The organism is Mesorhizobium caraganae (assembly GCF_016836705.1).
Lineage (GTDB): Bacteria > Pseudomonadota > Alphaproteobacteria > Rhizobiales > Rhizobiaceae > Mesorhizobium > Mesorhizobium caraganae.
In genome coordinates this window covers 444,331-500,299 of sequence record NZ_JAFCGY010000001.1, presented here as the reverse complement: position 1 = coordinate 500,299, position 55,969 = coordinate 444,331, and the positions used below count along the sequence as shown (strand labels likewise).

Genomic DNA, 55,969 nt, shown 5'->3' with positions numbered 1-55,969 from the left:
GATACTTCGTACGCGCCCTGACAGAAGGCGCGGTCAAGCATTAGGGAGTTGCCGATGGCCCACGTGGTCCTCAAAGATCTCGTCAAGACCTATGGCGGCTTCAAAGCTGTCAACGACGTTTCGCTGACGGTCAATGACGGCGAATTCGTTGCGCTCGTCGGCCCCTCAGGCTGCGGCAAGACGACGACGCTCAATCTCATCGCCGGGCTGATCCCGATAACGTCGGGTGATATCTTCATCGGCGACCGGGTGGTCAACGACCTCGACCCCAAGGACCGGGACATCGCAATGGTGTTCCAGAACTACGCGCTCTATCCGCAAAAGTCGGTCTATATGAACCTCGCCTTCCCGCTGCAAATGCGCAAGCTGCCCAGGGATGAGATCGACAAGAAGGTCAGGGAAGCGGCGAAGGTGCTCGACATGACGCAGTTGCTTGAGCGCAAGCCACGCGAACTCTCGGGCGGGCAACAGCAGCGTGTGGCCCTCGGTCGGGCCCTCGTTCGAGATCCGGCCGTATTCCTGATGGACGAACCGCTCTCCAATCTCGACGCAAAGCTGCGCGTGCAGATGCGGTCCGAAATCAAGCGGTTCCACCAGGACCTCAAGGCAACGATTGTCTATGTGACGCACGACCAGCTCGAGGCCGTGACGATGGCCGACAGGATGGCTGTGATGAACGGCGGCTTCCTGCAGCAATACGATTCGCCGGCGCAAGTTTTCGCCCATCCTGCCAACATGTTCGTCGCGAGCTTCGTCGGCAGCCCGGCGATGAGCCTTATCCCGCTGGAGGCATCGACCGCAAACGGCGGCACCGTTCTGACCAGCGCGGAAGGCTGGAGCCTGCCGCTGTCGCAACTCAACGCGCGCAAGGTTCTGGGAGCAACCACCAGGAAGATCGTGCTCGGCGCGCGACATTCGACGATCAAGCTGCACAAGAGCGCCGCCCCCGGCGCCATTCCGGCCAAGGCCTATACGGTGGAGCCAACCGGAGACGTCACCTTCGTGCAAGCGTTCCTCTCCGGCGCGATCGTCAACATCAGTGTGGTTCCCAACATCGCCGTCACACCCGACGAGCACATCTGGCTCGAGTTCGATCAGGAACGCATCCATCTGTTCGACGGCGAGACGGAAATGGCCCTCCATGCCGATTGAGACAGGGAATGCGTGGGGGAATGTGTGTGAATGACCACAAAACTTAAGATCACGGCGATCAAGCCTTATCCAGTGTGGGTGGGAACCCGCAACCAGATGCTCGTCAAGGTCGAGACCGACCAGGGCATATATGGCTGGGGCGAGAGCGGTTTGAGCGGTCGCGAAAAGGCCGTGGCCGGAGCGATCGAGCACTATCGCGAATTCCTCATCGGCCGCGACCCGATGCAGATTGGTCGGATCTGGCAGGAGGTCTATCGCAGCCAGTACTTCGAAGGCGGACGCGTTCTGCAGGCGGCGATTTCCGCCATCGACCTTGCCCTTCACGACATCAAGGGCAAGGCGCTGGGGGCGCCGGTCTACCAGTTGCTCGGCGGCAAACAGCGCGACCGCATCCCCACCTTCGCCTCGACCGGAGACGAGGCCGAGGGCGATATTGCCATCGAACGAGCCCGGGAACTGTGCGCGCAGGGGTGGCAGGCGATCCGCTTCTTCCCCATCGGGCAAAGCAGCAAGGACATCTTCGAGCCGCGCGAGTCGATTGGCGCTACTGCGAGGATGCTAAACAAGGCACGCGAGGCGCTGGGCGACGAGGTGGTCCTTGGTATCGACTATCATCATCGGCTGTCGGTGGCCGAGGCGGCGAGCTTCTGCAACAAGCTCGGCCGTGGCGTGCTCGATTTTCTTGAGGAGCCGATACGCGACGAGACACCGGAGGCCTACGAATCCCTGCGCACGATGACCGACATCCCGTTCGCCATCGGCGAGGAATTTGCCAGCAAATGGCAGTTCCTGCCCTACATCGAGCGCGGCATCCACCAATTCAACCGGCTCGATGTTTGCAATGTCGGCGGGCTCACCGAGGCGATGAAGGTCGCTGGCTGGAGCGAGGCGCACTATGTCGACCTGATGCCGCACAATCCCCTTGGCCCGGTCTGCACCGCCGCGACCATCCATCTCGCCGCGGCGGTGCCGAATTTCGCGTGGCTCGAGACCAGGGCGCCGGAAAGGAAGCTGGGCTTCGACAATTCCGAGTTCTTTCCCGTCCAACCACGGCTGGACGGCCCTGATTATCCGGTCAGCGATTTGCCGGGACTGGGCGTCGAGATCAATGAAGAGGCGATCCAGGCGCAGAGCTTCCGCTTCTGGGAAGCGCCTCACCTCAAGCGCCGCGATGGTTCAGTTACGAACTGGTAGTTCAATTCCAACCGGAGTCCATTATGACGCATACTCCCGATATCACGCAGCGGCCGCCAAAAGACCTGATCGACGCGCTAAGGGAGATTGGCGCCGCGACGGTTGCCGGCACGCTTGGCCACATGGGCTTCCGCAATCCGCACATGGTCGGTCCGGTGGCGCAGAACCACGGCAAGTCGATCGTCGGGCCGGCGCTGACGCTGCAATTCCTGCCGCAGCGGCCCGACCTCTTCAGCGAGGGAGAATACGCCGACCCGGAAACGCAATTGCACCGGCACGTGCTCTATCACGCTCAGGAGGGCGATGTGGTGGTGGTCGACGCGCGCGGCGACATGAGCTCCGGCGTCTTCGGCGATATGATGTCGACTTATTTCAAGGGCAGAGGTGGCGCGGGCATCGTCATCGACGGGTGCATGCGCGACCGGCCCAATGTCGAGAAGCTCGACCTCCCCCTTTGGCTGCGCGGCTGGACACCAAATTATCATGTGCAGACCAGCATCTACCCCAATGCCGTCAACGTGCCGATCGCCTGTGGCGGTGTCACGGTGATCCCCGGCGACATCATCGTGGCCGACGACGACGGGGTGGTGGTGCTTCCGCTCGCAATGGCCGCAAAGGTGATCGAAGAATCACAGAAGCATCACGAGTGGGAGGAGTTCTCGCGCATGAAGCTGATGCAGGGTGCGCCGCTGCAGCGCTACTATCCGCTGCATGACGATGCCCGCGGCGAATATGAGGAGTGGCGCAAAGCCAATCGCCCGGCGGATTGACGTGGGACCACGCGACGTAAGTCGACTCCATCCGCTCCGGTGTGACAGCATTCGGCACCCGAGCCGTTCAAGAGCCTATTGCCTCGCAAGCAAGGGACCGGCTTCGCCGGCGGCCCCCGCCAAGCGCAAATGCGCTCTTACTGGTCCGTCTCAGCCGGGACCGCGTCGCCGACGAGCTTCCCGTTCAAGGAAGGCGCTTTCTTCGGGCGTGGCAGCAGCTCCGACACGGAAGGCGAAGGAAGTGACTCGCGTCGCATTGGTGTCGATTCCGCACCGGAAGCTCAGATGGTACCATGTCGTTGCCGTGCGGAAAGCGGTGTCGGGGGCGTCAAGAATATTGCCGACTTTCAGCGGAATAACTGGGATCAATTGGGGAAAATTGGACGCGTCCATCAGCTCCTGCTCCAGAACGCTGGCGCAAAGTTTGGCCGCCCGCTGGTCGCGAGGCACGTCGGCCATCGAGTTCGTTGCGAACACATCACCGGTAGCGCCTTGTGAAAAGAGCTTGCGGACGCCCGGAAGGCCCGAATACGCCCGTGATGTGGCCGCGGCCACCTCCGTGGAGCTTGGCTCTCCGGTGCTCCCGCGTCCTGACTTCGCAGCCTTGGAAGGGCGGGGTTTCGGCACATTTTCGGGTCTGGTTTGAGGCGCCTGAGCCGACGCTGGAAGCTCGATCTCACCGTCGTCACCGGGGTTGGTCAAAGGCATTGCTGCCACGGATGCCTGCTTGTCCGCGTCTGGAGCCCCCGCCTCCTGTTTGTCTGCTTCCGGCTTCTCGTCAACCTTAGCTGACTCTGCCGGCCCTCCGGCGTCTGGCGCCGAAGCGGGTTTGCTCTCTGCATCCTTTGGAGCGACAGCCGGCTTTGGCTCGTTATCCTTGGCGGGCGATGGGGCATTAGCGCTGCCTCCATCCAGGGACTTCCGGGGGCCGGTATCCTTATCACCGAACTGGAAAACGGGCTTCAGCACCTCGATTGGCGGCAGCTTTTCAGGCGCCGGCTTTTCAACCTTCTGTTCGGGAGGCTTTTCCGCCTCGGGTTTCGGTGCAGGCGGTGTGGGAGCAGGCTTCGGCTTTGGCGGATCGGGCGGAGGTACGAGCGCGACGTTGACCGGTTGCTCCTCCTGCGGCTGTTCCGGAGACGTAGGCAAGCCGTAAATCAGGAACGCGGCGATGAGCGTGTGCAGGATCAGCGATGCGGGCAAGGCCCACAGCAAAGTCCGACGCCCCTCAAATGTCTCGTCCTTCATGCCTCACGATGTGGAGCGAAACTGCGGCCGCATCAAGCGTTGCCGCCGCATTGGAGCATTTTAGCCGCAGCCCCAGCGCGCTCGTGCTGGGCTGCGGCCGTTCCGCATCGTCCGATTCTGACGGCCCCTTGAGCGCCCAGGCGCTTCAGAAATCTTATCATGACGCCGCGTGGCAAGTGCGCGCACCGGCTGGTTGCTGTCAAAAGACACCACGACCACGCGACCAGCATTACTACGATGGCTCGCCAATCCCAAAAGATTGAGCCGGCACACGTTCAGGAGTTGCAGGCGTATATGATACGAGCCCACATCTTGTCTTGCCGCAAAGTTCACCCTCTGATTCCCTGCGCCAAGGCTGTAAAAGCTGATTCTTGCACCTGGCGTGTTCAAACGGCGCGTTCCGGGATGAATCTTTTGTCGATCAATTCCAAGGAGACAAGACGATGAGCACCGCGGCAAGGCCCGTCATCTCTGAAATGCGGCCGAAGATAACCGTTGTCGGCGTCGGCGGTGGTGGCGGCAACGCGGTCAACAACATGATTGCGGAAAATCTGCAGGGGGCGGAATTCATCGTCGCCAACACAGATGCCCAGGCTCTCACCATGTCGAAGGCATCGCGGCTGATCCAGTTGGGAGCCCATGTCACGGAAGGCCTGGGCGCCGGATCGCTGCCCGCGGTCGGCCGTGCGGCCGCCGAGGAATCGATCGACGAGATCAGGGACCACCTTGCGGGAACCCATATGTGCTTCGTGACCGCCGGCATGGGAGGCGGCACTGGAACCGGTGCCGCGCCCGTCATAGCGAACGCTGCGCGGACAGCCGGCATCCTGACCGTGGCGGTCGTCACAAAGCCATTCACCTTCGAAGGAAAACGCCGCATGCAAGCCGCCGAAGAGGGCATCGACCGGCTTCGCGAATGCGCCGATACCGTGATCGTTATTCCGAACCAGAACCTGTTCAGGATCGCCGACGCGAAGACGACTTTCGCGGACGCCTTCGCCATGGCCGATCGCGTCCTTTATTCCGGCGTGGGCTGCATCACCGACCTCATCGTCAAGGAGGGGCTGATCAATCTCGACTTCGCCGATGTGAAGTCGGTGATGCGCGACATGGGCCGCGCGATGATGGGTACCGGGGAAGCCACGGGCGAGGACCGCGCCAGGAAGGCCGCCGAAGCGGCTATCGCAAACCCGCTTCTCGACGAAGCCTCGATGATCGGCGCCAAGGGCGTCCTGGTCTCGATCTCGGGCGGCATGGACATGACGCTCTTCGAAGTCGATGAGGCCGCTACCCGCATCCGCGAGGAGGTCGACGCCGACGCCGACATCATCGTCGGCGCCATATTCGACCGGGCACTTGCCGGAAAATTCAGGGTCTCAGTCGTCGCTACAGGATTGCGGCCCGGACTTGAGATGCCACAGTAGGCAAGGATCCGGTAGCTCACCTAAGCTACCGAGGCGGAGGCTGCGACGAGGCCGATCAGGGCGAAGGCTCCGCTCGGACGCGCAAGATGACGTCCTTCATTCCACGCTTCGCTGGTCGGGAAAACCCGAACGGGCACGAGGCGTGCTATTCGCTCTGGCGGTGAGCCTGACAACGTCGCTGTCGGCCACCGCGGAGCAGGTTTCCTCGGTGGATCTCGAGCTGGTTCTTTGTGTCGATGTATTGTCTTCAATGAGCCAGGCGGAACAACGGCTGCAGCGGGAGGATATGTCAACGCACTGCTCGATGGCGCGGTGTTGCAGTCCATTGTATCCGGCCGGCGTGGTAATGCCCACAATATGAAAATCATACGCCGTCCTTCAAAGGAATCCTGAATCCTTTAAATCGCTGGCACTAGCCAGATGGCGGGGCAACCACAGGGTGGACATTTCAGCCCACATGGAAAATGATCATGTTGCCATGCACAATACTGCAGGGCTCTGATATCGACGAGAAGCCTGAGCGTAGAAGCGGATCAATCGACCCTCCGGGTCCAGCGAGTGGGGACGCAAATGGACACCCCCGAGAATGGGCAATTGCATCGCGACGCGGGCGGGCGACCCCGTCGATCGGCCGGTTGGCTTGCCCGCGCCGCCCTGTCGGCGGCATTCCTGCTCGGCATGGCTTTCGGCAGCACTGCGTTTGCGCAGGACCAGCAGCTACCCGTGGTGACGGCGGCCAAGCCGGTGGTCCGTGACATCGTCGAAGACGACGAGTTCGTCGGGCGCTTCGAAGCCGTTGACCAGGTCGCCATCCGTTCGCGCGTCAGCGGCTATCTGGACAAGGTCAGCTTCCAGGATGGCGCACTGGTCAACAAGGGCGACCTGCTCTTCACCATCGACCAGCGTCCGTACCAGGCGGCTTATGATGCCGCCAAATCGCAAGTGGACGTCGCCAAGTCCCTGCTCGAATTCTCCAAGATGCAGCTGGATCGCGCCGACGAACTCGCCAAGACCGGCAATATCTCAACCGCGACGGTCGACGACCGCCGGCGGGAATACCTTTCGGCACAGGCGCAGATGCAGGGCGCGACGGCTGCGCTGACGTCGGCCAGCCTGAATCTGGAATTCACCGAGATCAAGGCGCCCTTGTCCGGCCGTATCGACCGCCGGCTGGTGTCGGTCGGCAACCTCGTGCAGCCGGATTCCACCTTGCTGACGACCATCGTTACCCGCGATCCGATCGATTTCTATTTCGACGTCGATGAGCGCCTGTATTTCAGCTACGCCCGCGACGCGAAGGAGCGCGGCGGCTCGATGCAGGAAGGCGCCGGCGGGCTCGAGGTGGTGGTTCGCGTCGCCGACCGCGCGGAGGCGGTCTTCAAGGGCAAGCTCGATTTTGCCGAGAACCGGATCGACAACGCGACCGGCACCATGCGGGTGCGTGCAACGTTTCCCAACGCCGACGGCGTTCTCCAGCCAGGCATGTTCGGGCGCATCAACGTGCCGGGGTCGCTGCCGCATAGCGGCGTGCTGGTGCCCGACGAGGCGATCGGCGCCGATCAGGATCGCCGCATCGTGTTCCTGGTGGATGAGGCCGGGATGGTGTCGGCGAAGCCCGTGCGCACCGGCCCGCTTCTCGACGGCTACCGGGTGATCCGCCAGGGCCTGACCGGCAACGAGACGATCATCGTCAACGGGCTGATGCACGCCAGGCCCGGCACCAAGGTGAAGGTCGAGATGGTGACGTTGCCGCCCAAGGTCGAAACCGCCGGGTTGCAGCAATGAGGTTCGCCCATTTCTTCGTCGACCGTCCGATCTTCGCATCGGTCGTTTCGATCGTTCTGCTGATTCTCGGCGGGATTGCTTATACCCAGCTGCCGGTCGCGCAATATCCCGAGATCGCGCCGCCGACCATCGTCGTTCGCGCGCAGTATCCGGGCGCCGACGCCGAGACGGTCGCAGCGACCGTGGCAACGCCGATCGAGCAGGAGATCAACGGCGTCGAGGGCATGCTCTACATGTCGTCCTATTCGTCGGGCGACGGGGCGATGGCGCTGACCATCACCTTCAAGCTGGGCACCGATCTCGACCAGGCGCAGGTGCTGGTGCAGAACCGCGTGTCGGTCGCCGAGCCGCGCCTGCCCGAAGAAGTCCGCCGCCTCGGCATCACCACCACCAAGAGCTCGCCCGACCTGATGATGGTCGTGCACATGCTGTCGCCCGACAATACCTACGACCAGCTCTACGTTTCGAACTACGCCCGCTCGCGGGTGCGTGACATACTGCTCAGGTTGGACGGCGTCGGCGACCTCATCATCTTCGGTGAACGCGAATATTCGCTGCGCATCTGGCTCGATCCGGAAAAACTGTCGGCCCTGGGGATGACCTCCGGCGATGTGGTGCAGGCGCTGCGCGACCAGAACGTCCAGGTGTCGGGCGGCTCGATCGGCGCGCCGCCGACCAACATGGGCACGGCGTTCCAGTACACGGTCACCACGCAAGGCCGCTTCAACGACGCGCGCGACTTCCGATACGTGATCGTCAAATCGACCGAAGACGGCCGCCTGATCCAGCTGCAGGACGTGGCGCGCATCGAGCTCGGCGCCAAGGATTACGTCACCAACTCCTATCTCAACGGCAAACCGGCGGTGGCGCTCGCCATCTTCCAGCGGCCGGGCACCAATGCGCTCGCCGCAGCCGCGGAGATCCAGGACAAGATGAAGGAGCTGTCCCGCGACTTCCCGAAGGGGTTGAGCTACGACATCGTCTACAATCCGACCGAGTTCGTCGCCGAGTCGATCCAGGAGGTCTACAAAACGATTCTCGAGGCAATGGTGCTGGTCATCATCGTCATCATCGTCTTCCTGCAATCGTGGCGCATGGCGATCGTGCCGATCGTGGCGATCCCAGTGTCGCTGATCGGCACGCTGGCAGTGCTTTACGCCGCCGGCTTCTCGCTCAACATGCTGACGCTGTTCGGCCTCGTTCTGGCGATCGGCATCGTCGTAGACGATGCCATCGTCGTGGTCGAAAACGTCGAGCGCAATATCGCCAGAGGGCTGGCGCCCAATCCGGCGTCGCACCTGACCATGGACGAAGTCGGAACGGCGGTCATCGCGATCTCGCTGGTGCTGATAGCCGTGTTCGTACCGACAGCCTTCATCCCCGGCATTTCCGGACAGTTCTACCTGCAGTTTGCGATCACCATCGCGGTGTCGACGGCGATCTCGGCATTCAATTCGCTGACGCTTTCGCCGGCGCTGGCCGCACTGCTGTTCAAGCCACACCACACTGCTGCGGCGCCGCCGCGCTTTTTCCTGGCGCGGTTCGGACAGGCGCTCGCCGACGGCTTCAATCGCGGCTTCGACAGGCTCGCCCATTGGTATTCGAGCATCGTCCGCGTGCTGGTCGGCTCACGAATAGCGATTGCCGCCATGCTGGCCGTTTTCGCGGCCCTCATCTACGCCACGGTCTACATGGTGCAGACGGTGCCGCGCGGTTTCATTCCGTCGCTCGACCAGGGCTATGCGATCGTCGTCGTCCAGCTGCCGGACGGCGCCTCGCTGTCGAGGACCGATGCGGTCATCCAGCAGGCGTCGCAGATCATCCAGAAGACGCCAGGCGTCGACTACGCCGTCGCCTTCGCAGGCTTCTCCGGCGCGACCTTCACCAACGCCAGCAACGCGGGCGTGATCTTCGCCAGGTTCAAACCGTTTGACGAGCGGCTGAAAGCCGGCCAGTCCGCGACCCAGGTCATCGGCAATCTGTTCGGCAGCCTGCAAAGCATCAAGGAAGCCTTCATTATCGCACTGCCGCCGCCGCCGATCCGCGGCGTCGGCAATGCCGGCGGCTTCAAGCTGCAGATCCAGGAGCGCAACAGCGCCGACATGCGGCAGATCCTGGCGCTTGCCTACGAAATCGCCGGCAAGGCCAACAAGACGCCGGGGCTGACGGGCGTGTTCACCACCTTCTCCGCGTCGAGCCCGCAATTCTTCCTGGCGATCGATCGCGACAAGGCGCGCATCCTGAACGTGCCGATCCCCAACATCTTCGAGACGCTGTCGATCAATTTGGGCACCGCCTACGTCAACGACTTCAACGCTTTCGGGCGCGTGTACCAGGTGCGGGCGCAGGCCGACCAGGCGTTCCGCCTCGATCGCGCCGACATTTTGAAACTGAAGGTGCGCTCGGCGACCGGCGCGCTGGTTCCGCTCGGCACGTTGATCGAGATCCGCGACGTCACCGGCCCGGCGCTGGTCCAGCGCTACAACATGTATGTTTCGGTGCCGCTGCAGGGCAATGCCGCGCCCGGCGTTTCCACGGGCGACGCGCTGGCATTGATGGAAGGGATCACGGCAAAGACGCTGCCGGCCGGTACCTCCTATGAATGGACCGAGCTCGCCTATCAGGAGCGCAACACCGGCAATGCCGCTGTCTATATTTTCGCACTGTCGGTGCTGTTCGTGTTCCTGGCGCTGGCGGCGCAATATGAAAGCTGGGTGCTGCCGTTCGCCATTGTGCTGGTGGTGCCGCTGGGTGTGCTCGCGGCGTTGCTCGGCGTGTCGTTCCGAGGGCTGGACAACAACATCCTGGTGCAGATCGGCCTCATCGTGCTGATCGGGCTTGCCGCCAAGAACGCCATCCTGATCGTCGAATTCGCGCGGCAGGCACAGGAACGCGGCCTGTCGGTCGCCGAGGCTGCCGTCGAAGCCTGCCGGCTGAGGCTGCGACCGATCCTGATGACCGCCTTCGCGTTCATCCTCGGCGTCGTGCCGCTGATGATCGCAACGGGCCCAGGCGCAGAAATGCGCCAGTCGCTCGGCACCGCGGTGTTCTCCGGCATGCTCGGCGTCACCTTCGTCGGCCTGTTCCTGACGCCGGTGTTCTACGTCACGCTCAGGTCGCTGTTTTCACGGCGCAAGCCGCGTGCCGTGGCCGAGCCTTCGGCGCCGGCAGAGGCGCCCTCGGAGACGGCCGCCGAATAGGGTTACGAATTCGCCGCGTCGGGCGCGGCTTATCACTCCAGAAAATCGGCGTCGAGGTGCGGCGGAGACCCTGCTCGCCTGCCCTGGTTTGCCTGCTGTGAGCCGCCAATGTCGCTGCTCCGTTGCGAGCTGTCCATAGGCGACGCGAGCGGTGACGTCTCTGCCGTGTCGGCTCGGGTAGGCGTATTCGATACGAGCGCCACATCCAAGAGCCGGCCGCATCTACTCCGCGGCCTGAAACCGATTGACCTGGATGATCGCCCTGATCTCGGCCCGGCAGGAGCCGCAATTGGTGCCGGCCTTCAGGGCGCCGCCGATGGCATCGACGGTCGCGCAGCCGGCCGTCACTGCCGCCACGATCTGGTTGACCCCGACGCCGAAACAGGAACAGACGATCGCACCGGCATCTGGCCGTTCGGCTCCAGCGCGACCGGCGACGATGCGGAAGCGTTCGCGCTGGCTGGCGTGCACCTCCTCGAGCTGTTGCGCTGCCCAGCCGCGTGATACCGCGACCGGGCCGGACGCAACGAACAAGGCCCCGGCGAGGTGCTTGTCATCGAAGGCGGCGATACGGTGCTGGCCCGCGTCGCGGTCGTGGTAGGCGAGCATTTCGGTTTCCGGCGGCGCGCCGAACAGGGACTGGGCAAAGCCTGTCCAGTCGATCTCCGCCTCGGCGAAAGCGAGTTCGATGCGCCAGCCACCCCTGCAGCGGGCTGCTGCCCAGTAGTCGGCGTCGATCGCCTCGGGACGTCGCCGCGTCACGGCGAAGCCAAAAGCTTTTGCGGCGAATTTCTCAAGCCGAACCGCGACGTGTTTCAAGGCGGGCTGACCGGAAACGGGGTCGGTGAGCGACGCGGTCAACGCGTCGAGCCGGCCCTTGGCGGCGAACTGGTCGGTCCAATGCATCGGTGCAAACAGACTGCCGCGGCGCTGGCGGGACGTGATCATTGCGCGCACGAGCACCTCGCCGCGCGGGCTGGAGATACGCACGATGTCGGCGTCGCCGATGCCGTAGCGCTGCGCATCCGCCGGGTGAATCTCGACGAAGGGCTCCGCGATATGCTGGGACAGACGGGGGCTTCTGCCGGTCCGCGTCATGGTGTGCCAGTGGTCGCGGACCCGGCCGGTGTTGAGGATGAGCGGACAGTCCGGATTGGTGCGGCTTTCCGTGGCGGCCCGAATGGCGACGAACCGCGCCTTGCGGTCGGCTGTGTAGAAATTGCCGTCGGCGAAGAAACGGGTGATGGAGGGACCGGGTGCGGTCTTCTGGGAGCTCGACGCTGGCCACTGGAAAGGCGCCAGCGCGTGATAGTCTTCTTCATCGACACCTGAATAGGCACCGATATCGAAATCGCGCGCGCCGTCATTCTCGAAGCCCGACAGCGCGGCGTGTTCGGCGAAGATTTTCGCCGGCAACGAATAGGAAAATGCTTCGCCAAAACCCATCCGCTTGCCAACCTCGGCGACGATCCACCAGTCGGGTCGCGCCTCGCCGGGTGCTGGCAGAAAGGAGCGCTGGCGCGAGATCCGGCGCTCTGAATTGGTGACGGTACCGTCCTTCTCGCCCCATGCGGCGGCGGGCAACCGGACATGGGCATGGCGGACCGTGTCGGTCTTGGCCAACACGTCCGACACCACGACGAAGGGGCAGGCCTTGATTGCTGCTTCAACGGCGTCGGCATCCGGCATGGAATCGACGGGGTTGGTGGCCATGATCCACAGCGCCTTGATGCGCCCGTCGGCGAGCGCCTGAAACATCTCCACTGCTTTCAGGCCGGGCTTTTGCGCAACGGCCGGCGCATTCCAGAAGCGCTGCAGGCGGTCGCGATGCTCAGGGTTTTCGATCTCCATGTGGGCGGCGAGCATATTGGCCATGCCGCCGACCTCGCGGCCGCCCATGGCGTTGGGCTGGCCGGTCACCGAAAACGGCCCTGCCCCGGGTTTGCCGATCCGGCCAGTGGCGAGATGACAGTTGATGATGGCATTGACCTTGTCGGTGCCCGACGAAGACTGATTCACGCCCTGGCTGTAGACGGTGACGGTCTTAGAGGTCGCCGCGAACAGGCTGTAGAACCGGGTGAGCTCGTCCTCGCTGAGGTCGGTTGCGGCTGCGACACCGGCAAGGTCGAGTTTCGAGGCGGCAAAAAGGGCCTGGCCGAAACCCGCGGTGTGCGCAGAGATGTAGCCTCGGTCGAGTGCGTTGTGCTGGCCGAGATAAGCGAGCAGCCCCGTGAACAAAGCAACGTCGCCATCCGGCGCGATCGCCAGATGCATGTCGGCGATGTCGGCAGTCATGGTACGCCGCGGGTCGACCAGCACGACCTTCATGTCGGGCCGCTTTTCCCGCACTGCTGCGATGCGCTGGTAGAGAACGGGATGGCACCAGGCGAGGTTGGAGCCGACCAGCACGATCAGGTCGGCGAGCTCGAGATCCTCGTAGGTGCCCGGCACGGTGTCGGAGCCGAAGGCGCGTCGGTGGCCGGCCACCGATGAGGCCATGCAGAGGCGGGAATTAGTGTCGATGTTGGCCGAGCCGACAAAACCTTTCATCAGCTTGTTGGCGACATAGTAATCTTCGGTCAGCAGCTGTCCGGAAACATAGAAGGCGACCGAGTCCGGACCGTGCTCGGCGATGGTTTTTGAGAAGGTCGTGGCGACGCGGTCGAGCGCTTCGTCCCAGCCGGCGCGGCGCCCGTCGATTTCGGGGTGGAGCAGCCTGCCGTCGAGATCGATGGTTTCGGCCAGGGCCGAGCCCTTGGAGCAAAGCCGGCCGAAATTGGCAGGATGGTCGGGATCGCCGCGGACCGACACTTGCCCGTCCGCGGCGACCTTCGCCAGCACGCCGCAACCCACCCCACAATAGGGGCAGGTGGTCCTCACCTCGCGCGCTGCGTCGATTTCCATGATTCAGGCCGCGCGGCTGGCCAGCGCTTCCAGCGCAATGAACAGATGCTCGCCCTCGATGCGCACCGGAATGGTGCGCACCACACCCTCATCGGCGCCGAGTGCCTTGCCCGTCTCCAGCGAGATCACCCAATTGTGCAAGGGACAGGTGACCGCCGTGCCATGGACAATGCCTTGGCTCAGCGGTCCGCCTCTGTGCGGGCAGTGGTCGTCGATTGCATAGACCTGATCGTCCTGGGTGCGGAAGACCGCGACCTTGCCTTCCGGCGTGGCGACGCAGCGCGCCCCACGGCGTGGGATGTCCGAGAGCGAGCCAATGGCGATCCAATTCATCATGCTCACTCCGCCGCCTGCGCAAACCCGACCGAAGCCATCGGCCTGAACTCGTGCTTGTCCTTGCCGGAGACGCGCTCCGACCACGGGTCGACCTGGGCGAATTTCTGGCTGAAGACGAAGCGGTCGTAATAGGCTTTGCGCTTGTCGCCATCGTCCATGATCTGGCGCTTGATCTCAGCAATGCCTACGCGCTTGGCCCATTTGTAGATGCGTTCGAGATAGCGGCCCTGCTCGCGATACATCTGCGTCAGCGCCACGATATGTTCGAGCGCCTCGTCTTCTGTCTTCACAAGGCCGAGCACCTCGGTGCCCTTGATGTCGAGGCCGGCGGCACCGGCGAAATGGATCTCATAGCCACTATCGACGCAGATCACGCCAACATCCTTGCAGGTTGCCTCGGCGCAGTTCCTCGGGCAGCCCGACACCGCCATCTTGACCTTGGCAGGGGTCCACGAGCCCCACATGAACTTTTCGATGCGGATGCCGAGGCCCGTCGAATCCTGCGTGCCGAAACGGCACCAGTCCGAACCGACGCAGGTCTTCACCGTGCGCAACCCCTTGGCGTAGGCATGGCCGGAGACAAAGCCGGCCTGGCCGAGATCGGCCCACACCGCTGGCAGGTCTTCCTTGCGGATGCCGAGCATATCGATGCGCTGGCCGCCGGTGACCTTGACCATGGGGATCTCGAACTTGTCGACGACATCGGCGATGGCGCGGAGTTCCGCGGCGTTCGTCACGCCGCCCCACATGCGCGGCACCACCGAATAGGTGCCATCCTTCTGGATGTTGGCGTGAACGCGCTCGTTGATGAAACGCGACTGATAGTCGTCGGCATAGTCGTCCGGCCAGTCGCAGACGAGGTAGTAGTTGAGCGCCGGCCGGCATTTGGCGCAGCCGCAAGAAGTTGTCCATTCCAGCTCCTGCATGACGGCCGGAATGGTCTTCAGGCTCTTGGCGATGATCAGCCGGCGCACTTCGTCATGGCCGAGCGTGGTGCAGCCGCACATAGGCTGTACTGCTGCCGGGTTGTATTTGTCGCCGATGGTCAGCACCATCAGCTTCTCGACCAGCCCGGTGCAAGAGCCGCAAGAGGCCGACGCCTTGGTGTGGGCGCGCACGTCGTCGAGCGAGGTCAAGGCCTTGGCCGTGATCGCGCCTGTGATCTTGCCCTTGCAAACGCCGTTGCAGCCGCAGATTTCCGCATCATCCGGCAAGGCTGCAACGGCCGCCATAGGGTCCAGCGGGGCACCCCCCTGGTACGACTGGCCGAAGATCAGTGTGTCGCGCATCTCCGATATGTCGGTCTGCTTCTTCTTAAGATCGTTGAACCAGGCCCCATCCGCCGTCTCGCCATAGAGCACGGTGCCGATGATGCGATCGTCCTTCAGCACCAGGCGCTTGTAGACGCCGGCCGCGGCATCGCGCAGCACGATCTCCTGGCGGTCCTCGCCCTCGGCGAAGTCGCCGAGCGAGAACAGGTCGATGCCGGTGACCTTGAGCTTGGTCGGGGTGTCCATATGGACGAAAGCGGCTGCCTCGTCGCCGGCAAGCTGGCGTGCCGCAACGCGCGCCATCTCGTAGAGCGGCGCTACCAGGCCGTAGACCTGTCCGTTGACCTCGGCGCATTCGCCGAGTGCGTAGATATCGGGATCGTTGCTGCGCATGCCGGCATCAACGACGATGCCGCGGTTGACGGCGATGCCAGCCTCTTTGGCCAACGCCGAGTTCGGCCTGATACCGACGGCCATCACCACCAGCGTCGCCGGAATGACGGTGCCGTCGGCAAGTTCGACCTGCGCGACCTTGCCGTTGCCTGTGATCGCCTTTGTGTTGGCCTTGGTGATAACCTTGATGCCGCGCTGTTCGACGGCGCGCTGCAGGAGATAGCCGGCGGCGGGATCGAGCTGGCGCTCCATCAGCGTCGGCATGACATGCAGCACGGTGACGTCCATGCCTTGGGCGTTCAAACCGGCTGCCGCCTCAAGCCCGAGCAAGCCGCCGCCGATGACCACGGCCTTGGCCCGCGACTGCGCGGCGAGCATCATCGCCTGCACGTCGTCGAGGTCGCGATAGGTCAGCACGCCCGGCAGATCATGACCGGGAACCGGAATGATGAACGGCACCGAGCCGGTGGCGATGACGAGCTTGTCGTAAGGCTCGGTGACGCCATGATCGGACGTGACGGTCTTCGCCGTCCGGTCGATCGCGATGATCTTGTGACCCTTGTAGAGGGTGATGTTGTTGGCGATGTACCAGCCGTCGCCGTGGATGATGATTTCCTCATAGGCCTTTTCGCCCGACAGAACCGGCGACAGCATGATGCGGTCGTAGTTCACGCGCGGCTCGGCGTTGAAGATGGTGACGGTGTAGCGACCGGGAGCTTGCTCAAGCAGATGCTCAAGCATGCGCCCCGGGGCCATGCCATTGCCGATGATGACGAGTTTTTCGCTCATGGCGTTACTCCGCGGCTTCGACAAAGCGGTGGCGTTCGTAGAGGAACTTCAGCACCGCCTCGCGGCAGCGCAGGAAGGTGCGGTCCGAAGAGAGTTCGATGCGCCGGCGCGGACGCGCCAGCGGCACCGCAAGCACCTCGCCGATGGTCGCCGCCGGGCCGTTGGTCATCATGACGATACGATCGGACAACAGCACTGCCTCGTCGACATCGTGGGTGATCATGATCGTCGTCGAGCCGAGCCTGGAATGGATGTCCATCACCGCATCCTGCAGATGGGCGCGCGTCAGCGCGTCGAGCGCGCCAAACGGCTCGTCGAGCAGCAGGATCTTCGGTTCCATGGCCAGAGCCCTGGCGATGCCGACGCGCTGCTTCATGCCGCCCGATATTTCGGCTGGCCGCTTGTCCTTGGCATGCGCCATCTGGACGAGATCGAGATTGCGCATGATCCAGTCATGCCTCTCGGCCCTGCTCTTCGAACGTCCGAGGACTTTCGATACCGCCAGGTTGATGTTTTCGTAGACGGTGAGCCACGGCAGCAGCGAATGGTTCTGGAACACCACGGCGCGTTCGGGTCCGGGGCTGTCGACTTCCTTGTCTTCGAGCAGCACGGCGCCGGCGGAAACCTTGGTCAGCCCGGCGATCAGGTTGAGCAAGGTCGACTTGCCGCAGCCGGAATGACCGATGATCGAGACGAACTCGCCCTTGTCGATGGTCAGCCTGATGTCCTTCAGCACCTCGCTGACCTGATTGCCGCGGGCAAAGGATTTGTCGATATGATCGAGTTTCAGATAGGCTTTCATCACCCTCTCCTCACTTTGCCGTTGTGCCGCGGGTGACGAAGGCGCCGACCGCCGCGACCAGACGGTCGAGGCAGAAGCCGGTGACGCCGATATAGGCGAGCGCGACGATGATGTCGGGCAGCCGCGACGAGTTCCAGGCATCCCAGATGAAGAAGCCGATGCCGACGCCGCCGGTCAGCATTTCGGCGGCGACGATGGCGAGCCAGGACAGGCCGATGCCGATCCTGAGACCGGTGAAGATGTAGGGGGCCGCGGCCGGCACCATGATCTTGACGAAGAATTCGAACTGGTTGAGCCGCAGGATGCGCGAGACGTTCCGGTAGTCCTCAGGAATGTTGCGCACGCCGACGGCGGTGTTGATGATGATCGGCCAGATCGAGGTGATGAAGATGACGAAGATCGCCGACGGGCTGGAATCGCGGAACGCTGCCAGCGACAGCGGCAACCAGGCCAGCGGCGGCACGGTGCGCAGGATCTGGAACACCGGATCGAGACCGCGCATTGCCCAGATCGACTGGCCGACCAGCGCGCCGAGCGCGACGCCGACGACCGCCGCCAGGCCAAAGCCGATGGCGACGCGCTGCAGCGAAATCAGCACCCGCCACGCCAGCCCGATATCTTGCGGACCGTTGTTGAAGAACGGATGGGCGATCAGGTCATAAGCCTCGTTCCAGACCTGGCTCGGCGGCGGCAGGCTGGCGGTGGGCGACGAGCAGGCGATCTGCCAGACGACCAACATAAGGGCGATGACGATCGCTGGCGGCACCAGCGCACTGGCCAGTTTGCCGGCGATCACGATCGGATCAATGCGGCGCCGCGCCTTGGCGGTGAAGGCGATGACCTCCGCCGGCTTCGCGGGGAACACCTTCACCGTTGTGTCCTCGATAGTCTGAATCGACATGTCTGGGAAAAACTCCTTGGGCCACTGGCGCCGACGATTAGGCGGATGCCTTGATCTTCAGGCTGTCGAGATAGGCGGACGGGTTGGCGGGATCGAAGACCTTGCCGTCGAAGAAGGTCTCGACGCCGCGCGATGAAGACGCCGGGATGTCGGCCGCCGCAACGCCGAGATCCTTGGCCGCCTCGCGCCACAGGTCCTCGCGGTTGACCTGATCGACGAGTGCCTTGATGTCGGTGGTCGGCGCGAATTTTCCCCAACGGATGTTTTCTGCGAGGAACCAGCTGTCGTGGCTCTTGAAGGGATAGGAGACGCCGCCGTTCCAGAATTTCATGTAGAGATCGGTGCCGGAGGCGACGCGGCCATTGCCGTAATTGATGTCGCCCTTGAGGCGGCCGATGATGTCGGCGACCGGGACGTTCATCCATTGCCGCTTGCCGATGATGGCGGCCATCTCGTCCTTGTTCTCCATGGCCTCGCACCATTGCTGCGCTTCCATGACGGCCATCAGGATCGCCTTGGTGGCGTTCGGGTATTTGTCGATGAATTCGGCGCGCAGGCCGAGCGCCTTTTCGGGATGGCCCTTCCACAACTCGCCTGTCGTGGCAGCGGTAAAGCCGACACCCTGATGGACGAGTTGCTCGTTCCACGGCTCGCCGACGCAGAAGACGTCCATGTTGCCGACCTTCATGTTGGCGACCATCTGCGGCGGCGGCACCACGATGGTCGAAACATCCTTGTCGGGATCGATGCCGCCGGCGGCGAGCCAATAGCGCAGCCAGAGGTCATGCGTGCCGCCCGGGAAAGTCATGGCGGCCTTGATTTCCTTGCCGGCCGCCTTCTTGGCGGCGAAGGCGTCCTTCAGCTTGGAGGCGTCGAGGCCGACACCGGTGGCGGCATATTCCTGCGCCACCGAAATGCCCTGGCAGTCGTAATTGAGCCGCGCCACGATCGCCATCGGCATCGGCTGGTTGTTCTGCGTCACCTTGCCGGCGTGCATCAGGTAAGGCAGCGGCGTCAGGATGTGGGCTCCGTCGATGCCGTTGGCTTCGCCGCCGAGCATCAGATTGTCACGCGTCGCGCCCCAGGAGGCCTGCTTCAGCACCTCGACATCGGGCATGCCGTATTTGGCGAACAGCCCCTTCTCCTTGGCGATCATCAGCGGTGCCGCATCGGTCAGCGCGATGAAGCCGAGCTTGGCGCCGGTGACTTCCGGAGCAGTCGTGGCGGCATAGGCGCCCGAGGGGAAGAGCTTGCGAGCTGCTATGAACAGACCTGCGGTCATGGCACTGCTGACAAGAAAATCGCGACGCGTCACATCCTTGAGCGACGTGCCTGTCCCGATCCATTGCTTCATCGTCTTCTTCATCGTCGTCTCCGGTTGAACGCGAGGGCGTTGGGTCAAAACAAAAAAGCCGCCGTCCAGGCCTCGCGCGTCCGTACATCCGGGATCGCGTCTTGACCTGAGCGGCAGCTTTGCCTGTGGCGCCCGCCATTGGACGCCTGTTCCGTGCCCCGCGAAGGGCCTGACTATTTCAAAGCAGGAACCGTGCCAGTTTTGGATTGAAGGAAAAACATCAATGAAATCAGCAATCCGAAGCAACTCCCATTGCGCCGGCGCATAGGCTGGGAGGCCAAAGATTGTTCATTAGAGCACTTGCACGCACAATTTTTGTGCAATGCACAAGAATGGCGCAGAATTGATCAGGCGGGATGCAGGCCTGATTTTTGACTGGCGACATAGGCGTCGATCTCGTCGGGATCGAATATCTGGCCATCGAAGAAGCCGTCCGGGCCGAGCACAAGACTGGCACCCGCCGAACCGACAGGGGTTGCCGCCTTCAGCGCGCCCTCGACCTTGGCATTGGCGCCGGGCAGCGCCACGCCGAGCGGCTTCAACGCCGCGCGGTAGAGGTCGGGCCGGTAGCAATCCCTGGCGATGGCGAGATTTTCCGGCGTGTGCGCGACGTCGCCCCAGCGCACCATCTGCGTGTAGAACCACAGCGCATGGCTCTTCCACGGAAAGTTCGCCGCCTTGTCGAAAGGCACGAAGAAATCCTCGACCGTCCGCTTCGCGCCGCCGCCAAGGTGGAGATGTCCGGTGAGGACAGGCATCTGGATCACCGATGGCTGGCCCAGGAAGCGAGGCTCCGCCATCAACGAGGCCAGATCCCCTCGGTTTGCCGCATCCTGACACCAGCGAGCGGAATGATGCAGCGCTCTCAAAAGCGCCGCCAGCGCCTGCGGATTTTCCTCGGCCCAGGCCTTGCGGGCGCCGATCACCTTTTCCGGGCTGTTCTTCCACAGCAGCGCCTTGACGGTGACTATATGGCCGGTGCCAGCGGCAACCGCGGCGCTGTTCCAGGGCTCGCCGACGCAGTAGCCGTCGATGCGCCCGGTGGCCAGCGCGTCGGCCATGAAAGGTGGCGGCACTATGACGATCTCGATCTCACGCTCTGGGTCGATACCGCAGGCAGCAAGCCAGTAGCGCAGTTCGTAATTGTGCCCGGAATGCGGGTGCACGACGGCGAAACGCAGCAGCTCTCGGCCCGCTTTCGCCCGTTCGCGGATAAATGCGCCAAGTGCTGCCCCGGCGCGCGCCGGGTCGAGATCCGGCTCGGCGCCATGTGCTGCCATGCCGCCCCAGACGGCGTTGGAGACGGTGACGCAGTTGCCGCCCAAGCCTAGCGAGAATGGCACGATGGTCTGCGAAGCGAGCGGCGTCAGGCCGAGGCTGCAGGCAAGCGGCATCGGCCCCAGCATATGGGCAACGTCGAAGTGGCCGATGGCGATGCGGTCGCGGATATTGGCCCAGGATGTCTCGCGCTGCAGCTTGAGTTCCACCCCTTCGCGGGCGGCAAAACCCAACTCGCGGGCGGCGACCAGCACGGCGCTGTCGAAGAGTGGCATGAAGCCGGCGGTGATCTGGTGCGCAGCAGTCATGCTCATTCGTCCCCCATCGGCCCTAGCAGCCCGGCGGCAGTCACCAGGCTCTGGGCGATGTCGCTGATCTTGCGGTTCTGGTTCATCGCCGTCTTGCGCAGCAGCGCGTAGGCCGCCTCTTCCGTCAGGCCGCGCGACTTCATCAATATGCCTTTGGCGCGATCGATCACCTTGCGGTTCTCGAGCTCACCGCGAACCTCTTCCAATTCGCGCGCCATGCGCGAGAAGGCGTTGAAGCGGCTGACAGCCATGTCGAGGATCGGCTTGACGCGCTCCTGCCTGAGACCATCGACGACATAGGCCGAAACGCCGGCATCGACTGCTGCCTCGATCGAGGCCTGGTCCGAGCGGTCGACGAACATGGCGATCGGCCGCTTCACCGCGCGCGACAGCTGGAACATGCTTTCCAGCATGTCGCGATTCGGGTTTTCGAGGTCGATGACGATGACGTCCGGCTCGATCTCGGCAATGCGGCGTGCGATGCCGATCACGTCATGAATGATAGTAACCCGCTCATGCCCGGCCTCGCGCAAGCCTGCCTCGATGATCGAGGCACGTATGCGATTTTCATCGATCACCAGGACGGCGAGTGGGGAGCGGACCATGCGTGCATTGTGACCAAGCGAAAGAATTGTGCAATGCGGGATCGTCGACCGATCACAGGCCGATTCCCTGGTGCGTCGAGCTTGCCGCTATACGATCGATCGCATTTATCTGAGGAAGGGCACTGACAAGTTTGAAACTTTTCAAAATGGCCGGGAAAATTGCGGGCCAGATACTTTCCGGCTTCGCAACGAAGATAATCAGAAGTTCAACCTACCTCGGTCGGGGGCCCAGCCCTCTTACCTTCGCAAAGTGCGTTGATGAAGTTCAAACGGGAACGCGATCTGACAAAAAGCGGCGCCAGCCGCCGAATGACGAGATGTCAGAAGCGCCTAGCAAGCCCACGGATTCCACCAGAAAGCCTTTGGCGGTGCTGCCGTCATCAAGCTCTATACTGCCAATGCCCAGCGGCGGCGGGATGGCGGCCACAAAGTGGCCGAAAGCGTCGGCAGGTAGCCGCCAGACCTCCACCTCGATCGCAGTGCCGTCGTTGCCGACACGGACCAGGCCCGGCTTGGGCGTGGCTTGGCCCGCGAGCTCATAAAGCTTGTATGAAGAGGCCGTCCTCATCGCCCGGCAGAACCGGGCACCAGCCTCCCTGAGCTGGCCATTGAGCGGCATTCCCGAGAGGTGAGCGCCGACCACCACCAATTCGATTGTGCCGTCTTCGGCCGATGCGCCGACGGGCTGCGCGCCCGGCTGCCGCCAGCCAGTCGCGCCGAGGGTGAGGCCGCTCGCGGCATGGAGATCGCGCGCGACGGACGCCACAAGGCCGTCCAGTCCGGCGGCCGCAAGCAGCGTCACGCTCATCGGCAGGCCGTCATCGCGCGTGCCGGTCGGTACGGCAATGCCGCACATATCGAGCAGGTTGACGAAATTGGTGTAGGTGCCGAGCCGGCTGTTGGTCTCGACCGGATCGGCGAGCACGCCGGCAGTGGTGTAATGCGTCGGCGCGGTCGGCACGCAGAACAGGTCGACCGAGGCGATGACCGGGGCGAGCTTCGCCTTGTAGGCCTGCAAGGCATAGAGGCCGCGAAAGGCGTCCGCCGCCGACAGACTTCTGGCGCCGCCGATGATCTTGCGCGTCACCGGATGCATGGCGGCTTCGTTGGCTTCCATGAAATCGCGGATCGCCGCATAACGTTCGGCCACCCAGGCGCCCTCGTAGAGGAGGTTGGCGGTGGCGTAGAAATCGCCGAACGGGATTTCGACCAGCCGGCAGCCGAGCCGCGACAGCATGGCAAGCGAGGCCTCGAAGCCGTCCTGCATCGCCGCATCGCCGAAGAATTTCAGGTCGGCTTTTGCAGGGATGCCGACGTTCAGCACCGGCGGGCAGGCGGCGAGCGGCTGGACGGCGATGTCGCGCGAATAGGGATCGGCCGCATCGCGCGCGGCTGCGACCGAGAACACCAGATAGGCGTCGTCGACGGTCAGCGCGAACACCGAGACGCAGTCGAGCGTGCGGCAGGCCGGCACGACGCCGGCCGTCGACAGCGCACCGACGGTCGGCTTCAGCCCGACGATGTTGTTGAGGCCGGCCGGGATACGGCCGGAGCCGGCCGTGTCGGTGCCGAGCGCGAAGGAGACGATGCCGCGCGCCGTCGCCACCGCCGACCCCGAGGAGGAGCCGCCCGGCACGAGCTCCGCGTCGATGGCGTTGCGCGGGATCGGCCAGGGCGTGCGCACGCCGACGAGGCCGGTGGCGAACTGGTCGAGATTGGTCTTGCCGACGACGAGCGCGCCGGCGGCCCTGAGCCGCGCCACTACGGTGGCGTCACTGTCGGGCCAGTAGGTGTATTCGGCGCAGGCCGCCGTCGTCGGCATGCCGGCGACGTCGATGTTGTCCTTGACGGCGAAGGGAATGCCCCAGAGCGGTTTTCCCAGCGGGTCGAACGGGCCGAGCGCTTCGGCCGCCGCAAGCAGATCCGCCCGGGCGGCGAGATGGATGAAGATGCCTGGATCGTCAGCCGTCTCGATGCGGGCATAAATCGTCGCGATCACATCGCCAACGCTGACGCCGTCCCGATAGGCAGCGTGCAGGCTCGCTATGTCGAAGTGGATGTCGCTCATCTCGTCTCCCCCAGAATGATCACCGGCAGGTCCCACTGGATCAGCACGACGCAGCCGTCCTTCGTCCACACCGAATGCTCGGTCCCGACCGGATTGAGGATCACGCTGCCGGCAGGATAGTCACCGTTCTCGTCGCTCTGGATGCCTTCCAGCACGACGATGGTCTCCAGCCCGACATGGCGGTGGCGCGGCACGCCGGCGCCAGGCTGGTAGCTGAGAATGGCGACCGAGGGTTCGACCGGTCCGCCCTTGAGCAGCCAGTGCACCCTGATGCCGTCGCGGAAATGCTCGAGCGCCAGATCGCGCCAGCCGCCGTCGAGCAGGCCGGCAAAGGCAAGATTAGGCATTGGCAATTCCCTCGAGCACCTGGTCGGTCGTTGCCGTCCAGCCGACGATGGCGCCCTGCGCCCTGATCATGGCGATTGCCGCCGCCTTGAACTCGGGGAAATAACTTTCCGTCGCGTCCTCGGCGAGCAGGCACTCATAGCCGCGATCGTTGGCCTCGCGCATCGTCGTCTGCACGCAAACTTCGGTCGTCACGCCGGCAAAGACGAGTTGGCGGGCGCCGATCCACTTGAGGTCGTTGCCGAGGCTGGTCGCATAGAAGGCGCCCTTGCCGGGCTTCTCGATGACGATCTCGCCGGGCAAGGGCGCAAGCTCGTCGAGGATCGCGGTGCCGGGTTCGCCCGCGATCAGTAGACGTCCCATCGGGCCCATATCGCCGATGCGGATCGACGGATTGCCGCGGTCGCGCTTGGCCGGCGGCAGGTCCGAAAGGTCGGGCCTATGGCACTCCATGGTGTGGATCACCGGCAGGCCGGCGGCGCGAAAGCCTTCGATCAGCCGCTTCACTGTCGGCACGATCGCGGTCACGCGGCCGACGTCGTTGCCGAGACTGGCGCCGAAGCCGCCGGGCTCGGCGAAGTCTCGCTGCATGTCGATGACCACCAGCGCCATGGTCTGCCGCTTGAAGGTGAAGGAAAACGGCAGCGCATCGATTTCCGCCATCAGTGGTGTCCCGCCATGTGTTCGCCGATGGTCTGCACGCTGGCCTGCGCAATCGGCGTCTCATAGACCAGCGCGCCGTCCGACATGACGAAGATGCGGTCGGACAGTTCGAGCAGTTCGTCGAGGTCTTCCGACATCAGAAGCACTGCGGCACCCGCATTGCGCGCCTTCATGATGCGGGCGCGGATTTCGGCCACCGCCGAGAAGTCGAGGCCGAAGCACGGGTTGGAGACGATCAGCAGATCGACCTCGCCGGTGAGTTCGCGGGCAAGCACGGCGCGCTGCACATTGCCGCCCGACAGCGAAGCGATTGGCGAGGCAAGCGAGGCGGTCTTGACCTTGAACTGCTCGACCAGCCTGGCGCTGAATGCCTTGATGGCGCTGGCGCTGATCCAGCTCACCGGCTTGCCGTTGCTGTCGATGTCGAAGGTGCGGAAGGAGATGTTCTCGGCCACCGTCATCTTCGGCGCGCAGGCATTCTTCAGCGGCTCTTCCGGGATGAGCCGGACGTTGAGCGCACGCGCCTCGGCGCGCGTCGCCGCATAGGCGGTACCGCGCACCATGACTTCGCCGGCATCGCGGGGGCGCTGCCCGGCCAGCACTTCGAGGAATTCCTTCTGGCCGTTGCCGGAAATGCCGGCGATGCCGACGATCTCGCCGGAGCGCACGCCGAGATCCTCGATCCGGATCGACTTCAGCCCGGTGCGGTCAGGCGCCTTCAGCGCCTTGACCTTGAGCACGATCTCGGCGTCCGGCTTCGGCTCGGCGCGGCTGTCGAGCGCGGCGATCGGCTGGTCCCCGATCATCATCGCCGCCATGGCTTTGCGGTCTAGGTCGACGACGCGGCCGGTGCCGGTCAGCCTGCCCTTGCGCAGCACGCTGACGTCGTCGGCGAACGCCGTCACCTCGTGGAATTTGTGCGAGATCATCAGCACGGTGAGGTCGCCGGCTTTTGTCATGTCGCGCACAAGGCCCAGCACTTCCTGCGCCTCGCCGGGGGTGAGCACGGAGGTCGGCTCGTCCAGCACCAGGAAGGAGCGGCCAAGATAGAGCTGCTTGATGATCTCCAGCTTCTGCTTCTCGCCGGCCGCGAGTTCGGCCACCTTGACGTCGAGCGGCAGCTTGAACGGCATGCGATCCATGAACACGGCAAGGTCGCCGCGCTCCTTGCGCCAGTCGATCACGCCGGCAACCTTCTCACGCGAAATGACCAGGTTTTCGGCGCCGGTCAGCGACGGGACAAGCGTAAAATGCTGGTAGACCATGCCGAGGCCGAGCGCCGATGCGTCCCTGGGGCTGGCGATCGCCACCTCGCGGCCGTCGACCAGAATGCCGCCGGCGGTCGGGTGATAGAAACCCATCATGCATTTGACCAGCGTCGACTTGCCGGCGCCGTTTTCGCCGAGCAGGGCGTGGAAAGAGCCGGCCGGCACCTTGATCGAGACATCGCCCAGCGCCGTGAAGGCGCCGAAGCGCATGGTCATGCCGATGGTCTCGACGCCGACGGCCTTGTTGCCCGTGATCGCGCTCATCCTGGCTTCCTCACGGCAGTTGGGCGACGAAGGACGCCGCGTTCGACACCGCGCCGAAGACGCCGCCCTGCATCTTGATCATCTTGATGGCGGCGAGATGATTGCCGTAGTCGGTCGCCCCGCAACAATCCTCCAGCATGACGCATTCGAAGCCGCGGTCGTTGGCCTCGCGCATGGTTGTGTGGACGCAGACATCGGTGGTGATGCCGGTGAGCACGATGTTTTCGATGCCGCGCTGGTTGAGGATCAGTTCCAGGTCGGTGGCGCAGAACGAGCCCTTGCCCGGCTTGTCGATGATCGGCTCGCCCTCGATCGGGTAAAGGTCGGGAATGATGTCCCAACCCGGCTCGCCGCGCACCAGGATGCGCCCGCAGGGTCCTGGATCGCCGATGCCGGCATTGATGCGGCGCGAGCGCCAGCGCTTGTTGGCGGGAAGGTCGGCGAGGTCGGGCCGGTGGCCCTCGCGGGTGTGGATGATGGTGTAGCCTTTCGCGCGCATAGCCGACAGCACCGATTTGATCGGCTCGATCGGCGCCCGCACCAGCGACAGGTCGTAGCCCATATGGTCGACATAGCCGCCCGGTCCGCAGAAATCGGTCTGCATGTCGATGATGATCAACGCCGTGTTGTCGGGGCGAAGTTCGCCATTGTAGGGCCACGGATAAGGGTCGGCGTCGATGTAGCGCTGGGTGATTTCGGCTCTGGCGTTCATGGCAAAAACTCCAGTTATTTGGTGATCGACAATTCACCCGGCGCGCCGGCAAGCGAACGGGTCGGCGACGAGGTGGCGATCATGATGATCAAGGTGAGGATGTAGGGGGCGGCGTAGAACAGGTAGTAGCCTTGCGTGACGCCGACCGACTGCAGCGCCGGTCCGAGCGCTCCGGCGCCGCCGAACAGAAGGGCGGCGGCAAAGCAGCCGAGCGGATTCCAGCGCGCGAAAATGACCAGTGCCACCGCCATCAGCCCCTGGCCAGACGAGATGCGCTCCGTCCAGCTGCCGGGATAGTAGAGCGACAGATAGGCGCCGCCGATACCGGCCAGCGCGCCGCCGACACCGGTGGCGACGAGGCGCACCGTGTTCGGGTTGAGGCCCATGGCGCGCGCGGCGTCGGAACTATCACCGACGACGCGCACGATGAGGCCGGCGCGAGTGTTGCGGAAGGCCCACCACAGGACGAGCGAAAGTGCCGCCCCGATCAGGAACAGGACGTTGACGTCGAGCGCCGCCTGCACCTGCGGAATGTCGGACCATGCGCCGAACGGAATGGCCGGAAGGTTGGGCGCCTTCGGCTTGATGAACGGCTTACCGAAAAAGAAGGCGAGCCCCGAGCCGAACAGCATCAGCGCTATGCCGATTGCGATGTCATTGACTTTCGGGAATTTGCAGATCCAGCCATGGAACAGGCCGAAGCAAAGGCCGGCGGCCGCGGCGGCCAGCAGGCCGAGCCATGGCGAGTCGGTCATCACCGCGACCGCATAGGCGGTCATGGCGCCGAAGACGAGCGTTCCTTCGAGGCCAAGGTTGATGCGACCGGAGCGCTCGGTGATGGCCTCGCCCAGCGAGACGAAGATGAAGGGCGTCGACACGCGGATGGCACCGCCGAGGATGGCGAGCGGCACGCCCCAGAGACCGATCTCGGTTGCGTCCATCAGGCGGCCCTCTGCCACAGGTCGAGATTGAAGGCCTTGAAGCGGCCGTACAAGGTCTCGCTGAACAGGATGACGATGAACAGCATGCCTTGCAGCACCAGCACGGTGGCGTCGGGCAGGTCCATGCGGCGCTGGATCAGCCCGCCGGACGCGTCGATGCCGCCAAGCAGGATGGCGACCGGGATGATGGCCAGCGGGTTGTGGCGAGCGAGAAAGGCGACGAGGATGCCGGTGTAACCATAGCCGGCGGCGAGCGAGCCGTTGGCGCTGCCTTGCACGGCCGCGACTTCCAGCATGCCGGCAAGGCCGGCAAAGCCGCCGGCAAGCGCGGTAAAGCCGACGATGAGCGGTCCGACGGCCAGCCCCTGCAGCTGCGCTGCCCTGACATTGCCGCCGGCGATACGGGCGGCGAAGCCCCAGCGGGTCTTTTCGATCAGCACCCAGCAGAGCACGCAGGCGACGACGCCGACGGCAAGCCCCCAATGCACCTCCATGCCCGGAATGTTGCCGATACGGTAGATGTCGGCGAGCGGCTGGGTCGAGGGCTTGTTGAGCGAAGCCGGGTCGCGCAGCGGCCCTTCCACCAGTTGGTTCATCAGGGCGATGGCGATGTAGGCCATCAGCAGGCTGGAGATGGTTTCGTTTACGGCCCGGTAATGGCGGAGCGCGCCGACGGCACCTATCCAGATGCCGCCGGCGGCCATGCCCGCCACGCCCATGGCAAGAATGACGATTGAGGATGGCGCGCCGCCCAGCGCCACGCCGATGGCAGCGGCGGCGACGCCGCCGAGAACGATGGCGCCCTCGCCGCCGATGACGACGAGGCCGAGCCGCGCCGGCAGCGCCACGCAGAGCGCCGCGAGCAGCAGGGGCGCCCCGCGCGACAGCGAGTTCTGGATGGAGAACCACGAGCCGAAGCCGCCGCGCCACATGGTTTCATAGAGCTGGACCGGCGACTTGCCGACCAGCGCAATAAACAGGCTGAACAGGACCATGCCGACGACCAGCGCCGCGAGCGGAATAACGAAGGCTTCCGCCCGCCTGGCGATCCATTCGAGCGCCGCCGGATATCCCCTGGCGCCGAACACTGCCGGCGCCTCCGCACTGCTGGTCGTATCCGTCATGGTCCCCGTCTCCGCGCTCAGCTTCAGGCGGTCGAGCCGACGACGCCCTCGACGAGATAGTCCATGCTTTCGAGCTCGATGGCGGTCTCGGCGAAGGCCTGGCCTTCCGTCGCCACGACGGCGCCCTTGTTGCTCTTCAGCGGACCCTTGATGACGGAGAAGCCGCCTTTCATCATTTCGGCCAGGGTGGCGTCGAACTGCTTGCGGGCCGCCTCGCCGACGGCGGGACCGAGCGGGCTCATCTTGACGAAGCCGTCGGCCAGTCCGCCGCGGGTGAAATTGGGCAGCGGCGTGCCGGCGATGAGGTCGTCGACGAACATCTTGTAGACCTTGGCCCAGTTCCACTCGGCACCGGTGAGGTATTTTTCCGGCGCCAGCGGGCTCTGGTTGGCGTGATAGCCGCAGACGAAGGCGCCGCGGCCGGCGGCCGTCTCGACCACCACTTTCGGGCTGTCGACATGGCAGGTGATGACGTCGGCGCCCTGATCGACCAGGGCGTTGGTGGCTTCCGCCTCCTTGACCGCCAGCGACCACTCGCCGGTGAAGATGACCTGGCAGGTGATGGTCGGGTCGACCGAGCGCGCGCCGAGCAGGAAGGAGTTGATGTTGAGCAGCACCTGCGGGATCGGCTTGGCGGCGACGAAGCCGAGCTTTTTGCTCTTCGAGGTGTGGCCGGCGACGACGCCGTTGAGATACTGGCCCATGCCGATATAGCCGAAATAGGAACCGGCATTCATCGGATGCTTGTCCTTGTTCCACATGCCGCCGCAATGGCGGAACTGCACGTCGGGGAATTTCGCGCACATGGCCAGCATGTGCGGATCGAAATAGCCGAAGGAGGTCGGGAAGATCAGCGAGGCGCCATCGAGATTGATCATCGATTCAATCGTCTTCTGGACGTCGACCGTCTCGGGAACGTTTTCCTCCTCGACGACGGAGATGCCTTCGACGCCCTTCAGCGACGCTGCCCCCTCGGCATGCGCCTGGTTGTAGCCGTAGTCGTCCTTCGGGCCGACATAGATGAAGCCGACGGTGGCGGCGGCGGCGAAGGCACGGCTGATCGGAAAGGATGCCGAGGCCAGGCCGAGTGCGGCTCCCGCGGCGGAGGTCTTGAGCAGTTGGCGGCGGTTAAGCATGAATCTGTCGGTCATAGTGAATGCTCCCCTTTGGGACCCTTTTCCGGGTCGGTTAACATGCCGTCAAGAAAGTGCATGCAATCACCGTGCCAGTTTTCAAATTGAAATTTATCCAATAAAATCAGTTATCATATCGAAGGCTCGTGCTCACAGCACAGGCAATTGCATGCACTTTTTGCTTTGAAAATACCCAGTTTGACAGGCAGATTAAAATAGAGGCATAGAGGGCATATCGAGTCGAAGGACCGACGAGTCGGCCGACTCCACGAGAAGACGCGACGGAGGAAACTTGTCGGGGAAGCGCAGCTTGATCAGGTCGGGCACGACCGTGGATCAGATGGTGCGGGCGATCGGCGACCGGATCGTCACCGGCTACCTGCGCCCCGGCGAAAAGCTGGACGAGGCCTCGCTCGCCGCCCGCTTCGACGTATCACGCACCCCGGTCAGGGAGGCGCTTGGCCAGCTCAGCGCCATGGGCCTGGTCGAGAGGCGACCCAACAGGGGCGCTATCGTCGCCGTCGTGACGCAGGAGCATCTCGCCTCGATGTTCGAGAGCATGGCCGAACTGGAGGCGATCTGCGCGCGCTTCTCGGCCGAGCGCATGACCAGCAGCGAGCGCCGCGGGCTCGAGATCGAGCACCAGGCTTCAGCGCGGATGGTTCAGCTGGGCGCCGAGGAGGACTACGAGTATTTCAACACCGAGTTCCATAGCCGGCTTTATCGTGGCGCCCACAATACGCATATCCACGATCTCACCGTGATGACCCGCAGCCGGTTGGCACCCTTCCGCCGCGCGCAGTTCATGCTGCCCGGACGGCTGGCCAAATCCTGGCAGGAACACGACCTAATTGTCACCGCAATCATGCGTGGAGACAGCGTGGCTGCGGGCAAGGCCGCCAGGGACCATGTCTCTATCGTCAGCGAGGCGAGCGCGGTGTTCGCGACTGACGATCGCAAGCCAATTCGGCGGGACGTGGCCTGAAAATTTCCGGACAGCCCGAGTGCCCGCAGACGATGTCGCTTCCAGGCAGGGCAAAGTTTCACTCCAACGACCGTGATGCGACCCAAAGCTGCCATCCGGTATAAGGTGACCCTATTGGCGAATGGCTGAACCAGTTTCTTGTCGACCTTGGCGAACCGCTTCGTAACCTATTGGCGGATAACGATTATTTTAGCCGCGGAGGGTCCTCGTTTTCTACAAAAGATCAATATGCTAGCGGCTGGTTCGTCAACCCTAGGCAGATGATGGACGTTCTCGGCCACAACGACATCGACCATGCGGAACTCTATCTTGGGAGGCGTCGCAGGTGCGTTTGGCCGTGCAGTTGGCGCATCGACCGTTACGGGACAAGACCTGTCGCTCGGTAGGCTCGGATCGTCCGGTCATAAATGCCGATGTCCCGGCAGCCGCGCGCGACCAACTGGGCCCCCTCGATGGCTGCGAAGATCGCCATCGCGTGCTCCTGCAGGTCTTGGTCGGTTGCGGAAGGCTTGGCCCGCGAGAGCACCTTGGCTAGCCAACCGACGTTCATAGCGGCGAATTTGTCGACCTCGGTCCGAACCTCCGTGGGAAGGTCGTCAAGTTCCGCGCTCATGATCCCGCACAGGCACATGCGATTGTCGTTGGCCAGAGCCGAGCGAAATATCTCGGTATATTTGTCCATGCAGCAGGTCACGTCCTCGGACGTCGCCAGGAGCTCAGCGAGATATGCTGCCCCCTCCTCGGTGTAGCGACGCGCCAACGCCGCGCCGAGGTCGCCCTTGGTCGGGAAGTGGTAGTGCACGCTGGCGCTTTTGATCCCCACCTCTTTCGCGAGTTCGCGAAAGCTGAGCGCATTGTAGCCATGCGACTGTACCGTCGCTCTTGCGGCGGTCATGACCGCTTCGCGCATATCCGTTTTGGTTTTAGCCATCGTCGATCCATACCTATCACTCGATAGATAGTTGTTGACGCGACAAAAGGGAAGGGATAAACGACGACTACAATCTATCTATCGATAGACAGACAGAAGGAACCTCCCATGAAAATCTTCGATCGTCCGGGCTTTCCCAATCCGGCCCGTATCCGCATCGTGCTCGCCGAGAAGGGTCTCGAACCGCAGGTCGAGTTCGTCTCCGTCGATCTCATTGGCGCCGAGCACAAACAACCGGCCTTCCTCGAAAAGAACCCCTCGGGCGTGCTGCCGGTTCTCCAGCTCGAGGACGGCACCTGCATCGCGGAGGCCACCGCCATCACCGAATACCTCGACAACCTCGACGGCGATCCGCGGCTCACCGGCAAGACGCCGAAGGAAAAGGCCGTCATCCACATGATGCAGAAGCGGGCCGAGACCGAGTTGCTCGATGCGGTCGGCAACTACTTTCATCATGCGACGCCGGGCCTGGGCGACAAGCTGCAGGCCTTCAAGAGCCCGGAATGGGCCGGCCGTCAGGAGTGGGGCAATCGCCAGCGCGACAAGGCGCTCGCGGGGATGAAGTATTTCGACAGAGTATTGCAGGACCAGTCGTTCGTCGCCGGCGATGTGTTCTCGATGGCCGACATTACAGTCTTTGCCGGGCTGATGTTCGCCGACGCCGCCGGCATTGCCATCCCTGACGATCATTCCGCGCTCAACTCCTGGCGCGCAAAGGTCTCCGAGCTGCCGAGCGTCAAGAACCGTAGCGGCCATATGTTCGTCGCCGAGGATCTGCGCAGGCTCGGCTTCTAATCTCGCACGCGACCTGAACATCGCGCGGACACGTCCAACCACATTCGCCACTCGCGCCGCCAGGCGGCATAACCTCACGGAGTTCCCTCATGTCCACGATCTCAACACCCGACAGCGCTTCCCGGCGCAACCTGCTGAAAGGGGTCGCCATCGCCAGCGTCGGGCTTGCAGCAGTTGGCGCCGGCGCATCCCCCGCCGATGCAAAGACCCCCGCGCCTGCCCGCGCCGGCAAGGCCACAGGCGACCGCCTCGTCACGAAAGACGGCACCAGCCTCTATTTCAAGGACTGGGGCACCGGGCCGGCCGTGGTGTTCAGCCATGGCTATCCGCTCTCGTCCGACGCCTGGGAGGACCAGATGTTCTTCCTGTTGCGGAATGGCTACCGCGTCATCGCCCATGACCGTCGGGGTTTTGGCCGGTCGAGCCAGCCGTCCGGCGGTTACGACTACGACACCTTCGCCGATGATCTGGCGCAACTGGTCGAGGCACTCGATCTGCGCGATGCGACCTTCGTCGGTCATTCGATGGGCGGTGGCGAGGTCGCACGTTATGTCGCGCGCCATGGCCAGAGCCGCGTTGCCAAGGTCGCCTTCGTTTCCTCGGTGACACCCTTCCTGCTCAAAACCGCGACCAATCCGAACGGTGCGCCGAAGGAGCTGTTCGATACGTTCCGCGCCGCCGTGCAGGCAAACCGGTCGCAGTGGAATCTCGACGTCACCATGCCGTATTACAGTTTCAACCGTCCGGGCGCGCACGTCTCGGAAGGCCTGCGGGAGAGCTACTGGCGTCAGGGACAGGCAACCGGGTTTCTTGCTGCCTATCACGCGCTTGGCGCCTTCTCGGAAACCGATTTCCGCGACGACCTCAAGAAGATCACCGTTCCCGCGCTGGTGATCCACGGCAGTGACGACCAGATCGTCCCGCTGGAAATCTCCGCGAAACGGACCGCCGGGCTCGTTTCGCACGCCAAGCTCATTGTCTACGAAGGCGGCTCCCATGGACTGCTGCATCTCGACAAGGACCGCTTGAACGCCGACCTGCTGGCGTTCCTTCGCGGCTGATGGCGTGCGATAGGCCGGGGGCTGGCCGTAGCCGGGCCCCGGCGCCTTTGCGTGTGATCGTATGCTGATCTGGCAATCAGGACCCGGCGACCTCGTTCACCGGCGCGTTGTAAAAGAGATCGTCACCAAACTCGTCCCCGACGATGCCGCCCAGTCCTGACGACAGCGACAGCGCAGCGTCCAGAGGCGCAAACGTCATCGTCACGCGCCGGACGAGCCCGGTCTCGTCACGCTCGATGACGCCTACCGCTTCCAGATCGAGGCCGGCGCGAAGTGTTGCCTTGTATTGCAGGAAATGGCGCAGATCGATCGCCCCATAGAAGGTGGGCGTCTGCGAGGCGTAGAGCGTGCCGACGGCCTCGACCAGGTGCTTGATCTTGTCTCGACCCGAAACCGGACGGCGCAGGACCGTCCCTCTCAGTTCGGCGTCATCGGCAAGATCATCGAGGAATGGGTGCTTTTCTCCGTTGCTGCTCGACATGTCGTTTCTCCGGATGGCGTGATTTCTGGGATGGCCGCGTGAGCGCGTTCCAGACTCAACTGCGACGTTCCCGAACTTAGTGTGTAATTGCACTTCAAGCAATGAGCCGAGGAGCCGGGTTGTGCCGACTCTGGTAAGCAGGTAGAGCGCCGAGGTTCGGACTTGACACTGTGCAATTGCACATTTAGATATGCCCCATGCCGACACCTACTGGTCCTCATCTCTGTTACGCCCTTGCCGCCCGCCAGAACGCGCGGCATCTGAGCCGTCTTTACGACAGTCATCTGGCGCCTGCCGGACTGTCGGTCTCGCAATTCTCGATTTTGTCTCTGCTGGAAGCCTACCAAAGCCTCAAGATCACCCGTCTCGCCGAAATGCTGAGCATGGAACGCACGACTCTCGTCCGCGCGCTGAAGCCGCTGCAGGCGGCCGGATGGGTCGTCGCCGGCAGAGCCGATAGCGGCCGTGCTTTCGATATCACGCTCTCCCCTTCGGGCGTTGCAAAGGTGACGGAAGCCGTTCCTCTCTGGAAAAACGCCCAGGCCGCGTTTGAGCGGGAGGTTGGACAGGATCGTGCCGTGCGCATGCGCGATGAAATCCTGGAGTTGAACCTCGCCGGGTAGTTCCCTTTTTTATCCAAAATTGTGTAATTACACACTTATGATGCAGCCCAACAAGGAGATAGAAATGACTGACAAGTTCCTCGTTACCGGCGCGACCGGTGAGACCGGCCGCTACACCGTCCAACGCCTGCTCGAGAAGGGCCACGCTGTCCGCGCGATGGTCCACAAGGAAGACGAGCGCGCCGAGACGCTTCGCAGCGAAGGCGCCGAGGTCGTGGTGGGCGACCTCTTGGAGCATGACAACGTGATCCGCGCCGCCGCAGGCACCACCGCCGCCTATTTCTGCTACCCTGTCCGTCCCGGTATCATCCAGACGACGGCATATTTCGCCGATGCGGCCAGGCGCGCCGGCCTCAAGGCCGTGATCAACATGTCGCAGATCTCCGCGCGCGAGGACTCCGAGAGTCATGCGGCGCGCGATCACTGGATCGCCGAGCGGATCTTCGACTGGTCGGGCGTTCCCACCATCCATCTGCGGCCGACCTTCTTCTCGCAATGGCTGCTCTATCCGTTCGCGCGCAAGACGATCGTCGAACAGAGCATCATCGACTTGCCCTATGGCACTGGCCGTCATGCTCCCATCGCTGCCGAGGACCAGGCCCGCCTGATCGCAGTGCTGCTGGCCGATCCGGCCGCCCATGTCGGCAAGACCTACACGCTTCATGGACCGACCGAGCTTGATCAGCCGGGCATCGCCGCAGCCATCAGCGAGGTGCTCGGCCGCAAGATCAGCTATCAGCCGCTGACCATCCCCGCCTATCGCGAGCGCCTGGAAAAGTTCGGCCTGCCGGAATTTTTGATCCAGCATTTCTGCGCCATCGCCCTCGATTACCAGAACGGCATTTTCTCGGGCGCCGACAAGATCATCGCCGAAGTCACAGGCATGCCGCCGATGACCGTTCAGGACTTCGTCACGTCGCACCGGGCCGCCTTCAATACGCTGGATGCGGCGGCGTAAGCCACTCCGGCGTCGCCCGACGGAACATCGGAATCACTCGGTCGGAAGCACCTCTAACAGGCTGTTGAAGAAGTACTGGCAATGACGAAATGGACGAAGCCCAGGGCAATGGATGGGCTGAAATCCAACCAGACGGCTCTATCAACGGACAAATCTGCTTTCATGGCGGCGACGAAGCAGACTTCGTCGCTCACAAATGGACTTCTTCAACAGCCTGCTAAAGCGTTGAAAACTATAATGGTGGGGCCTGTAGGACACATTAAGATCATTGATTTTATTGGCTTTTTCGTGGGCCAAAATCAGAAGTCCTCCCGTCTCGTTCCGTCTGGCTTCCGCGACCGAGCCCGTCAAGTCGAATTAAACGGCCTATACGCTCCCAGGAGAAACCCTGAACTGAAGTCAGGGACCGCGCTCAGAAACGCGCAGCTTTTGATCAGCCCCGGCCATTGGCGCAAAATCGTATTTGGCCAGCACCCCAGCTATCCTGGCAAAGCCGACAAATGCCTGCCGCGCCTGATCGGTTGTCATCTGACCAGCAATCGCGGCGTTGCAGCTTCTCACCGCGCAGCTGTATACCGGTCCCCGACGGGCCCTTGGCCATTGATTCAAGAATACCAGCGCCTCCCGCACCGAGTTGATGTCGTGTATCACGTCACTGGTCTTAACCTGCACGGGGGCACGGAAAGCCAGACTGGTCATTTGTTACCTCCCTGGGATTGCAAGGGTTGCTTCAGCATCACATGATGCGGCTCTTTCGTTTGAGGCTGTCGGACGCCATTTGATCATCCTCGCTGTCTGCAGAGGCCAGGGCTCGACGAGCCCCGGCCTTCCTTCGCGAACCTCATTTGCTGCCGTTGATTGCAATGCGTTTGGCGTTTGCCTGCGCCTTTTTGGTCTTCGGCAGGGTCACCGTGAGCACACCGTTCTTGAACGTAGCCACCACCTTGTCGTCTTCAACCTCACGGCCGAGACTGAAGCGCCGCTCAAAGCGCCCATAATAACGTTCGCTGAACTGGCGGTCCTTGTCCTCGGTTTCTGCTTTCTTCTCGCCGCGAAGCGTCAGAACACCATCATCCAGCATGACCTCGACGTCGTTTTCATCGAGGCCCGGGATTTCGGCCGTCACCCGGATTTCCTTGTCGGTTTCCGAGAACTCCACGCTTGGCCAAGTGCCATTGAGAGGAGGCACGCGGCCCAGAACCGAAGGCGTGTCAAAACCGCGGAACACCTCGTCGAATAGCCGGTTGACATTGCGGTGCAACGACAGGAACGGATCCATGTCGTCACTGCGATAAATGCTCGGCGCCTGGCTGCCGCCACGGCTCCAGGGAATCAAGTCACGTACGCTCATTTGTCCTTCTCCTTTCCGTTTTATGGGTCGCACCCGGACCCATCCACGACAGGACGGGTGTCTGCTACAGGCCGACCGCCAAAGATCAGGCCGCCGCGCTTTCAATGCCCTTGGAGGCCGCATTCTTGCCGGTATCGACATTAATCGCGATCCGGCGCGGCTTCATCTCCTCGGGAATTTCCTTCTTGAGGTCGATGATCAGCAGACCGTTTTCGAGCTTTGCCCCGACAATGGTCACATGATCGGCGAGCTCGAAGCGGCGCACGAACGACCTTAACGCCAGGCCATGATGGAGGTACTGAACCCCGTCGTTCTCTGTCTTGGCGCCCTCGATCACGAGCATATTTGGCTCATGCGTGATCGCAAGCTCGTCTTCACCGAAACCGGCGACCGCGAGGACAATGCGATAGGTGTCTTCACCGAGCTTGGCGATATCGTATGGCGGCCAGCTATCCGCGTTCTGCGGGGGGCTGGCGTTTTCGAGCAGGTTGAAGATGCGGTCAAAGCCGATGCTCGACCGATAGAAGGGGGAAAAGTCCAGGTTCGTTCTCATAGCTACATCCTCCTTGGAGCAACATAGATACGAGGGAACGCCAAGAAGCCTGGCGCTCCCTGACACATCGGCCCCTTGCGCGGCGACCGACAAAGATGAGTTGGGAATCGATTTCGGCCGTGTCAAGAGCGAACGCTAAAGCAGTCTCGCGACCGCCTTCGAATGGCAGGGTGGCAAGCTCTCCAGCGAATGCCCCATCTACTTCGCAGGTATTTCGAACGGAGGAAAAGGATGGCTATGACACGCCAAGACGTCGTCTCGGTCCTCGGATTCATAGACGACGTGACGATTGCGGAGATCATCGCGTCCGGTGCCTCGCTCGAGGAATTGAGAAAGCTGGGCCTGGGCCTTCGGTGATGAGGCGCTGATGAGCCAGGGACGACCATTGCCGGGACACGGGTGGCAGCGCAAGGGAACCGGGACGAAGCGTGAAGATGCCGGCAGGTCCTGCCATTCAGGCAGACGTGCTTAGTCGTGCGATCCGCTTGGAAAGTTGTCCGTGCTGGAGGCATCTATATGACAGACAACGACAAGGGGCTCGGCTTCCCGCTCCCCTTGCCCGGGTGACGCACCGCTTTGATGCTGTGGCGGTAGATTGCCGCCGCAGCACTAGCCCTGACTATCTAAAGATGGTCTATTTTGCTGATCTTCGGCCCTGTCATCCACTGCGGCGCCGCGGGCAGATCCTCGATGACGGCGACCCTGCGTGCCCAGGTCATAAAGGCCCTGTTCGCCGCCTCCACAGGCTTCCGGCCATCGTACGCGGCGTAGCATGCATCCGACGCCGCAGCGTGGAGGAGGCCGCGCCTTTCAACCGGCCATTCTTCCAGAAACTCTATCGCATCCATGACACAGCCGATCTTTTGGACAACATGGCCCTCGTCTCTTACGAAAACCGGTTGTTTGAACGTCGCGCTTTCCATAGTGACCTCCCTTCAAACCGTGGGGCAACTGGATCTTGCCTCCCCGTGCGCGGCTCCCGGCAAACGATGTCGGCTAGCTTGGCGAACGCCACGGCAAACGGCGGAAACCGGATTTTCAAAGAGCATAATTTCCATGCGATCCTTCGGCTCCTGCTAACCCGATATCCGGCAAGCCGCGCTGGACACATAAAAAGATTGGAAACGCCACTTTCCAGTTCAAGGGGAGCGGACCCGGCTATTGAATTGTGAAGATGCCGTCTACGGCCTGCCATTCGGAAGGCCGGATAAGGCGGTGATGGGCGACCCGCACGGAATGCAGCGCTCCTTCGAGTTCGCGCTCCCAATAATCCAGAAACCCCTTGAGGGTCGGGAATTCCGGTGCCAGGTCGTATTCCTGCCAAACGTAGAGCTGCAAAAGGCTCGGATGATCGGGAAGGCGGTAGTGAATTTCCGCAGTTGTGAGACCGTAGCCCTCCATCTGCAGCCGGAATTGCCTGCTGACCATGCGTCTCTCCTATCGCGCGCGTTCAGGCATCAAGTCTTTGCGGGCGTTCTCGGGCCCGCCGTTCCTCGAGGTCATAGCCTACCTCGGCGCGCCTATCGTCCAGTCGGCGAAGTGCATCCATGACGGCGTCAAACGTCACCGGGTTCGCAGCACCCGGTGGCTTTCGCAGCGCAGGCATGGAGTCGACGGCGCAAGCATCAGAAGCCCATGAGGCAAGAATGGCGCGCTTCTCCTGAGTGTCGAGCGTGCGGTCGCCCACCACCTCATCGGGGTGGCTAAAGTGCCGCGCCGGAAACAGCAGGCGGTCAAGCGAAAGATCGGTGGTTTCAGGGGCGATCGAGGGGATGTTTTTTGGGAAAGTTCGTTCCATCGACAGTCTCCGCTTCCTAACAATCTCCTTGGCATTATTGGTGTTGCGGTGACCCTTTTCGGGGTCTCCAACCGTAAAAAATTTCGTGGAGTTCGGGCCGAATTTCGAGACCTGAAAATCGCGCGCCCCCGCAAAAATAGCTGCATGAATTCATGCGGCTAGCACTCCGGAATGCCGAGTGCCAAAATTTTTTCAACGACCTCTTGAAACGCAGAAAATGCAAAACTAGTTCGATATGCGCGCGATGCCTGAAAAAGGGTCGCGGCGCCCCGCACTGGCCCGATATTGCCGGTCCGGTGTGGAGGAACTCAAAAATCTGTTTGTCCTGAAGGAGAACGATATGACGTTCCGTCCATTGCATGACCGTATCCTGGTCCGCCGCATCGAAGCCGAGGAGAAGACGGCTGGCGGCATCATCATCCCCGACACCGCCAAAGAGAAGCCGCAGGAGGGCGAGGTGATTGCCGTCGGCCCAGGCGCCCGCGACGAGAGCGGCAAGCTCACGCCTCTCGACGTCAAGATCGGCGACCGCATCCTGTTCGGCAAGTGGTCCGGCACGGAGATCAAGCTCAACGGCGAAGATCTGCTCATCATGAAGGAAAGCGACGTGATGGGCGTGATCGAGCAGACCGCGACGGTCAAGAAAGCCGCCTGATCGAACTCTGGTCCAATCGCAATCCAGTCAATGAAGCTACCTGCTGAAGGAGTGATCCAATGGCTGCCAAGGAAGTGAAATTCCATTCCGATGCCCGCGAGCGCATGCTGCGCGGCGTCAACATCCTCGCCGACGCGGTGAAGGTCACGCTCGGCCCCAAGGGCCGCAACGTCGTCATCGACAAGTCGTTTGGAGCGCCGCGCATCACCAAGGACGGCGTCACCGTCGCCAAGGAAATCGAGCTCGAGGACAAGTTCGAGAACATGGGCGCGCAGATGGTGCGCGAGGTCGCCTCGAAGACCAGCGACCTTGCCGGCGACGGCACCACGACCGCGACCGTGCTTGCACAGGCGATCGTCAAGGAAGGCGCGAAGGCCGTCGCGTCGGGGATGAACCCGATGGACCTGAAGCGCGGCATCGACAAGGCCGTCGATGCGATTGTCCAGGAGTTGAAGACCAACGCCCGCAAGGTGACCAGAAATGACGAGATCGCCCAGGTTGGCACCATCTCGGCCAATGGCGACGCCGAGATCGGCCGCTTCCTTGCGGAAGCGATGCAGAAGGTCGGCAATGAGGGCGTCATCACCGTGGAGGAGGCCAAGACCGCCGAGACCGAGCTGGAAGTCGTCGAGGGCATGCAGTTCGACCGTGGCTACCTCAGCCCCTACTTCATCACCAACCAGGACAAGATGCGCGTCGAGCTCGAAGAGCCCTATGTGCTGATCCACGAGAAGAAGCTGTCCAATCTGCAGGCGCTGCTTCCGGTGCTGGAAGCTGTCGTGCAGTCGTCCAAACCGCTGCTGATCATCGCCGAGGATGTCGAGGGCGAAGCGTTGGCGACGCTGGTCGTCAACAAGCTGCGCGGTGGCCTCAAAGTCGCCGCCGTCAAGGCGCCCGGCTTCGGCGACCGCCGCAAGGCAATGCTGGAGGATATTGCCATCCTCACGGGCGGTACCGCAATCTCGGAAGATCTCGGTATCAAGCTCGAAAACGTCACGCTCAACATGCTCGGCCGCGCCAAGAAGGTGGTGATCGAGAAGGAGAACACAACCATCGTCGACGGTGCCGGCTCGAAGAGCGAGATCCAGGGCCGCGTCAGTCAGATCAAGGCGCAGATCGAGGAGACTACCTCCGACTACGACAAGGAAAAGCTGCAGGAGCGGCTGGCCAAGCTCGCCGGCGGTGTCGCCGTCATCCGCGTCGGCGGCTCGACCGAGGTCGAAGTCAAGGAGCGCAAGGACCGTGTCGACGATGCCATGCATGCGACGCGGGCTGCGGTCGAGGAAGGCGTGTTGCCAGGTGGCGGCGTAGCGCTTCTGCGTGCGGCCAAGGCGCTGGACAGCGTGCAGGCCGAGAATGAAGACCAGAAGCACGGTATCGAGATCGTGCGCCGCGCGATCGAAGCGCCTGTGCGCCAGATCGCCGAGAACGCCGGCGCGGAAGGCTCGATCATCGTCGGCAAGCTACGCGAGAAGCCGGAATTCGGCTGGGGCTGGAACGCACAGACCAACGCGTTCGGCGACCTCTACAACGAGGGCGTCATCGATCCGGTAAAGGTGGTGCGGACCGCGCTCCAGGATGCGGCATCGGTTGCCGGCCTGCTGGTAACGACGGAAGCGATGGTTGCCGAGAAGCCGAAGAAGGAACCCGCCGTTCCGGCAATGCCGGCTGGTGGCATGGACTTCTGATGGTAACGGCTGTGTCCGCGCCCGGTGGGCGCGGACACCCTGACAAATGGGTAGAGCCATGAACGTGATGAACTTGAACGTAATCCCCCCGCCGTCGCGTGCGGCCACCGATCTGAACTACGAAGCAGATCTGAAGGTTGCGCTTGACCCGATACTGGTCGAGTTGCTCGACAGAGCGGAGGCCGCGGGTTGGGATCGGCGCAAAGCCGCATACACGGTGATGTTTCTGGCCGCGCGGAATCTTACCGACGGCAAAGGCCCTCCTGGAAACGGGAGTTCGGCAGGCTAAGGCGCGACGCACGCAACTATCGCGCACGCGCCGTGGGAAAGGCTTCCGATCGATTGAGCTAACCACGTGAACGGAGGAAAACATGGAACACAATCAATTTCAGCATCCCGTGAGGGTGCTCGTGGGTCTTGGGTTTCCAACCGACATTCAAAGCGTAAAAGACGCCTTCGTCCTGCTGGATGAATGGCCGCCATCGAAGCGAAACCCTGCTCATGGCGTCGCGCTCAATGCATGTAGGGCAGCCCTCGCCGGCGAGGTGGATGCCGAAACCGCTCGCAGCACTTTTGTTGCCTTCGCCCGCCGCATGGATTTGCTTGTACAGGCCGCAGGCGACATCGTCGCGGCCAAGGCAGTCGGCACCTTCGGATTAGCTGCGGAAGGCCATTTCAGCAAATCGATGTAATCGATCTGTCGGAACGGAGGAAACCATGAGGGATATTCGATTTCCCGAACCAGTGAGACTGCGCGTGAGACCCTCAAGGGAGCGGGTGGTCGCCAGCAGTTGGGAAGCACTTGAGTGCCTTCATGACCATTGGCCAGAATCGGCGAGAGGACCAAGCTATCGAGCAGCCTGCCGCACTTGCCGCGACTCCCTGGACGGATGGCGGGCCCCACAACAAGCAAGAAGGGCATTTTTGAAAGCAGCCCGTCGTGCAGGTTTGGTCCAGGCTTCATAGTGAGCTCAGATGCGCGCGAGCCGTCGCTGGGACAAAGCGGAGAGGCCTCGCGCCAGATCTGCGCGGGCGAGACCTCAACGCCTACTCGGATGAGCATGATCCGCCTGGACGTCGAACTGCGCGTCACCCCGGAGGACTTACCCCCGCGCCTCCTGCCAGTGGGGATAGGTGACATAGGCGGTGACCGCGCCTTGCTCGTGCGAGCGGATCGTGACGTTCTGGCCTTTGGGCATATGGACGATTTCGCCCGGCCCTGCGGTGACGCTGCCTGACTTTCCGGACACCGACAGCCGCCCCTCGAGGACGACCATCACATCATCGACGGCCATCGTCTCCTCCAGTGTCTGGTTCGGCCCATAGCGCCCATACCCTATGGTGATCGGGGAGGCATGGCGCTGGTCGACCAGATTGCCCACAAACACGTCTCTGTCCTGTCCGGGGGAACGCTCCAGCGCAGCGTCGGTGATGGTGAACTTGCGAACCTTCACGGGAATTTCTCCTTCTAGCTGGTGTGGTTGAGCGGTTAGCTTGAACTCCTGAGTCTCAACGCGGAGTCGCCAGGGCGGCCTCCTTCATGTCGTCCTTTTCCTCCGCGTAAATCGGGTGCGCTTATTCATCAGCCCGACCCTGTCAAGGGCGGGGCTTGGCGCGAAAGGCTGGGTGTGGCGCTCGATGCATTGCCGAGCACGCAATTGGCCTGCTTGCGAACATCAAGTCTGCTCAGGCGGTTGCGCCACCGTCGGCGGTCAGGATGGCGCCCGTGATCACGCTCGCGGCGGGACTTGCCAGAAAGACCACAGCGTTCGCGATTTCGCGCGGCTCAGCGTAGCGTCCCAGTGACGTCAGGCTTCGCTGGAAATCGGCAGCCTCCCCATCCGCCGGATTTGCATCCGTATTGGTCGCCCCGGGCTGCACAAGATTCACGGTGATGCCGTTCGGGCCGAGTTCACGCGAAAGACCGCGGGTAAAGGAGGTAAGTGCCGCTTTGGACATCGCGTAAACCGTTATTCCTGGGAACGGGACCCGCTCTCCCAGGGCCGAACCGATCGTGATGATGCGTCCCCCTTCGGGGAGATGCGGAATAACTGCTGTCGCAAACAGCACTGGCGCTCGCACGTTGACGTCCATCACGGCCTGATAGTCGTTCACGTCGATCTCGGCGATCGTTCCGGTGTGGCCGATAGCCGCGCTGTTGACGAGGATATCGAGTCCACCGAGCGCCGAGACGGCTTGGCTCACTGAGCGCGTGATGGCCTCCGGGGCGGCGCTGTCGGCTTGGATGGCGACTGCGCGACGCCCCATGCTTTCGATGGACCTGACCACCGCATCAGACTTCTCGGCGGAGCGCCTATAAGTAAATGCAACGTCGGCGCCGTTCTCCGCCAGTGCTAACGCGATCGCAGCCCCGATGCCCCGCGATCCTCCAGTCACCAATGCACGCTTCCCACTCAGATCGATCATGTGTCCGTCCTTTTCTACCAACTTTGTTCAGGCATCCAATTTGGTTCGCGTAGGAATGCGACACCCGCTCGACGGCCTGATCCGGGATTTGGTGTTCGACATCGGTCCCGATTAGTGTCGAGAAGTGCCAAACTGTGTTGCGGGGGGAGGAACGCCGCCCGATGGCTCACGAGGCAGCCATGGCAATCATCCTCAGGAGCGATGGCCGCTTCGTCCTGGAGCCTAGGAAGCCACGAGCCCGTTGGGGCTCGGGTAAAGCCAGCCATGTCTGGATCCCGAACAGGCTGTTCGCACCGCCTCGGGCGGCCGCTGACGTGCGCTCCGGATGGGTGACACCGCGCCCGCCCAGGGCCTTGAACGGTTCGCGTTTTAGGGGTCGAGACCCCAAAGTTCCGGATTCCGTGCGAAATACTCGATCAGCATTTCGGTGAGGACCCGCACTTTCCGCGCGGGATGCTGACCCGGCGGGCGTACGACATACGCGGCCCCCGGAGGTACCGGATAGCGTGTCATGATCGGAACCAATGCACCGGAGGCCACATATCCATATGTAATGCAATCGGGGAGCCAGGCGATACCGAGGCCTGCAGCAGCAGCAGCGGCAAGCGCCGTGGCGCTGTCGGCCTTGAACCTGCCCTGCGGCTGAACCGTGACGATCCTGCCGCCATCCATGAACTGCCAGGCTTCCGTTCCCTGCATGAGGGCCTGATGGGTGACGAGTTCGTCCAGCGTCTGAGGTGACCCATGCGCTTTGACGTAATCCGGGCTTGCGACAAGCTTTCCATGGATCGGCCCAACGCGCTTCGCGATCAAGTTGGAGTCCTGAAGGTAGGCGCCCCGGATCGCGCAATCGAAACCCTCCGCAATGAGATCGACGAAGCGATCGCTGTAGGAGGTATGGATTTGAAGCTTCGGGTGCAGCCGCGCCATTTCCGCGATCACCGGGGCGAAGTGGGTTGGGCCGAAAGTAAGCGGCATGGCTACCCTCAGGCGGCCGCGAAGGTCGCCGGTCGGGAGGATCGTTTCCCTGGCGGTGTCGATCTCGGCGCTGGCCCGGGCCGCATGGTCCCTGAACGTGATTCCCGCTTCCGTGAGCGCGGCGCCGCGGGTCGTTCGTGCAAGAAGCTGGACGCCAAGCTCCGCTTCAACCCGAAAGAGCCGTCGACTGACAATTGACTTGGAGACGCCAAGCCGGCGCGCGGCGGCCGATACGCCCCCTGCATCGGCTACTGCGACGAATGTCTGCAGATCTTCGATGTCCAACTCGGTGTTCCTAATTTCGCGACGCAGATTGCCTGACTATGGCACTACCGCATCATCCAAGGGAACAGCAAATTACATCCAGGCAACGTCGCCTGCTGGCGCATGTCTCCCGTCGAACCCATTGCCGTCCATGGCAGCAGAGAAAGGAAGTCTTGATGATCCTTCGTAATGGCCTCGATTCGCTTCTTCGTCCTGAAGACTCGGTCCTCGTTCTGATCGACCACCAGCCTTATCAGCTCGCAAGCCTGAACAGCCACGATCCCCACATGGTCGTCAACAACACGGCCGCGCTGGCGAAGCTGGCAAAAGCCTTCAATGTTCCGACCATTCTCACCAGCGTGATCGCGGCGCGCGGTGGACTTCTCTTCAAGCAGATCACCGACGTATTTCCAGACCAGGAAGTCATCGATCGCACCTGGGTGAACACCTGGCAGGACGAGAATGTGGTGAACGTCGTCAAGGCGACCGGCCGCAAGCAGTTGATCATCGCCGGCCTGTGGACCGAGGTCTGCGTCGCAATGCCAGTGATTCAGGCCGCCGGCGAAGGCTGGGACGTGACCGTGATCACCGACGCGTCGGGCGGGATTTCGAAGGAGTCTCACGAAGTTGCCATCCAGCGAATGATCGCGGCCGGCGCGAACGTAATGACCGTGATGGCGCTCGCTGGCGAATGGCAACGCGATTGGGCGCGCACCGAGCATGTCGAGGAGTTGACCGAGATTCTCATCCAGCACTTCGGCGGCAGCGGCATCGCGTATCTTTGGGAGCAGCAGCTTCTCAACACGCCAGTAGCTGGCTGATCCCGGCCGGGGTGGCGAGCATTTCGGTGAGGGTCGGACTCGATCCGTTTGCCGGCCCTCGCCATCCTCACCTCACAGGGAAGCCTTGTGATGTCAGCGATAAATCCATGGGCTTTGTCACGACCGACGACGACGTACGGATCTTCTACAAGGACTGGGGTCCCGGGGACGCCCAGCCAATCGTTTTTCACCATGGCTGGCCGCTCAGCTCCGACGAATGGGACGCGCAGATGCTTTTCTTCCTGTCGAAAGGCTATCGCGTGGTCGCGCATGACCGGCGCGGCCACGGACGCTCGGAGCAGGTCGCGACGGTCACGACAAGACAATCGAGGCGGACGATAGCGAGCGTCGCCTGGCATAGGCGAGAAGGTCGGTGAGGCCCGCCTGGTCCACGTTCTTTCCCGATTTGATGTCGGTGAACACCCTGATTGCGCCGGCCGTAGCTCACCCCTTATGTAGCTCACCCTTACATATGGTCGCGCGGTATTCGAGCGCTGCGCTCGCGCTCGAACACCTTGTTCCCGTCCTCCAGTGCTTCAACCCGCTCCGTAATCACCCATTCGGTCGCCGTGCAGGAGAGATGCGTGGTGCAATGGCTCTGCGTTCGCCAGCCTTCCCGCTCGGCACAGCACGTCCAGCGGACCTCTGCCGTCAGCGACAGCGGGTTATCGGGCGCTATCGACCATACCTCCTGGCGGATGTCGCGCGTGCACAAGCCGTTGCCCGGATGGCGGCTAAGACCTGTGTCCTCGTGCACCCGATAGCGCGTCACGCCATTTTGCAGATCGCGTTCAACAGAGCGGTCCGACGATCCGTCCGTCAGGACCTCGTAACAGGGCAGAGGATCGGGATTGGATGGCTGCGGGATTTCGACCCTGCGATGCTCGCCAAGCAGCGGCAGTTCCAATCGCAGCGTGGCAAGATCGATCGTCAGCGTTGCGTCGCAGGGCTGGGGCAGGATCGTCGGCCAATAGGCGCTCGACAAGGACAGACGCAGACGGTGGCCGGGCGCAAAACGGTAGCCGCACGCATCGAGCATCAACTCGATTTCGACCGTCTCGCCCGGCTTCAGAGGCTGTGGTTCGGCATTGCCGTTGCGATGCGAGAGGTTGAGCACACCGTAGCTGACGCGCGTCGCCGCACCATCGGGATGGACGTCGACGAGCCTGACGGCAAGGTTGGCAAAGTTGGCATCACTGGAAAGCGACAGCTTTGCGAGCGGCTGGCCAAACACGACGCATTCCTCAGCAAGGACCGCGCTGTCGAAGGTGATCGATCCAGCATCGTCGATACGCTGGTCGCCGGCCATTTCCGAATCCGGTTTCAGCGTGAAGAACTCTCCCGCAGCGGTGCCTGTATCTTGAGGAGAGTGCAGGAGGATTTTTTCTTCAGCATGCGATGAAGTGCCCCGGGCGAGCCTGCCCGAAGCGTCCAGGCTAAGGACGAGTGTGTCGGGAACGTTCCATCTGTCCATGGCAACCCAATAGCCCGGGTCGGTCTCGCGCCGGCGGCCGGGTCGCGGCCCGTCCAGGATATAAGCACGCAGCCTCGGCGTATGCTCCACCTTGTTGTCTTCTGCGCACAGCCAATGCCGCCACCATGAAATTGCCTCGGCATGAAAATCGACGCGGGGCTTCGGATAGGCGAAATGCGGATACTTGTGAACCCATGGACCGATCAGGCCCCAGGCCATTTCCGGCATCCCGGCGACCGCCTTCAAGGGCGTGTTGCGGTAGCCGTCGGCCCATCCGGCAATCACCAGTGCGGGAACGGAAAAACCGTCAAAGTCCTCGCAGACCGAACCGTGACGCCAGAAGTCGTCGCGGCGTTGGTGGGACAGCCACTCCTCCATGAAGAACGGCTCGCCTTCCAGGCGCTCGAGCCACATGTCGCGCCAGCGTTCTCCGACGAGATCGGGATCGGGGGACCGCGACTGGAAGGCAGTCATCGTCGCCGCCCATGACAGTTGCGCCGATAGATGCGCGCCATTCTTGTAGTGGATGTCGTCATTGTAGCGGTCGATGGTGGACGACAGGGAAATCACGGCCTTGAGAGCTGGCGGTTTGAGAGCCGCGACCTGAAGCGCGTTGAACCCGCCCCAGGAAATTCCCATCATGCCGACATTGCCGTTCGACCAGTCCTGCGCAGCGATCCATTCGATAACCTCGACGGCGTCGGCAAGCTCGCGCGCGGTATATTCGCCATCGATCACGCCGTCGGATTCTCCGCAACCGCGAATGTCGACACGCACGCCCGCGATGCCGGCCGCCGCGAAGACCGGATAGGTGGACTCGTCACGCGCGGCGGTGCCGTTGCGTTTGCGATAGGGCAGGAATTCGAGCACCGCCGGGACCCCGCCAGGAACCGTTTCGGGCATCCAGATGCGCGCGGCGAGCCGGGTGTCGTCTTTGAGGATGATCCACTCATTTTCAATGACACGGAAATTTTCAATGACACGGAAATTCCTGTTCGTCATGCGATCAACCACCAAAGCTCCACGCGGTGGCAAGCACACTATCCCGCCGCCGGAAAGGTACGATCATTTCCCGGTTCAAGCCTCCAGCCAGACCCGGCTGGCGATGCGGCCATTGGAAAAGTCATTGCCAATATCGGGAACAAGACCCTTGAGATGGCTCGTGCAGGCGTTGATGAAGTCGTTGAACACCGGCAGTATCAGGCCGCCCTCATCTCGCACCATCAGCGCCATGTCACGGTAAAGTACGCGCCGCTTGGTCTCATCCAGTTCACCGCGCGCCTGCACCACCATCTTGTCGAAGTCGGGCCGCTTGAAGCGGGTGTCGTTCCACTCCGCGTTGGAAACGTAGGAAGTGGAATAGCGCGCGTCCTGCGTCGGACGACCACCCCAAAAGGAGGTGCAGAACGGCTTGACGTTCCAGACTTCCGACCAGTAGCCGTCACTCGGCTCGCGCTGCACATTGATCTTGATACCAGCCTTTTCCGCGCTCAATTGGAAAAGCTGGGCCGCATCGACCGCGCCGGGGAACGCCGCTTCCGAGGTGCGCAGCAGGATTGGATCTTGAAGGCCGGACTTCTTGAAGTGGAATGCAGCCTTGTCGGGATCGTAATTGCGCTGCTCTATATCGGCAGGCGCGAGCGCATAGTTGGCGTTGATCGGGTAATCATTGCCAATGGTGCCGAACCCGCCCAGAACCCCCTTGAGGATAGCCTCGCGGTCTATCGCATATTTGAGCGCCAGACGCAGATCATTGTTGTCGAAGGGCGCGGTGTCGCAATGCATCAGGAAGGAATAGAACCCCTTGCCGGAGGTGCGCAGGATCTCGACGCCCGGAACCCGCTTCAGCAACGGCACGATCTTGGGTTCGACGGTGCTGATGAAATCGACTTGACCGGATCGCAAGGCGCTGGTCCGGGCAGTCAGGTCGTTCATCACGGTAATAAGGACGCTGTCGACGTAGCCCCGGTCCTGGCGCCAGTCGTCGGTGTTTTTTTCGAAAGCAGCACGAATGCCCGGCTCGAACGCAGCCAGCTTGTAGGGACCGGTGCCGATCGCTGCCGCAGGTTTTTCCACGCCGCCGCCTGGCTGGATCTGAAGATGATAATCCGTAAATATCAGCGGCAAGTCAGCATTGGCTTCCTTCAGCGTCACCACCATGTCGCCCGACCGTTCCTCGATGCGGTCTATCCCGGACAGCAGGCCGAGTGCGCCCGATTGCGATTTCTTTCCGGCGTGGCGGCGCAAGGTCTCGACTGCATCGCTAACAGTAAATGCCTTGCCATCGTGGAAACGAACGTCTTTGCGTATCTTGAAGGTCCACTCCTTGGCGTCGGCCGACGGGGACCAGGATTCGGCCAGCGAGGGAACCGCCGCGCCCGTGTTGGGATCGGATTCGACCAGCGTATCGCCCCAGCAATGCGCGATCACAAAATTGACGCTGGCGGACGCCAGGGCCGGGTCGAGCGTGTCGGCAGAGGCGCCGCCATCGAGCCCCAACCGCAACTGTCCGCCGCGCACTGGCGTTTGCGCCGCGGCCGGTGACGCCAGCGAGCCTGCGGCTGCGACAAGGCCCAGAGCCGCCCCCGCTTGAAGAAGATCACGGCGTGAGAGACTCGACAACCTGCTGGAAGCGCTCATTGGGTTCCCCTTTGGACTGAAGCCTTGTGGCCGATACTAGGCAGAGCCCGCGGCAACGCAATTTCGTCGCTTGAAGCGTTTTTAAGCAAGTTTATACTGTCTCCATGAGCAAGCCATGGGCCAATTTCAGCAGCAACCTGAAACTCGCCTGCAGCACGCACAGATCGGTATCCGATCTATGCCGCACCATCGGTATCAACCGGCAGCAGTTCAACCGCTACCTCAATGCAGGAACCCTTCCTTCCGCCCATAATCTCCTGACGATTGCGGCAGCCTTTGGCCTCGAACCAGCCGATTTCGACCTTCCTCCGGGCGTGTTCCGCAGCAAATTGGGAGAGCGGCGCCGACATGCCGACCTTACAGGCCCGCTGGCGGATGCCTTTCCGGGCGACCTGCATGCACTCGAACCCTATCTCGGATTCTACCAGGCGTGGCACACATCGCTGTCCTGGCCTGGCCGGATCGTCTGCGCCTGCGCTCACCTGCGCGAAAATGGCGGACAAGTTCTGGTTTCCACGCTTGAGCGCATCGAAGATACCGAAAACGGCATCGTGCAGCGTTCACGGTACGTCGGGCTCGCGGCGTATCGCCACGAGCGCATCTTCCTGACGGAACTGACGCGCGGCGAGGCTCCAACCTTTGGACAGACGATCCTCATGCCGTTCGAAACGTACCAGCGGCGTTACCTGCGGGGCATTACTATGGGCATATCGTGGCGAGCCAACAATCTGCCCTACGCCACCCGCACCGTCTGGCACTATCTGGGGAAACGCGTCAACAAGAGGAGTCTTATCTCGCGTTGCGGCATCTATGCGCCCAATTCCGCAGCGCTACCCCCTGCCGTGCTGTCTTACCTGACCGAGGTCCAGCCGGTTGCCGCCGCGCCCGTGCAGGCATCAAGGGGCTCTGTGGGCATTACTGCACTAATACCCGCTAAGGGAAATTGACTTGTTTGGATTGAATTGGTTGGCGCGGATTGGCCTGAATCGTTCGAGGGGGCGGTCAATTTCGTTCCAGAGGTAGTCGCCGATGAGCGCGATATAAACCAATGGCAGCGGTGCGGCCTGGGAAAAAAGCCCGCCGCCCTATCTCCTCTGCGTTCCGGCCGCAAGCAGTGCGGGTCGATCGCGTCACGGCCGACGCCGAGCCATCGAGACGGGGCGTCTCCCCCCTGTTAATCCCCGTCAGCCTGCCGGATTGCGCGCGGTGACGATCCACGCCGCGCCGTCGATCATCACCGACCGCTCACCGGGGGCAGTCCGCGAAGGCGGCACGAACCGCGGCCGAGGCGCGGGCCCGGATGTTGTCGGGCTGATCAGCGAGCGCGCGCGACAGCGGGCCGACCTCGAGTGTCATCTCCACCGCGTCGTCGATCGCCGCGTCCCGCGTCCCCCCCTCGCCGAACGGGATGGAGGCATCGAACGGCGCGATAGCGACATCGGTGAAGCCAGCCGCCGTTAGAATACGCGCCACCCGCCCTTGGTCGCCAAACGAGAACGGGCCGGGCGCTTCGGGATCGGGCGGCGCCGTCGGCGGGAGGATGCCCTTGAGCGCGCCCATCTGCAAGCGCACCCAATCGTTCTCGGCCATGCCGCGCCAGCAGACGAAAGCGACCCCGCGCGCCCGGCTTGAGCGCACGCATATGAGTGAAGGCCGCTGTAGGATCGTCAAAGAACATCACTCCGAAGCGCGAGAACAGGATGTCGAATGCGCCCTCGGGCAACTCGGTGCTGCTGGCGTCGGCCACCTGGAACAGGACCGGCGTATCCTGCGGCGCTAGCGCGCGCGCTCTGCCGATCAGCGGTTCGGATATGTCCACGCCTAGCACATGGCCCCCGGCGCCGACGCGGGCGGCCAGAAGGTGGCGCCCACGTTCGCGGCGATAGTGCCGGTCAGCGTCAAGGTGCCGCTGCCGTCATTGATGATCGCCGGCCTTCCGAAGCCGGATGTATTCAGTTGCCAATTGCGGTTGGAGCTGTCGCCATCGCCGGTATAGTGGGCGAGGCCGGCGGAGTTTCCGGCGGAATTTACCGTGATCAAGCCGTTGGCGGCTGTCACTGGCGCGCCCAGCGAACTCGCCACGCCGAGATTTGCGATGGAGGAGAAGTAATAGTTGCTGGTGGCGTAGTTGGTGGGCGAAAACACCGTCGGGCCGGTGTAATCGTTGGCGTCGTTGGTCATTCTTACGTTGTTGCCGATATTGAGCCCGCCGGTGCCGGTGAAGCGCGCCGAGCCGACGCCATTCGCCGCCACCAAAGTATCAAGCACGTCGACCTGGCCGCTCACTGTGACCACTCGGGTGGCGCTGAGCGCCCCTGTGCTCAGCAAGCCGGTGCCGGCCCCCATCGTCAGGCCATTTGCGGCGTTTCCAAGCGCCCCATCGCCATTGACGCTCAGCCTGCCGGCATTGACGGTGATGGTCCCGCTGAAGGTGTTGGCGCCGGTGAGCGCCAAGATGCCGCCGCCGGTCTTGGTCAGGCCCGCCGTGCCGGCGACGATCGAGTCGATGGTGACAATGTCGGTGGCGGTGCCAATCACATTGATGGTCGGGGTCACGCCGCCGAGCGTCAGTGTGCTGCCGGTGATCGTGTACGCGGTCTCGACGAAGGGCGTGAGCGTGTCGTCCTCGAAAGTCATGTTGTGCACGGTGATCGGCGCGCCCAGCGTCACCGTACCGACAAATCCCGAGCCGGTGGTGGCATCGCCGAAGATCGCGTCGTCGAGCGCGCCATTGCTCCAGAAAGTATACGGGCCGCTGGTGCCGTCATTGTTCGGGCTCCAGAAAAGCCCCGTCGTGTTCCAGGTGCGTGCCGCCGCGTCCGGGGGCCGTGCCGTTGGGGTCCCAGTATCTGTCGGCGCCGCTGGCCGAACCTGCGGCAAGCCCCATCAGCAGCGCTACCGGCAGCAGCCGGGCGCTCCACGCGCGCGCCACAGTCGCGACGAGCTGCGCCGCATTGGGCGCGTAGCTCGCCGCCTCGCCCTTCCACTTTGTCATGCGGCCGCCGCGCAGAATGTGCCAATCGAAGGCTGCGCTTCCAAGATTTCCAGGTACGCCAAGGCCGGATGGACCAGTATCTTCGCCAGATCGAGCGTGCCGATGGATCACCTCGCGATCGAGCAATTCCAGCATATCGCACCCCCGCCCTATGTATTACGGACGGCTAATATGCCAATCCATTCTGCGCGACTCAAACCTATACTGGTGGAAACATCCCAGAGTTGAGCACTAACCAGCAATAACGTTGAGAGCGCCTTAATTTTCCGGTTGGTGTCGCATTCGTGCAACCATCGCGCGACATATCGAACGCGTCCCGCGGAAGCGCGCTTCGCGAGTCGCATAGCGGGGCAGGTCGATATGTTCGGGCAATTCTCGACGGAGTTCTGTTGGTGGCCTGAAGCTGTCAGAGGCCGATGGCATACTGTATAGGCTCAATGACCCGGATTTGAGCGGCAGGGAGGTTGGGGAATCGCCTGAAGCTACTTGGCATGGGCGCGCCATAACCCGCATGCCTATCGCTTCGGCCTGCCAGGCGCTGCTCGTTGGGTGCTACCTGCTGCGTGCTTCGCTCACCAAACCTTGCGACCTGAATGACTGATGGTCGAAGGAAACACGGTTCCGCCCACGTTGTTTCGCGTCAAAAAGGCACCGCCCGGCAGCGCGTAGGACATCCTGAGGATCTCCATCGCGAGAGATCTCCGCACCACCGATGCTGACAGTCACCTTCACGCCGTTCTGTTGCCCTTTGATCCGGGGAAATCCCTCGATATGCCGACGAATGTTCTCCGCGATTGTAATCGCGCGTTCTTTGCGCACGTCTCGCAGCAAGACCCCGAACTCTTCGCCACCAAGGCGGCCAATCGAGTCGCCGGGGCGTGTCGTGTAGATGAGCGCCTTTGCAATCCGAAGCAAAGTCTCGTCACCCTTGGAATGCCCGTGCTCGTCATTGACTGAGGAGAAGTGATCCGGATCGATCAGGAGGAGCGTGTCGTATTCTCCTTCATCGCGCCTTCGGTCCATCCTTGCGATGAATTCACCGCGACTGAGGAGTCCCGTCATCTGATCGTGGCTCGTGACGAACGTCAGCCTGTCGTGGGCCTCTTTCAAGGCCGTATGCGACTTTTCCAACTTGTCACATGTATCCTGGATCGTTTCGGACTGATTGAAGATATAGGCGCTGACCGGCAATCCGATCAGAATGGGGATCAAGGCACATTCCACCCAACTCAGCCAGTCGATCGGCATTTGCAGCGCAACTCTCGCCGTAAACGACAGACCGAAGGTCGCGACGACTGCGATTGCGGTCACGACTAACGATTTGCCCAGAATACGTGTGCTGCGCGGCGTCATATTGCTTGTTTAGCCATTGGCGCTGAACAGGCCGTTACCAAGTCGCATAAGATCGTTGCGGTCTTTGAGGCGCAGTCGCATGCGTGACCGTGCCAAGCACGTATGCATTGTGGTTCGGACGTGGACCCGGAGGATGTTTGGAAGTAGGAGCAGCAGTGCTGAATACCGACGCTGCCCGGAAATCGGGTATCAACCCATGGCCGCCACGGTGAACATGCACGAATGGTCAGAATGAGGGTCTTGCGATTGTCAGCTTGCGGGCGGCAGTCGGTGGGCACCGCGATGAGGTTCAGTGCTTGCTCGAGTCCTTCCCGCTCATCAGCAGATGAATCTCGCTCCCCGGAGTAAACTCCCCGACGGTCGATTTCAGAAGCCGTAGGGCACCGGGCAAATCTTGGGCGTCGATCCTCCGCTTCATTTGGTCGAAGATGCGCACGATCAGCTCTCTCTCAATCGACCGTGGAGATGCGGCCAGGATCCCCGACGCACCGGTCCCGCTCAAGGTTTCCTTGTTGTCGAAAAGTTCCTCGTAGAGTTTTTCCCCAGGCCGAAGCCCGGTGTAGATTATCTGAATGTCGGTGTCCGGGCGGCGCCCCGAGAGACGGATGAGGTTTCGAGCAAGATCCACGATCTTCACCGGCGAGCCCATGTCGAGAACGTAAATTCGGCCGCGTTCCTCCTGTCGTGCGTGGCTATGCGCCGCCGCCTGCAGGACGAGGAGGCAAGCTTCCGAAATTGTCATGAAAAAGCGTTCCATGTCCGGATGGGTAACTGTCACAGGCCCGCCGGCCCTGATCTGCTTCTCGAACAGCGGGACCACGGATCCGGCCGATCCCAGGACGTTGCCGAACCGAACGGTGACGAAACGTGTGCCGTTGACCTGCGAGTCGATATCCATCGCCTGGC

Annotated in this window: 54 protein-coding genes and 3 pseudogenes (2 of these 57 running past the window's edge); 20 read left to right on the top strand and 37 right to left on the bottom strand. The window is 62.6% G+C overall.

The features are described 5' to 3' along the window. The 4 genes in view from JQK88_RS02420 to JQK88_RS02405 are tightly spaced (at most 30 nt apart) and all read left to right on the top strand, a layout consistent with a single transcriptional unit that may run on beyond the window. Nucleotides 1-44 carry the end of a carbohydrate ABC transporter permease gene (locus JQK88_RS02420; RefSeq protein WP_203277343.1) on the top strand. It extends 847 nt beyond the left edge of the window, so 44 of the gene's 891 nt are visible here — the last part of the coding sequence; the start codon falls outside the window, past its left edge; its stop codon occupies nt 42-44. 10 nt (nt 45-54) lie between these two features. After that, nucleotides 55-1,152 (top strand): ABC transporter ATP-binding protein, encoded by a 1,098-nt coding sequence (locus JQK88_RS02415; RefSeq protein WP_192259572.1) that lies wholly within the window; start codon nt 55-57, stop codon nt 1,150-1,152. A gap of 30 nt (nt 1,153-1,182) precedes the next feature. Next, the gene (locus tag JQK88_RS02410) at nt 1,183-2,346 is read left to right on the top strand and encodes a mandelate racemase/muconate lactonizing enzyme family protein (protein WP_203277342.1); all 1,164 of its coding nucleotides are present in this window, start codon (nt 1,183-1,185) and stop codon (nt 2,344-2,346) included. Nucleotides 2,347-2,369: 23 nt separating this feature from the next. After that, on the top strand, nt 2,370-3,116 hold the full coding sequence (locus JQK88_RS02405; RefSeq protein ID WP_112562100.1) for a ribonuclease activity regulator RraA: 747 nt from the start codon (nt 2,370-2,372) through the stop codon (nt 3,114-3,116). Nucleotides 3,117-3,266: 150 nt separating this feature from the next. Here the strand turns inward: JQK88_RS02405 and JQK88_RS02400 are convergent, their stop codons facing one another. After that, nucleotides 3,267-4,364, bottom strand: coding sequence for a DUF930 domain-containing protein (locus JQK88_RS02400; protein ID WP_203277341.1), 1,098 nt, complete (start codon nt 4,362-4,364; stop codon nt 3,267-3,269). Between the two features lie 443 nt (nt 4,365-4,807). On the opposite strand from JQK88_RS02400, the gene ftsZ reads away from it, so the two are divergent. The 3 genes from ftsZ to JQK88_RS02385 all read left to right on the top strand — a co-directional run bounded on the left by ftsZ (nt 4,808) and on the right by JQK88_RS02385 (nt 10,773). Then, nucleotides 4,808-5,788 (top strand): cell division protein FtsZ, encoded by a 981-nt coding sequence (ftsZ, locus tag JQK88_RS02395; protein ID WP_203277340.1) that lies wholly within the window; start codon nt 4,808-4,810, stop codon nt 5,786-5,788. 678 nt (nt 5,789-6,466) lie between these two features. Next, a complete protein-coding gene (locus JQK88_RS02390) occupies nt 6,467-7,573 on the top strand; it encodes an efflux RND transporter periplasmic adaptor subunit (RefSeq protein WP_203277934.1) in 1,107 nt (368 codons plus the stop codon). Then, nucleotides 7,570-10,773, top strand: coding sequence for an efflux RND transporter permease subunit (locus JQK88_RS02385; RefSeq protein WP_203277339.1), 3,204 nt, complete (start codon nt 7,570-7,572; stop codon nt 10,771-10,773). The genes JQK88_RS02390 and JQK88_RS02385 overlap by 4 nt, the downstream gene beginning before the upstream one ends. Nucleotides 10,774-10,995: 222 nt before the next feature. On the opposite strand, the gene JQK88_RS02380 is transcribed toward JQK88_RS02385, so the two are convergent. The 16 genes from JQK88_RS02380 to JQK88_RS02305 form a co-directional block, all read right to left on the bottom strand. Continuing rightward, nucleotides 10,996-13,677 (bottom strand): nitrate reductase, encoded by a 2,682-nt coding sequence (locus tag JQK88_RS02380; protein ID WP_203277338.1) that lies wholly within the window; start codon nt 13,675-13,677, stop codon nt 10,996-10,998. A 3-nt stretch (nt 13,678-13,680) separates the two neighbouring features. Next, nucleotides 13,681-14,010, bottom strand: a complete 330-nt coding sequence (gene nirD / locus JQK88_RS02375; protein WP_192260117.1) for a nitrite reductase small subunit NirD — start codon at nt 14,008-14,010, stop codon at nt 13,681-13,683. Between the two features lie 5 nt (nt 14,011-14,015). Next, nucleotides 14,016-16,466, bottom strand: a complete 2,451-nt coding sequence (nirB, locus tag JQK88_RS02370; RefSeq protein WP_203277337.1) for a nitrite reductase large subunit NirB — start codon at nt 16,464-16,466, stop codon at nt 14,016-14,018. Nucleotides 16,467-16,470: 4 nt separating this feature from the next. Next, nucleotides 16,471-17,268, bottom strand: a complete 798-nt coding sequence (locus tag JQK88_RS02365) for an ABC transporter ATP-binding protein (protein WP_112562110.1) — start codon at nt 17,266-17,268, stop codon at nt 16,471-16,473. 10 nt (nt 17,269-17,278) lie between these two features. Further along, nucleotides 17,279-18,169: a nitrate ABC transporter permease gene (gene ntrB, locus JQK88_RS02360; protein WP_192259587.1), complete on the bottom strand. Its 891-nt coding sequence runs from the start codon at nt 18,167-18,169 to the stop codon at nt 17,279-17,281. Between the two features lie 37 nt (nt 18,170-18,206). Continuing rightward, nucleotides 18,207-19,535 carry a CmpA/NrtA family ABC transporter substrate-binding protein gene (locus JQK88_RS02355; protein ID WP_376740361.1) on the bottom strand — a complete coding sequence of 443 codons (1,329 nt, stop codon included), beginning with the start codon at nt 19,533-19,535 and terminating at the stop codon, nt 18,207-18,209. Between the two features lie 335 nt (nt 19,536-19,870). Beyond that, nucleotides 19,871-21,109, bottom strand: coding sequence for a CmpA/NrtA family ABC transporter substrate-binding protein (locus tag JQK88_RS02350; protein WP_203277932.1), 1,239 nt, complete (start codon nt 21,107-21,109; stop codon nt 19,871-19,873). A gap of 2 nt (nt 21,110-21,111) precedes the next feature. Next, entirely contained in the window at nt 21,112-21,714 is a 603-nt protein-coding gene (locus JQK88_RS02345; RefSeq protein WP_192259589.1) for an ANTAR domain-containing response regulator, read from the bottom strand. Nucleotides 21,715-21,979: 265 nt separating this feature from the next. Next, nucleotides 21,980-23,782, bottom strand: coding sequence for an allophanate hydrolase (gene atzF / locus JQK88_RS02340; RefSeq protein WP_192259591.1), 1,803 nt, complete (start codon nt 23,780-23,782; stop codon nt 21,980-21,982). Next, the gene (locus tag JQK88_RS02335) at nt 23,779-24,129 is read right to left on the bottom strand and encodes a cupin domain-containing protein (RefSeq protein WP_192259593.1); all 351 of its coding nucleotides are present in this window, start codon (nt 24,127-24,129) and stop codon (nt 23,779-23,781) included. The genes atzF and JQK88_RS02335 overlap by 4 nt, the downstream gene beginning before the upstream one ends. Next, nucleotides 24,122-24,790 carry a cysteine hydrolase family protein gene (locus JQK88_RS02330; protein WP_192259595.1) on the bottom strand — a complete coding sequence of 223 codons (669 nt, stop codon included), beginning with the start codon at nt 24,788-24,790 and terminating at the stop codon, nt 24,122-24,124. The genes JQK88_RS02335 and JQK88_RS02330 overlap by 8 nt, the downstream gene beginning before the upstream one ends. After that, on the bottom strand, nt 24,790-26,322 hold the full coding sequence (locus tag JQK88_RS02325) for an ABC transporter ATP-binding protein (RefSeq protein WP_192259597.1): 1,533 nt from the start codon (nt 26,320-26,322) through the stop codon (nt 24,790-24,792). Before JQK88_RS02325 ends, JQK88_RS02330 begins: the two co-directional genes overlap by 1 nt. Nucleotides 26,323-26,332: 10 nt before the next feature. Beyond that, nucleotides 26,333-27,034, bottom strand: coding sequence for a biuret amidohydrolase (biuH, locus tag JQK88_RS02320; protein WP_203277336.1), 702 nt, complete (start codon nt 27,032-27,034; stop codon nt 26,333-26,335). Nucleotides 27,035-27,048: 14 nt separating this feature from the next. Next, nucleotides 27,049-27,975, bottom strand: coding sequence for an ABC transporter permease (locus JQK88_RS02315; protein ID WP_192259601.1), 927 nt, complete (start codon nt 27,973-27,975; stop codon nt 27,049-27,051). Further along, nucleotides 27,975-29,099: an ABC transporter permease gene (locus tag JQK88_RS02310; protein ID WP_203277335.1), complete on the bottom strand. Its 1,125-nt coding sequence runs from the start codon at nt 29,097-29,099 to the stop codon at nt 27,975-27,977. Before JQK88_RS02310 ends, JQK88_RS02315 begins: the two co-directional genes overlap by 1 nt. A gap of 23 nt (nt 29,100-29,122) precedes the next feature. Then, nucleotides 29,123-30,250 (bottom strand): BMP family ABC transporter substrate-binding protein, encoded by a 1,128-nt coding sequence (locus tag JQK88_RS02305; RefSeq protein WP_192259605.1) that lies wholly within the window; start codon nt 30,248-30,250, stop codon nt 29,123-29,125. 292 nt (nt 30,251-30,542) lie between these two features. Between JQK88_RS02305 and JQK88_RS02300 the strand changes: the two genes are divergently transcribed. Further along, nucleotides 30,543-31,217: a GntR family transcriptional regulator gene (locus JQK88_RS02300; RefSeq protein WP_192259606.1), complete on the top strand. Its 675-nt coding sequence runs from the start codon at nt 30,543-30,545 to the stop codon at nt 31,215-31,217. 358 nt (nt 31,218-31,575) lie between these two features. Here JQK88_RS02300 and JQK88_RS02295 read toward each other — a convergent pair whose 3' ends face one another. After that, nucleotides 31,576-32,148, bottom strand: a complete 573-nt coding sequence (locus JQK88_RS02295; protein WP_203277334.1) for a TetR/AcrR family transcriptional regulator — start codon at nt 32,146-32,148, stop codon at nt 31,576-31,578. Between the two features lie 108 nt (nt 32,149-32,256). Between JQK88_RS02295 and JQK88_RS02290 the strand changes: the two genes are divergently transcribed. Together JQK88_RS02290 and JQK88_RS02285 are read left to right on the top strand one after the other, a co-directional pair. Next, nucleotides 32,257-32,943, top strand: coding sequence for a glutathione S-transferase family protein (locus JQK88_RS02290; protein ID WP_203277333.1), 687 nt, complete (start codon nt 32,257-32,259; stop codon nt 32,941-32,943). Between the two features lie 89 nt (nt 32,944-33,032). Then, complete coding sequence (locus tag JQK88_RS02285) at nt 33,033-34,004, top strand: alpha/beta fold hydrolase (protein WP_203277332.1); 972 nt, start codon at nt 33,033-33,035, stop codon at nt 34,002-34,004. A 76-nt stretch (nt 34,005-34,080) separates the two neighbouring features. Here the strand turns inward: JQK88_RS02285 and JQK88_RS02280 are convergent, their stop codons facing one another. Then, entirely contained in the window at nt 34,081-34,485 is a 405-nt protein-coding gene (locus tag JQK88_RS02280) for a hypothetical protein (RefSeq protein WP_203277331.1), read from the bottom strand. A 197-nt stretch (nt 34,486-34,682) separates the two neighbouring features. On the opposite strand from JQK88_RS02280, the gene JQK88_RS02275 reads away from it, so the two are divergent. Beyond that, entirely contained in the window at nt 34,683-35,108 is a 426-nt protein-coding gene (locus JQK88_RS02275) for a MarR family winged helix-turn-helix transcriptional regulator (RefSeq protein WP_203277330.1), read from the top strand. A gap of 64 nt (nt 35,109-35,172) precedes the next feature. Beyond that, complete coding sequence (locus tag JQK88_RS02270) at nt 35,173-36,066, top strand: NmrA family NAD(P)-binding protein (RefSeq protein WP_203277329.1); 894 nt, start codon at nt 35,173-35,175, stop codon at nt 36,064-36,066. A 53-nt stretch (nt 36,067-36,119) separates the two neighbouring features. On the opposite strand, the gene JQK88_RS02265 is transcribed toward JQK88_RS02270, so the two are convergent. From JQK88_RS02265 to JQK88_RS02235, 7 genes are all read right to left on the bottom strand, one after another. Next, complete coding sequence (locus JQK88_RS02265) at nt 36,120-36,260, bottom strand: hypothetical protein (RefSeq protein WP_203277328.1); 141 nt, start codon at nt 36,258-36,260, stop codon at nt 36,120-36,122. Nucleotides 36,261-36,465: 205 nt separating this feature from the next. Continuing rightward, nucleotides 36,466-36,765, bottom strand: coding sequence for a DUF982 domain-containing protein (locus JQK88_RS02260; protein WP_203277327.1), 300 nt, complete (start codon nt 36,763-36,765; stop codon nt 36,466-36,468). Nucleotides 36,766-36,907: 142 nt separating this feature from the next. Further along, a complete protein-coding gene (locus tag JQK88_RS02255) occupies nt 36,908-37,417 on the bottom strand; it encodes an Hsp20/alpha crystallin family protein (protein ID WP_192259616.1) in 510 nt (169 codons plus the stop codon). Nucleotides 37,418-37,502: 85 nt separating this feature from the next. Further along, complete coding sequence (locus JQK88_RS02250; protein ID WP_203277931.1) at nt 37,503-37,970, bottom strand: Hsp20 family protein; 468 nt, start codon at nt 37,968-37,970, stop codon at nt 37,503-37,505. Nucleotides 37,971-38,593: 623 nt separating this feature from the next. Next, nucleotides 38,594-38,893: a DUF982 domain-containing protein gene (locus JQK88_RS02245; protein WP_203277326.1), complete on the bottom strand. Its 300-nt coding sequence runs from the start codon at nt 38,891-38,893 to the stop codon at nt 38,594-38,596. Between the two features lie 235 nt (nt 38,894-39,128). Beyond that, on the bottom strand, nt 39,129-39,398 hold the full coding sequence (locus tag JQK88_RS02240) for an usg protein (protein ID WP_203277325.1): 270 nt from the start codon (nt 39,396-39,398) through the stop codon (nt 39,129-39,131). Nucleotides 39,399-39,420: 22 nt separating this feature from the next. Further along, on the bottom strand, nt 39,421-39,768 hold the full coding sequence (locus tag JQK88_RS02235) for a hypothetical protein (RefSeq protein WP_203277324.1): 348 nt from the start codon (nt 39,766-39,768) through the stop codon (nt 39,421-39,423). A gap of 340 nt (nt 39,769-40,108) precedes the next feature. Here JQK88_RS02235 and groES point away from each other — a divergent pair, with 340 nt between their 5' ends. The 5 genes from groES (at nt 40,109) to JQK88_RS02210 (ending at nt 43,077) form a co-directional block, all read left to right on the top strand. Next, the gene (gene groES / locus JQK88_RS02230; RefSeq protein ID WP_192259626.1) at nt 40,109-40,423 is read left to right on the top strand and encodes a co-chaperone GroES; all 315 of its coding nucleotides are present in this window, start codon (nt 40,109-40,111) and stop codon (nt 40,421-40,423) included. A 59-nt stretch (nt 40,424-40,482) separates the two neighbouring features. Next, on the top strand, nt 40,483-42,111 hold the full coding sequence (gene groL / locus JQK88_RS02225) for a chaperonin GroEL (protein WP_203277323.1): 1,629 nt from the start codon (nt 40,483-40,485) through the stop codon (nt 42,109-42,111). A gap of 58 nt (nt 42,112-42,169) precedes the next feature. Then, complete coding sequence (locus JQK88_RS02220) at nt 42,170-42,400, top strand: hypothetical protein (RefSeq protein WP_112562129.1); 231 nt, start codon at nt 42,170-42,172, stop codon at nt 42,398-42,400. Nucleotides 42,401-42,482: 82 nt separating this feature from the next. After that, the gene (locus tag JQK88_RS02215) at nt 42,483-42,803 is read left to right on the top strand and encodes a DUF982 domain-containing protein (protein WP_192259630.1); all 321 of its coding nucleotides are present in this window, start codon (nt 42,483-42,485) and stop codon (nt 42,801-42,803) included. 25 nt (nt 42,804-42,828) lie between these two features. Then, the gene (locus JQK88_RS02210; protein ID WP_192259632.1) at nt 42,829-43,077 is read left to right on the top strand and encodes a DUF982 domain-containing protein; all 249 of its coding nucleotides are present in this window, start codon (nt 42,829-42,831) and stop codon (nt 43,075-43,077) included. Between the two features lie 137 nt (nt 43,078-43,214). On the opposite strand, the gene JQK88_RS02205 is transcribed toward JQK88_RS02210, so the two are convergent. The 4 genes and pseudogenes from JQK88_RS02205 to JQK88_RS02195 all read right to left on the bottom strand — a co-directional run bounded on the left by JQK88_RS02205 (nt 43,215) and on the right by JQK88_RS02195 (nt 45,801). Beyond that, the gene (locus JQK88_RS02205; protein ID WP_192260125.1) at nt 43,215-43,565 is read right to left on the bottom strand and encodes a EutQ-related cupin domain-containing protein; all 351 of its coding nucleotides are present in this window, start codon (nt 43,563-43,565) and stop codon (nt 43,215-43,217) included. A 232-nt stretch (nt 43,566-43,797) separates the two neighbouring features. After that, nucleotides 43,798-44,538 carry an SDR family NAD(P)-dependent oxidoreductase gene (locus tag JQK88_RS02200; RefSeq protein ID WP_203277322.1) on the bottom strand — a complete coding sequence of 247 codons (741 nt, stop codon included), beginning with the start codon at nt 44,536-44,538 and terminating at the stop codon, nt 43,798-43,800. 247 nt (nt 44,539-44,785) lie between these two features. Beyond that, a pseudogene (locus JQK88_RS35940) lies at nt 44,786-44,887 on the bottom strand (pirin family protein); the annotation flags it as partial. A 20-nt stretch (nt 44,888-44,907) separates the two neighbouring features. Further along, nucleotides 44,908-45,801 (bottom strand): LysR family transcriptional regulator, encoded by an 894-nt coding sequence (locus JQK88_RS02195; RefSeq protein ID WP_192259636.1) that lies wholly within the window; start codon nt 45,799-45,801, stop codon nt 44,908-44,910. A 155-nt stretch (nt 45,802-45,956) separates the two neighbouring features. Here JQK88_RS02195 and JQK88_RS02190 point away from each other — a divergent pair, with 155 nt between their 5' ends. Both JQK88_RS02190 and JQK88_RS02185 read left to right on the top strand, forming a co-directional pair. Beyond that, nucleotides 45,957-46,601: an isochorismatase family protein gene (locus JQK88_RS02190; protein WP_192259638.1), complete on the top strand. Its 645-nt coding sequence runs from the start codon at nt 45,957-45,959 to the stop codon at nt 46,599-46,601. A gap of 107 nt (nt 46,602-46,708) precedes the next feature. Further along, nucleotides 46,709-46,944 (top strand): annotated as a pseudogene (locus JQK88_RS02185) (alpha/beta fold hydrolase); the annotation flags it as partial. Between the two features lie 123 nt (nt 46,945-47,067). On the opposite strand, the gene JQK88_RS02180 reads toward JQK88_RS02185, so the two are convergent. Next, on the bottom strand, nt 47,068-49,077 hold the full coding sequence (locus JQK88_RS02180; RefSeq protein WP_203277321.1) for a CocE/NonD family hydrolase: 2,010 nt from the start codon (nt 49,075-49,077) through the stop codon (nt 47,068-47,070). A 75-nt stretch (nt 49,078-49,152) separates the two neighbouring features. Continuing rightward, on the bottom strand, nt 49,153-50,715 hold the full coding sequence (locus JQK88_RS02175) for an ABC transporter substrate-binding protein (RefSeq protein WP_203277320.1): 1,563 nt from the start codon (nt 50,713-50,715) through the stop codon (nt 49,153-49,155). Nucleotides 50,716-50,819: 104 nt separating this feature from the next. Here JQK88_RS02175 and JQK88_RS02170 point away from each other — a divergent pair, with 104 nt between their 5' ends. Further along, nucleotides 50,820-51,662: a helix-turn-helix domain-containing protein gene (locus tag JQK88_RS02170; RefSeq protein ID WP_192259644.1), complete on the top strand. Its 843-nt coding sequence runs from the start codon at nt 50,820-50,822 to the stop codon at nt 51,660-51,662. Nucleotides 51,663-51,899: 237 nt separating this feature from the next. On the opposite strand, the pseudogene JQK88_RS02165 reads toward JQK88_RS02170, so the two are convergent. The 5 genes and pseudogenes from JQK88_RS02165 to JQK88_RS02145 all read right to left on the bottom strand — a co-directional run. Then, nucleotides 51,900-52,573 (bottom strand): annotated as a pseudogene (locus JQK88_RS02165) (class I SAM-dependent methyltransferase); the annotation flags it as partial. Then, complete coding sequence (locus tag JQK88_RS37355) at nt 52,537-53,352, bottom strand: autotransporter-associated beta strand repeat-containing protein (RefSeq protein WP_376740379.1); 816 nt, start codon at nt 53,350-53,352, stop codon at nt 52,537-52,539. The gene JQK88_RS37355 and the pseudogene JQK88_RS02165, both read right to left, overlap by 37 nt. Nucleotides 53,353-53,479: 127 nt before the next feature. Then, a complete protein-coding gene (locus tag JQK88_RS02155; RefSeq protein ID WP_203277319.1) occupies nt 53,480-53,845 on the bottom strand; it encodes a hypothetical protein in 366 nt (121 codons plus the stop codon). A gap of 417 nt (nt 53,846-54,262) precedes the next feature. Further along, entirely contained in the window at nt 54,263-55,063 is an 801-nt protein-coding gene (locus tag JQK88_RS02150) for a GGDEF domain-containing protein (protein WP_203277318.1), read from the bottom strand. A 289-nt stretch (nt 55,064-55,352) separates the two neighbouring features. Beyond that, a protein-coding gene (locus JQK88_RS02145; RefSeq protein ID WP_203277317.1) for a polysaccharide biosynthesis protein crosses the window boundary here: on the bottom strand, nt 55,353-55,969 show its 3' portion. It continues 1,264 nt past the right edge of the window; the window shows 617 of its 1,881 coding nt (coding positions 1,265-1,881); its start codon lies beyond the right edge, outside the window — the gene reads right to left on this strand; its stop codon occupies nt 55,353-55,355.

Bases quoted from the DNA above. Each gene is read 5' to 3' on its own strand.
- JQK88_RS02250 (WP_203277931.1), bottom strand. From the start codon at position 37,970: ATGAGAACGAACCTGGACTTTTCCCCCTTCTATCGGTCGAGCATCGGC.
- JQK88_RS02305 (WP_192259605.1), bottom strand. From the start codon at position 30,250: ATGACCGACAGATTCATGCTTAACCGCCGCCAACTGCTCAAGACCTCC.
- ntrB (WP_192259587.1), bottom strand. From the start codon at position 18,169: ATGTCGATTCAGACTATCGAGGACACAACGGTGAAGGTGTTCCCCGCG.
- JQK88_RS02380 (WP_203277338.1), bottom strand. From the start codon at position 13,677: ATGGAAATCGACGCAGCGCGCGAGGTGAGGACCACCTGCCCCTATTGT.
- JQK88_RS02350 (WP_203277932.1), bottom strand. From the start codon at position 21,109: ATGACTGCTGCGCACCAGATCACCGCCGGCTTCATGCCACTCTTCGAC.
- JQK88_RS02255 (WP_192259616.1), bottom strand. From the start codon at position 37,417: ATGAGCGTACGTGACTTGATTCCCTGGAGCCGTGGCGGCAGCCAGGCG.
- JQK88_RS02400 (WP_203277341.1), bottom strand. From the start codon at position 4,364: ATGAAGGACGAGACATTTGAGGGGCGTCGGACTTTGCTGTGGGCCTTG.
- biuH (WP_203277336.1), bottom strand. From the start codon at position 27,034: ATGAACGCCAGAGCCGAAATCACCCAGCGCTACATCGACGCCGACCCT.
- groES (WP_192259626.1), top strand. From the start codon at position 40,109: ATGACGTTCCGTCCATTGCATGACCGTATCCTGGTCCGCCGCATCGAA.
- ftsZ (WP_203277340.1), top strand. From the start codon at position 4,808: ATGAGCACCGCGGCAAGGCCCGTCATCTCTGAAATGCGGCCGAAGATA.
- JQK88_RS02235 (WP_203277324.1), bottom strand. From the start codon at position 39,768: ATGGAACGAACTTTCCCAAAAAACATCCCCTCGATCGCCCCTGAAACC.
- JQK88_RS02190 (WP_192259638.1), top strand. From the start codon at position 45,957: ATGATCCTTCGTAATGGCCTCGATTCGCTTCTTCGTCCTGAAGACTCG.
- JQK88_RS02270 (WP_203277329.1), top strand. From the start codon at position 35,173: ATGACTGACAAGTTCCTCGTTACCGGCGCGACCGGTGAGACCGGCCGC.
- JQK88_RS02365 (WP_112562110.1), bottom strand. From the start codon at position 17,268: ATGAAAGCCTATCTGAAACTCGATCATATCGACAAATCCTTTGCCCGC.
- JQK88_RS02410 (WP_203277342.1), top strand. From the start codon at position 1,183: ATGACCACAAAACTTAAGATCACGGCGATCAAGCCTTATCCAGTGTGG.
- JQK88_RS02245 (WP_203277326.1), bottom strand. From the start codon at position 38,893: ATGGAAAGCGCGACGTTCAAACAACCGGTTTTCGTAAGAGACGAGGGC.
- nirD (WP_192260117.1), bottom strand. From the start codon at position 14,010: ATGAATTGGATCGCCATTGGCTCGCTCTCGGACATCCCACGCCGTGGG.
- JQK88_RS02180 (WP_203277321.1), bottom strand. From the start codon at position 49,077: ATGACGAACAGGAATTTCCGTGTCATTGAAAATTTCCGTGTCATTGAA.
- JQK88_RS37355 (WP_376740379.1), bottom strand. From the start codon at position 53,352: ATGACTTTCGAGGACGACACGCTCACGCCCTTCGTCGAGACCGCGTAC.
- groL (WP_203277323.1), top strand. From the start codon at position 40,483: ATGGCTGCCAAGGAAGTGAAATTCCATTCCGATGCCCGCGAGCGCATG.
- JQK88_RS02170 (WP_192259644.1), top strand. From the start codon at position 50,820: ATGAGCAAGCCATGGGCCAATTTCAGCAGCAACCTGAAACTCGCCTGC.
- JQK88_RS02325 (WP_192259597.1), bottom strand. From the start codon at position 26,322: ATGAGCGCGATCACGGGCAACAAGGCCGTCGGCGTCGAGACCATCGGC.
- JQK88_RS02150 (WP_203277318.1), bottom strand. From the start codon at position 55,063: ATGACGCCGCGCAGCACACGTATTCTGGGCAAATCGTTAGTCGTGACC.
- JQK88_RS02315 (WP_192259601.1), bottom strand. From the start codon at position 27,975: ATGGACGCAACCGAGATCGGTCTCTGGGGCGTGCCGCTCGCCATCCTC.
- JQK88_RS02275 (WP_203277330.1), top strand. From the start codon at position 34,683: ATGCCGACACCTACTGGTCCTCATCTCTGTTACGCCCTTGCCGCCCGC.
- nirB (WP_203277337.1), bottom strand. From the start codon at position 16,466: ATGAGCGAAAAACTCGTCATCATCGGCAATGGCATGGCCCCGGGGCGC.
- JQK88_RS02355 (WP_376740361.1), bottom strand. From the start codon at position 19,535: ATGAAGAAGACGATGAAGCAATGGATCGGGACAGGCACGTCGCTCAAG.
- JQK88_RS02310 (WP_203277335.1), bottom strand. From the start codon at position 29,099: ATGACGGATACGACCAGCAGTGCGGAGGCGCCGGCAGTGTTCGGCGCC.
- JQK88_RS02210 (WP_192259632.1), top strand. From the start codon at position 42,829: ATGAGGGATATTCGATTTCCCGAACCAGTGAGACTGCGCGTGAGACCC.
- JQK88_RS02405 (WP_112562100.1), top strand. From the start codon at position 2,370: ATGACGCATACTCCCGATATCACGCAGCGGCCGCCAAAAGACCTGATC.
- JQK88_RS02295 (WP_203277334.1), bottom strand. From the start codon at position 32,148: ATGGCTAAAACCAAAACGGATATGCGCGAAGCGGTCATGACCGCCGCA.
- JQK88_RS02345 (WP_192259589.1), bottom strand. From the start codon at position 21,714: ATGGTCCGCTCCCCACTCGCCGTCCTGGTGATCGATGAAAATCGCATA.
- JQK88_RS02390 (WP_203277934.1), top strand. From the start codon at position 6,467: ATGGCTTTCGGCAGCACTGCGTTTGCGCAGGACCAGCAGCTACCCGTG.
- JQK88_RS02290 (WP_203277333.1), top strand. From the start codon at position 32,257: ATGAAAATCTTCGATCGTCCGGGCTTTCCCAATCCGGCCCGTATCCGC.
- JQK88_RS02155 (WP_203277319.1), bottom strand. From the start codon at position 53,845: ATGCTGGAATTGCTCGATCGCGAGGTGATCCATCGGCACGCTCGATCT.
- atzF (WP_192259591.1), bottom strand. From the start codon at position 23,782: ATGAGCGACATCCACTTCGACATAGCGAGCCTGCACGCTGCCTATCGG.
- JQK88_RS02260 (WP_203277327.1), bottom strand. From the start codon at position 36,765: ATGACCAGTCTGGCTTTCCGTGCCCCCGTGCAGGTTAAGACCAGTGAC.
- JQK88_RS02215 (WP_192259630.1), top strand. From the start codon at position 42,483: ATGGAACACAATCAATTTCAGCATCCCGTGAGGGTGCTCGTGGGTCTT.
- JQK88_RS02220 (WP_112562129.1), top strand. From the start codon at position 42,170: ATGAACGTGATGAACTTGAACGTAATCCCCCCGCCGTCGCGTGCGGCC.
- JQK88_RS02415 (WP_192259572.1), top strand. From the start codon at position 55: ATGGCCCACGTGGTCCTCAAAGATCTCGTCAAGACCTATGGCGGCTTC.
- JQK88_RS02200 (WP_203277322.1), bottom strand. From the start codon at position 44,538: ATGATCGATCTGAGTGGGAAGCGTGCATTGGTGACTGGAGGATCGCGG.
- JQK88_RS02280 (WP_203277331.1), bottom strand. From the start codon at position 34,485: ATGTCGAGCAGCAACGGAGAAAAGCACCCATTCCTCGATGATCTTGCC.
- JQK88_RS02335 (WP_192259593.1), bottom strand. From the start codon at position 24,129: ATGCCTAATCTTGCCTTTGCCGGCCTGCTCGACGGCGGCTGGCGCGAT.
- JQK88_RS02385 (WP_203277339.1), top strand. From the start codon at position 7,570: ATGAGGTTCGCCCATTTCTTCGTCGACCGTCCGATCTTCGCATCGGTC.
- JQK88_RS02175 (WP_203277320.1), bottom strand. From the start codon at position 50,715: ATGAGCGCTTCCAGCAGGTTGTCGAGTCTCTCACGCCGTGATCTTCTT.
- JQK88_RS02330 (WP_192259595.1), bottom strand. From the start codon at position 24,790: ATGGCGGAAATCGATGCGCTGCCGTTTTCCTTCACCTTCAAGCGGCAG.
- JQK88_RS02285 (WP_203277332.1), top strand. From the start codon at position 33,033: ATGTCCACGATCTCAACACCCGACAGCGCTTCCCGGCGCAACCTGCTG.
- JQK88_RS02240 (WP_203277325.1), bottom strand. From the start codon at position 39,398: ATGGTCAGCAGGCAATTCCGGCTGCAGATGGAGGGCTACGGTCTCACA.